The organism is Pseudomonas sp. B414 (genome assembly GCF_055408445.1).
This window is the reverse complement of sequence record NZ_JBUZTQ010000021.1, coordinates 1-57,671: the sequence shown is the minus strand read 5'-3', so window position 1 is coordinate 57,671 and position 57,671 is coordinate 1. Positions and strand designations below refer to the sequence as shown.

47 protein-coding genes and 4 tRNA genes are annotated in these 57,671 nt (G+C 59.6%); 31 read left to right on the top strand and 20 right to left on the bottom strand.

From position 1 onward, the window contains the following. Positions 1 to 162: 162 nt before the first annotated feature. Complete coding sequence (locus ACZRMH_RS17420; protein WP_464014484.1) at positions 163 to 2,637, bottom strand: TonB-dependent siderophore receptor; 2,475 nt, start codon at positions 2,635 to 2,637, stop codon at positions 163 to 165. Between the two features lie 318 nt (positions 2,638 to 2,955). On the opposite strand from ACZRMH_RS17420, the gene ACZRMH_RS17415 reads away from it, so the two are divergent. Next, positions 2,956 to 3,822 (top strand): pirin family protein, encoded by an 867-nt coding sequence (locus ACZRMH_RS17415; protein WP_464014483.1) that lies wholly within the window; start codon positions 2,956 to 2,958, stop codon positions 3,820 to 3,822. Between the two features lie 421 nt (positions 3,823 to 4,243). Here the strand turns inward: ACZRMH_RS17415 and ACZRMH_RS17410 are convergent, their stop codons facing one another. Then, entirely contained in the window at positions 4,244 to 5,425 is a 1,182-nt protein-coding gene (locus tag ACZRMH_RS17410; RefSeq protein WP_464014482.1) for an acetyl-CoA C-acyltransferase family protein, read from the bottom strand. A gap of 39 nt (positions 5,426 to 5,464) precedes the next feature. Further along, a complete protein-coding gene (locus ACZRMH_RS17405; RefSeq protein ID WP_464014481.1) occupies positions 5,465 to 6,385 on the bottom strand; it encodes a LysR family transcriptional regulator in 921 nt (306 codons plus the stop codon). Between the two features lie 133 nt (positions 6,386 to 6,518). Here ACZRMH_RS17405 and leuC point away from each other — a divergent pair, with 133 nt between their 5' ends. The 20 genes from leuC (at position 6,519) to ACZRMH_RS17305 (ending at position 26,503) form a co-directional block, all read left to right on the top strand. Then, the gene (leuC, locus tag ACZRMH_RS17400; protein WP_464014480.1) at positions 6,519 to 7,952 is read left to right on the top strand and encodes a 3-isopropylmalate dehydratase large subunit; all 1,434 of its coding nucleotides are present in this window, start codon (positions 6,519 to 6,521) and stop codon (positions 7,950 to 7,952) included. Next, the gene (leuD, locus tag ACZRMH_RS17395; protein WP_464014479.1) at positions 7,949 to 8,593 is read left to right on the top strand and encodes a 3-isopropylmalate dehydratase small subunit; all 645 of its coding nucleotides are present in this window, start codon (positions 7,949 to 7,951) and stop codon (positions 8,591 to 8,593) included. The genes leuC and leuD overlap by 4 nt, the downstream gene beginning before the upstream one ends. A 138-nt stretch (positions 8,594 to 8,731) precedes the next feature. Next, positions 8,732 to 9,499, top strand: coding sequence for a class I SAM-dependent methyltransferase (locus ACZRMH_RS17390; RefSeq protein WP_464014478.1), 768 nt, complete (start codon positions 8,732 to 8,734; stop codon positions 9,497 to 9,499). 56 nt (positions 9,500 to 9,555) lie between these two features. Beyond that, positions 9,556 to 10,638, top strand: a complete 1,083-nt coding sequence (gene leuB / locus ACZRMH_RS17385) for a 3-isopropylmalate dehydrogenase (protein ID WP_464014477.1) — start codon at positions 9,556 to 9,558, stop codon at positions 10,636 to 10,638. Between the two features lie 68 nt (positions 10,639 to 10,706). After that, positions 10,707 to 11,819, top strand: coding sequence for an aspartate-semialdehyde dehydrogenase (asd, locus tag ACZRMH_RS17380; protein WP_464014476.1), 1,113 nt, complete (start codon positions 10,707 to 10,709; stop codon positions 11,817 to 11,819). Positions 11,820 to 12,090: 271 nt separating this feature from the next. After that, positions 12,091 to 13,101 (top strand): aspartate-semialdehyde dehydrogenase, encoded by a 1,011-nt coding sequence (locus ACZRMH_RS17375; protein ID WP_464014475.1) that lies wholly within the window; start codon positions 12,091 to 12,093, stop codon positions 13,099 to 13,101. A gap of 61 nt (positions 13,102 to 13,162) precedes the next feature. Further along, entirely contained in the window at positions 13,163 to 15,532 is a 2,370-nt protein-coding gene (locus ACZRMH_RS17370; RefSeq protein WP_464014474.1) for a motility hub landmark protein FimV, read from the top strand. A gap of 350 nt (positions 15,533 to 15,882) precedes the next feature. Then, on the top strand, positions 15,883 to 16,707 hold the full coding sequence (gene truA / locus ACZRMH_RS17365) for a tRNA pseudouridine(38-40) synthase TruA (RefSeq protein ID WP_464014510.1): 825 nt from the start codon (positions 15,883 to 15,885) through the stop codon (positions 16,705 to 16,707). A gap of 56 nt (positions 16,708 to 16,763) precedes the next feature. Then, complete coding sequence (locus ACZRMH_RS17360; protein ID WP_464014473.1) at positions 16,764 to 17,387, top strand: phosphoribosylanthranilate isomerase; 624 nt, start codon at positions 16,764 to 16,766, stop codon at positions 17,385 to 17,387. A 268-nt stretch (positions 17,388 to 17,655) separates the two neighbouring features. Continuing rightward, positions 17,656 to 18,576 (top strand): acetyl-CoA carboxylase, carboxyltransferase subunit beta, encoded by a 921-nt coding sequence (gene accD, locus ACZRMH_RS17355; RefSeq protein WP_016780511.1) that lies wholly within the window; start codon positions 17,656 to 17,658, stop codon positions 18,574 to 18,576. Continuing rightward, positions 18,573 to 19,880, top strand: coding sequence for a bifunctional tetrahydrofolate synthase/dihydrofolate synthase (gene folC / locus ACZRMH_RS17350; protein ID WP_464014472.1), 1,308 nt, complete (start codon positions 18,573 to 18,575; stop codon positions 19,878 to 19,880). The genes accD and folC overlap by 4 nt, the downstream gene beginning before the upstream one ends. Continuing rightward, positions 19,864 to 20,490: an SPOR domain-containing protein gene (locus ACZRMH_RS17345; protein WP_464014471.1), complete on the top strand. Its 627-nt coding sequence runs from the start codon at positions 19,864 to 19,866 to the stop codon at positions 20,488 to 20,490. The genes folC and ACZRMH_RS17345 overlap by 17 nt, the downstream gene beginning before the upstream one ends. A 106-nt stretch (positions 20,491 to 20,596) precedes the next feature. Continuing rightward, positions 20,597 to 21,154, top strand: a complete 558-nt coding sequence (locus ACZRMH_RS17340) for a CvpA family protein (RefSeq protein ID WP_095036715.1) — start codon at positions 20,597 to 20,599, stop codon at positions 21,152 to 21,154. Positions 21,155 to 21,195: 41 nt separating this feature from the next. Then, positions 21,196 to 22,701, top strand: coding sequence for an amidophosphoribosyltransferase (gene purF / locus ACZRMH_RS17335; RefSeq protein ID WP_464014470.1), 1,506 nt, complete (start codon positions 21,196 to 21,198; stop codon positions 22,699 to 22,701). Between the two features lie 81 nt (positions 22,702 to 22,782). Beyond that, positions 22,783 to 23,994, top strand: coding sequence for an O-succinylhomoserine sulfhydrylase (locus tag ACZRMH_RS17330; RefSeq protein ID WP_464014469.1), 1,212 nt, complete (start codon positions 22,783 to 22,785; stop codon positions 23,992 to 23,994). Further along, positions 23,991 to 24,770: an SDR family oxidoreductase gene (locus ACZRMH_RS17325; RefSeq protein ID WP_464014468.1), complete on the top strand. Its 780-nt coding sequence runs from the start codon at positions 23,991 to 23,993 to the stop codon at positions 24,768 to 24,770. Before ACZRMH_RS17330 ends, ACZRMH_RS17325 begins: the two co-directional genes overlap by 4 nt. A 107-nt stretch (positions 24,771 to 24,877) precedes the next feature. Continuing rightward, positions 24,878 to 24,953 (top strand) — tRNA-Val (locus tag ACZRMH_RS17320). Between the two features lie 55 nt (positions 24,954 to 25,008). Continuing rightward, positions 25,009 to 25,085 (top strand) — tRNA-Asp (locus tag ACZRMH_RS17315). 101 nt (positions 25,086 to 25,186) lie between these two features. Beyond that, positions 25,187 to 25,263 (top strand) — tRNA-Asp (locus ACZRMH_RS17310). Positions 25,264 to 25,660: 397 nt separating this feature from the next. Next, positions 25,661 to 26,503: a DUF2242 domain-containing protein gene (locus tag ACZRMH_RS17305; protein WP_464014467.1), complete on the top strand. Its 843-nt coding sequence runs from the start codon at positions 25,661 to 25,663 to the stop codon at positions 26,501 to 26,503. 237 nt (positions 26,504 to 26,740) lie between these two features. Here the strand turns inward: ACZRMH_RS17305 and ACZRMH_RS17300 are convergent, their stop codons facing one another. Both ACZRMH_RS17300 and ACZRMH_RS17295 read right to left on the bottom strand, forming a co-directional pair. After that, a complete protein-coding gene (locus ACZRMH_RS17300) occupies positions 26,741 to 27,781 on the bottom strand; it encodes an AraC family transcriptional regulator (RefSeq protein ID WP_464014466.1) in 1,041 nt (346 codons plus the stop codon). 4 nt (positions 27,782 to 27,785) lie between these two features. Then, positions 27,786 to 28,916: a carbon-nitrogen hydrolase family protein gene (locus ACZRMH_RS17295; protein WP_464014465.1), complete on the bottom strand. Its 1,131-nt coding sequence runs from the start codon at positions 28,914 to 28,916 to the stop codon at positions 27,786 to 27,788. A gap of 211 nt (positions 28,917 to 29,127) precedes the next feature. Between ACZRMH_RS17295 and ACZRMH_RS17290 the strand changes: the two genes are divergently transcribed. Further along, positions 29,128 to 31,164 carry a 2,4-dienoyl-CoA reductase FMN-binding domain-containing protein gene (locus ACZRMH_RS17290; protein WP_464014464.1) on the top strand — a complete coding sequence of 679 codons (2,037 nt, stop codon included), beginning with the start codon at positions 29,128 to 29,130 and terminating at the stop codon, positions 31,162 to 31,164. Positions 31,165 to 32,083: 919 nt separating this feature from the next. Here ACZRMH_RS17290 and ACZRMH_RS17285 read toward each other — a convergent pair. The 6 genes from ACZRMH_RS17285 to ACZRMH_RS17260 all read right to left on the bottom strand — a co-directional run bounded on the left by ACZRMH_RS17285 (position 32,084) and on the right by ACZRMH_RS17260 (position 37,351). Beyond that, the gene (locus ACZRMH_RS17285) at positions 32,084 to 32,869 is read right to left on the bottom strand and encodes an amino acid ABC transporter ATP-binding protein (RefSeq protein WP_464014463.1); all 786 of its coding nucleotides are present in this window, start codon (positions 32,867 to 32,869) and stop codon (positions 32,084 to 32,086) included. 16 nt (positions 32,870 to 32,885) lie between these two features. Then, complete coding sequence (locus ACZRMH_RS17280) at positions 32,886 to 34,127, bottom strand: NAD(P)/FAD-dependent oxidoreductase (protein WP_464014462.1); 1,242 nt, start codon at positions 34,125 to 34,127, stop codon at positions 32,886 to 32,888. A gap of 48 nt (positions 34,128 to 34,175) precedes the next feature. Continuing rightward, entirely contained in the window at positions 34,176 to 34,886 is a 711-nt protein-coding gene (locus tag ACZRMH_RS17275) for an ABC transporter permease (protein ID WP_464014461.1), read from the bottom strand. Then, positions 34,883 to 35,602, bottom strand: a complete 720-nt coding sequence (locus ACZRMH_RS17270; protein WP_261741935.1) for an ABC transporter permease — start codon at positions 35,600 to 35,602, stop codon at positions 34,883 to 34,885. Before ACZRMH_RS17270 ends, ACZRMH_RS17275 begins: the two co-directional genes overlap by 4 nt. Positions 35,603 to 35,706: 104 nt before the next feature. Further along, complete coding sequence (locus tag ACZRMH_RS17265; RefSeq protein WP_261741936.1) at positions 35,707 to 36,462, bottom strand: transporter substrate-binding domain-containing protein; 756 nt, start codon at positions 36,460 to 36,462, stop codon at positions 35,707 to 35,709. 13 nt (positions 36,463 to 36,475) lie between these two features. Next, positions 36,476 to 37,351 carry a MurR/RpiR family transcriptional regulator gene (locus tag ACZRMH_RS17260; protein ID WP_464014460.1) on the bottom strand — a complete coding sequence of 292 codons (876 nt, stop codon included), beginning with the start codon at positions 37,349 to 37,351 and terminating at the stop codon, positions 36,476 to 36,478. 133 nt (positions 37,352 to 37,484) lie between these two features. Here ACZRMH_RS17260 and ACZRMH_RS17255 point away from each other — a divergent pair, with 133 nt between their 5' ends. After that, positions 37,485 to 38,495, top strand: coding sequence for an Ldh family oxidoreductase (locus ACZRMH_RS17255; RefSeq protein WP_464014459.1), 1,011 nt, complete (start codon positions 37,485 to 37,487; stop codon positions 38,493 to 38,495). Positions 38,496 to 38,558: 63 nt separating this feature from the next. Here the strand turns inward: ACZRMH_RS17255 and ACZRMH_RS17250 are convergent, their stop codons facing one another. Together ACZRMH_RS17250 and ACZRMH_RS17245 are read right to left on the bottom strand one after the other, a co-directional pair. Then, complete coding sequence (locus tag ACZRMH_RS17250) at positions 38,559 to 39,593, bottom strand: AraC family transcriptional regulator (protein ID WP_464014458.1); 1,035 nt, start codon at positions 39,591 to 39,593, stop codon at positions 38,559 to 38,561. Beyond that, the gene (locus ACZRMH_RS17245; protein ID WP_464014457.1) at positions 39,590 to 40,510 is read right to left on the bottom strand and encodes a GGDEF domain-containing protein; all 921 of its coding nucleotides are present in this window, start codon (positions 40,508 to 40,510) and stop codon (positions 39,590 to 39,592) included. Before ACZRMH_RS17245 ends, ACZRMH_RS17250 begins: the two co-directional genes overlap by 4 nt. Positions 40,511 to 40,908: 398 nt before the next feature. Between ACZRMH_RS17245 and ACZRMH_RS17240 the strand changes: the two genes are divergently transcribed. From ACZRMH_RS17240 to ACZRMH_RS17215, 6 genes are all read left to right on the top strand, one after another. Beyond that, positions 40,909 to 43,443, top strand: a complete 2,535-nt coding sequence (locus ACZRMH_RS17240) for a TonB-dependent receptor (RefSeq protein WP_464014456.1) — start codon at positions 40,909 to 40,911, stop codon at positions 43,441 to 43,443. A 91-nt stretch (positions 43,444 to 43,534) separates the two neighbouring features. Next, positions 43,535 to 45,451 carry a phytase gene (locus tag ACZRMH_RS17235; RefSeq protein ID WP_464014455.1) on the top strand — a complete coding sequence of 639 codons (1,917 nt, stop codon included), beginning with the start codon at positions 43,535 to 43,537 and terminating at the stop codon, positions 45,449 to 45,451. Positions 45,452 to 45,499: 48 nt separating this feature from the next. Further along, positions 45,500 to 46,210, top strand: a complete 711-nt coding sequence (gene tolQ / locus ACZRMH_RS17230) for a protein TolQ (protein ID WP_464014454.1) — start codon at positions 45,500 to 45,502, stop codon at positions 46,208 to 46,210. Positions 46,211 to 46,224: 14 nt separating this feature from the next. Beyond that, positions 46,225 to 46,671: a protein TolR gene (tolR, locus tag ACZRMH_RS17225; protein ID WP_464014453.1), complete on the top strand. Its 447-nt coding sequence runs from the start codon at positions 46,225 to 46,227 to the stop codon at positions 46,669 to 46,671. Beyond that, the gene (locus ACZRMH_RS17220; RefSeq protein ID WP_464014452.1) at positions 46,668 to 47,438 is read left to right on the top strand and encodes an energy transducer TonB; all 771 of its coding nucleotides are present in this window, start codon (positions 46,668 to 46,670) and stop codon (positions 47,436 to 47,438) included. The genes tolR and ACZRMH_RS17220 overlap by 4 nt, the downstream gene beginning before the upstream one ends. A gap of 110 nt (positions 47,439 to 47,548) precedes the next feature. Further along, the gene (locus ACZRMH_RS17215; RefSeq protein WP_464014451.1) at positions 47,549 to 49,039 is read left to right on the top strand and encodes a DASS family sodium-coupled anion symporter; all 1,491 of its coding nucleotides are present in this window, start codon (positions 47,549 to 47,551) and stop codon (positions 49,037 to 49,039) included. A gap of 15 nt (positions 49,040 to 49,054) precedes the next feature. On the opposite strand, the gene ACZRMH_RS17210 is transcribed toward ACZRMH_RS17215, so the two are convergent. The 7 genes from ACZRMH_RS17210 to ACZRMH_RS17180 all read right to left on the bottom strand — a co-directional run bounded on the left by ACZRMH_RS17210 (position 49,055) and on the right by ACZRMH_RS17180 (position 56,336). Continuing rightward, entirely contained in the window at positions 49,055 to 49,426 is a 372-nt protein-coding gene (locus ACZRMH_RS17210) for a Na+/H+ antiporter subunit G (RefSeq protein WP_464014450.1), read from the bottom strand. Next, positions 49,423 to 49,701 (bottom strand): K+/H+ antiporter subunit F, encoded by a 279-nt coding sequence (locus ACZRMH_RS17205; protein ID WP_464014449.1) that lies wholly within the window; start codon positions 49,699 to 49,701, stop codon positions 49,423 to 49,425. Before ACZRMH_RS17205 ends, ACZRMH_RS17210 begins: the two co-directional genes overlap by 4 nt. Beyond that, the gene (locus tag ACZRMH_RS17200; protein WP_464014448.1) at positions 49,698 to 50,186 is read right to left on the bottom strand and encodes a Na+/H+ antiporter subunit E; all 489 of its coding nucleotides are present in this window, start codon (positions 50,184 to 50,186) and stop codon (positions 49,698 to 49,700) included. Before ACZRMH_RS17200 ends, ACZRMH_RS17205 begins: the two co-directional genes overlap by 4 nt. Next, positions 50,183 to 51,868 carry a monovalent cation/H+ antiporter subunit D gene (locus ACZRMH_RS17195; RefSeq protein ID WP_464014447.1) on the bottom strand — a complete coding sequence of 562 codons (1,686 nt, stop codon included), beginning with the start codon at positions 51,866 to 51,868 and terminating at the stop codon, positions 50,183 to 50,185. Before ACZRMH_RS17195 ends, ACZRMH_RS17200 begins: the two co-directional genes overlap by 4 nt. After that, complete coding sequence (locus ACZRMH_RS17190) at positions 51,865 to 52,209, bottom strand: Na+/H+ antiporter subunit C (RefSeq protein ID WP_003446102.1); 345 nt, start codon at positions 52,207 to 52,209, stop codon at positions 51,865 to 51,867. The genes ACZRMH_RS17195 and ACZRMH_RS17190 overlap by 4 nt, the downstream gene beginning before the upstream one ends. Next, entirely contained in the window at positions 52,209 to 55,139 is a 2,931-nt protein-coding gene (locus tag ACZRMH_RS17185) for a monovalent cation/H+ antiporter subunit A (protein WP_464014446.1), read from the bottom strand. The genes ACZRMH_RS17190 and ACZRMH_RS17185 overlap by 1 nt, the downstream gene beginning before the upstream one ends. A gap of 168 nt (positions 55,140 to 55,307) precedes the next feature. Beyond that, positions 55,308 to 56,336 (bottom strand): DMT family transporter, encoded by a 1,029-nt coding sequence (locus ACZRMH_RS17180; RefSeq protein ID WP_464014445.1) that lies wholly within the window; start codon positions 56,334 to 56,336, stop codon positions 55,308 to 55,310. Here ACZRMH_RS17180 and ACZRMH_RS17175 point away from each other — a divergent pair. After that, positions 56,331 to 56,894, top strand: coding sequence for a helix-turn-helix domain-containing protein (locus tag ACZRMH_RS17175; protein WP_464014444.1), 564 nt, complete (start codon positions 56,331 to 56,333; stop codon positions 56,892 to 56,894). The two genes, ACZRMH_RS17180 and ACZRMH_RS17175, sit on opposite strands and share 6 nt — an antisense overlap. Before the next feature lie 193 nt (positions 56,895 to 57,087). Continuing rightward, positions 57,088 to 57,161 (top strand) — tRNA-Cys (locus ACZRMH_RS17170). Positions 57,162 to 57,671 lie beyond the last annotated feature (510 nt).

Genomic DNA, 57,671 nt, shown 5'->3' with positions numbered 1-57,671 from the left:
CGCGATGGTCTTCAGAGCGCCGCATTTACTCAGTAAGTACGCGTCATCGTTAACGACCATCGCGAGCAAGTCGAATCGTCGCACCGCCGCTCCCACAGAGGCAGCAATCGCTTAAGAACATTGGGGTCAATGGCCCGGGGGCTTTTGGTTTCACGGTTGTGCTTAGAAGGTGTACCTGGATGTCAGCATCAGGCTGCGCGGTTCGCCGTAGTAGGTGGTGCTGAAGTTGCCCAGGCCCGACAGGTACTTTTTGTCGAACACGTTGTTGGCATTGAGGTTGAAGGTCAGGTGTTCGTTGTATTCGTAGCGGGTCATCAGGTTGACCAGCGCGTAGCTCTGTTGCTCGATGATGTCGTAGTCGCCTTTGGCATCGTTGTAGATCTTGCCGTAGAACGGGCTCTGCCAGTTCACGCCGCCGCCCACTGTCACCTTGTTCAGCACCCCCGGCAAACGGTAGGTGGTAAACACCCGCGCGACGTTTTCAGGCTTGGTGGTTTCCAGCGGGTAGCCATACACACGTTCGCCATCATCGGAACGGGTTCTGGCATAGGTGTAGCCGGCCATCAGGTTCCAGTCCGGCATCAGCTCACCGGCCAGCTCAAGCTCGATACCGTTGGTGGTTGCTCCGTCAAGCGACTCATAGATACCCAGATTGGTGTTGGCGTTGGTGCCGACCTGAATGGGTACATTTTTCTGTTCAGTACGGAACACCGCGGCGCTGGCATTCAGGCGGCCATCGAAGTACTCGGCCTTTACACCGAGTTCGTAGCTGTTGCCCTCGGTGGGTGCCAGAGTGGCGCCAGAACTGCTCTGCTCGGTAAGCGGTTTGTAGATCGAGGTGTAGCTGCCATAGACCGAGTAGGTGTCGTTGATGTCATATACAACCCCGGCGTAGGGCGTTACCTCGCCGTGCTGTTTGGCTGTGGTTTTGTTGTCCTGGAAACTACTGGTTTGCTCGTAGTACTTGTAGGTGCTGTTGTACTGGAAGTCACTCAGGCGGCTGCCGAGGATGATCGACCAGTCATCTGCCGGCTTGAAGCGTGCAGCAATATAGGCACTGTTCTGGTTCTGGTTGGTTTCATACTTGCCGTTCTTGGGGAAGTCAGGCTGCGGGTATTTGCCGTTCCAGTCAAAAATGCTGCCGGGTACCAGGCCAAACTGGGAGCCATCAAAGGTTGCGCCCGTTTGCCTGGAGGACTGGGAGGTCGCGCCCACCACCAGCTCATGCTCGCGGCCAAACAGGGTAAACGGGCCGGTGGCATTGATATCGAAGGTGTTCTGTACGCGATGGCCTTCCCACTTGCCCCAGTAGAAGAACATGCCATCACCAGTGACCGGGTTCGGCATGCCACCACTGGCGGAACCCAGTTGAGTGTCATGGTCGTTGGTTTGCTGGGTCAGGCTGCCTTTGACTTTCCAGTCATTGGCAAAACGGTGTTCCAGGGAGGCGAAGGTCGTCTGGATCTGAACGTCACGCCGGCTCCAGTCGGTGGCCGGGTTGAACGAGCGGCTGAAATCGGTCTTGGTGTAGTTGGAGAAGTAGTACGGGTTGCCGGTCCACGACGAGCCGCGAGGCTTGATGTTCTGGTAGTTCATGCCGAAGGTAAACAGGGTGTCCGGCGTCAGGTCGGCCTGGATGATGCCGTAGAACACGTCATTCTTTCTTGAGTAGTGATCACGGTACGAATCGGCGTCCTGATACACCGCCACCATGCGCCCACGCACGCTACCGTCTTCGTTCAACGGGCCGGAAATATCGCCTTCGGTGCGGTAGTTGTCCCACGAGCCTGCGCTGGCCGTGACCGAGGCCTTGAATTCACGGGTCGGTTTTTTGCGGATCAGGTTGACGGTAGCCGACGGTTCGCCGGAACCGGACAACAAACCGGTAGCCCCCTTGACGATATCGACCCGGTCATACAGGGCCATGTCGACCTTGGTCGCGCCTTCATCGAACACCCCGTCATACAGGGTGTTGACCCCGTCGTACTGGAAGTTGGTGATGGCATAGCCGCGGGCCGAATACTCCATGCGGTCGCTGTCATAGGCCTGGGTGGAAACCCCCGGCGCGTTGCGCAGTACGTCGCCAATGCTTTGGGCGGCCTGGTCGTCCATCAACTGGCGGGTAATGACCGTTACCGTTTGCGGGGTTTCGCGTATCGATAGTGGCAGTTTGGTCGAGCTGTTGCTGGCACCCGTGGTGTAGGAGTGGGTGTCTTCTGTGGTCAGCGAGTCGCCCATGCCCTGGCCGGAAATATTCGTTGCGCCCAGCTCCAGGCTTTTGCCTTGAGGAGCGCTCAAGATCACCGTGTCGCCATTGAGCTGATACGACATGCCACTGCCTTTGAGCAGTGCCTCCAGAGCCTTGACCGGTTCCTGGGTGCCGCTGACAGAGCGGGACGTGATGCCTTGCACCTGGTCCGGGCTATACAGGATTTGCAGGTTGGCCTGCTTGCCCAGCTCGTTCAATGCACTGGCCAGGGATTGCGCCGGAATATTCAGGACCACGGGGGCAGCCACGGCCATGGATGCGCCCATCAGCAGCGAGGCCACCAGGGCGCTGGACAACAGAGTACGGCGAGCGGTCTGGCGCTGGGTGGCCATCGAAAGAGGGGTCCGGTTCAAGTTGGGTCGTTGCATTGCGTGCCTAGGCTCCGAGGTGGGAAATTTCGTTCTTGTTAATGGGAATAGTTATTAGACGCAGCGCGATTGATAAACCAGAAACAAGTTTTTGAATTAGTTTTCTGAGTTGTTTGCCGCCTTTTGTGGGAGCGGGCTTGCTCGCGATGGCATCGGCGCAGTTTTTCAGGCAAACCGAGTCGTGCGCATCGCGAGCAAGCCCGCTCCCACAGGATTTTTGAGCGTTCCATTAGTGGGACGATCAGTGCTGAAAACGCTATCTAGTCTTATAAATGAATCGAATCTATGCTTGGCTCCATGATTTACAGGAGGTGCAACATGAAAAAGATTCTTGGTGTTTACCCAGCTCCCCGTCCTCATTGGGTAGGTGATGGTTTTCCGGTTCGCACGATGCTTTCCTACGACAGCATGGGCAAACACATCAGTCCGTTCTTGCTGCTGGATTACGCCGGGCCAGCCGAGTTCACCCCAACTACTGAGCGACGTGGCGTAGGCCAGCATCCGCATCGTGGTTTTGAGACGGTGACCATCGTTTACAAAGGCGAAGTCGAGCACCGTGACTCCACCGGTAACGGCGGGGTGATCGGGCCCGGTGATGTGCAGTGGATGACCGCAGCGTCCGGCATCCTGCATGAGGAGTTCCACTCCGAGGCATTTGCCCGCAGTGGTGGCGCGCTGGAAATGGTGCAGCTGTGGGTCAACCTGCCAGCGAAGGACAAAATGTCCGCGCCGGGGTATCAGGCCATTGTTGATCAGGAAATTCCTGATCTGGCCTTGCCGGACGATGCCGGACGTTTGCGCCTGATTGCCGGTGAGTTCGCCGGCAAGCGCGGCCCGGCCCAGACCTTTACGCCGATCGACGTGTGGGATATCCGCTTGAATGCAGGCAAGTCGACCAAGCTGGATCTGAACCCGGGTCGTAACACTGCGCTGGTGGTACTGCATGGCGCGGTTGAGGTGAATGGTGAGCAAGTGGTGCGCGAAGGCGAATTGGCGCTATTCGAACGCGATGGTTCGAGCATCCGCCTTGAAGCCAATAACGATGCCGTGCTGCTGATCCTCAGCGGCGAGCCGATCGACGAACCGATCGTGGGTCATGGCCCGTTTGTGATGAACACCGACGCCGAAATCCATCAGGCGTTTGTGGACTTCCAGTCGGGCAAGTTTGGCCGCATGCCTGCGTAGTAATACCGCACCAAAACGCAATTCCAGGCCATGAAGGGTCATGGCCTGGCCTTTTTGCCTTATTCCAGAGAGGTAAACCCTGCTCCCACACTAATCCCAGCCATATTCGGATTCTGTGGGCAAGCCACACACAGGTGTTGCTTTGCTCACAGAATTCGGACCTTTGCCGGGATCATTATGTGGGAGCGAGCTTGCTCGCGATGGCATCACCGCGGTTTGCCTGACAGACCGCAGCGCTTGCATCGCAGGCAAGCCTGCTCCCACAGGGTTTGCGCTGCTCACAAAATTCGGACCTTGCCAGGATCATTATGTGGGAGCGAGCTTGCTCGCGATGGCATCACCGCGGTTTGCCTGACAGACCGCAGTGCTTGCATCGCAGGCAAGCCTGCTCCCACAAGTTCTTCTCCACCCACTTTCGTGTTTACACCCGCTCGAAAATCACTGCTATACCCTGGCCTCCACCAATACACATGGTCGCCAGGGCGTAGCGGCCCTGTGTCCGCTGCAATTCATGGATGGCCTTGGTGGCAATGATTGCACCGGTGGCGCCCACCGGGTGGCCCAGGGCAATCCCGGAACCATTGGGGTTGACCCTGGCCGGGTCCATGCCCAGTTCCTGCATCACGGCGCAAGCCTGGGCGGCGAAGGCGATATTGGCTTCGATCACGTCCATGTCTTCGATCCTCAATCCCGCCCGTTTCAACGCCAACCGCGTCGCCGGAATCGGCCCCAGGCCCATCAGCTCCGGTTCTACCCCGGCATGGGCGTAGGCCACCAGCCGCGCCATCGGCGCCAGATTGCCCGCCTGCACTGCCGCGCCACTGGCCAGTACCAGCGCCGCTGCACCGTCATTCAATCCCGAGGCATTACCGGCGGTTACGCTGCCATCCTTCTTGAACGCCGGTTTCATCAGCGCCAACTGCTCCAGGGTCGTGGCCCGTGGGTGCTCATCCTGGCTGAACATCACACTGCCTTTACGGCTGCGCACCTCAACAGCGGCGATCTGGCTCTCGAAGTAACCCTTGGAAATAGCCCGTGCAGCGCGCTGCTGGTCTTCAAGTGCGAGGGCATCCTGGGTCTGGCGGCTGATGTGGTTGCGCAGGGCGATATTTTCCGCAGTAACACCCATATGAATACCGTGGAACGGGTCATGCAGGATGCCGAGCATGTAATCGAGCATCTGCGTATCACCCATGCGCGCGCCCCAACGGGCAGCGGGCATCAGGTACGGGCCGCGACTCATGGCTTCGGCTCCGGCACCAATGGCAAACTCGGCATCACCCAACATCAGGGTATGGGCGGCAGAAATAATCGCCTGCAAGCCCGAGCCGCACAGGCGGTTGACGTTATAGGCCGGTGTTTCCTTGGGAATCCCCGCATTGATCGCCGCAACCCGCGCCAGATAGGCGTCCTGGGGCTCGGTGGGTATCACGTTGCCCATCACCACATGGCCGATGCGCTCGGGGTCGACCTGGCTGCTCAGCAGCGCGGCTTTTACCGCGGTGCTGGCCAGGTCGCCCAGAGGCACATCCTTAAGCGCGCCACCGAAGGTGCCGATGGCCGTGCGCCGGGCGCTGAGGATGAAAATTTCAGAAGCTTGCATGGCGAGTCCTTATTGTTTTATCGGGCCAAATGCGCGGGATTATTTCACCAGAATCCGGCTTTGAGCGTCGTCCGTTTGTGCGGGCAGGGTATCTACCTGGCCATCGAGCAGTGTCATAAAAGCATGGGCGGCATTGGACAGGGTGCGTTCGGTATGCACGATATAACCCAACTGGCGGGTCAGCTGGATGCCGGGCAGGGCAATCGATGCCACTTGTTCGTCGAGCATGGTGCGCGGCAATACGCTCCAGGCCAGGCCAATGGACACCATCATCTTGATGGTCTCCAGGTAGTTGGTGCTCATGGCGATATTGGGCGTCAGGCCCTGGGCTTCAAACAGGCGATGGACAATATGGTGGGTAAAGGTATTGCCGCCCGGGAACACCGCCGGGTGGCGGGCAATATCGGCCATGCTCACGGCCTTTTGCCGGGTAAGGCTGTGCTCGGGGGCCACCACAAAGTCCAGCGGGTCATCCCAGACCGGCACCGCGCGAATCAGCGAGTGAGGCTCGGGCGCGAGGGTGATTACCGCCAGTTCGGCACGGCCGTGAAGAATTTCGTCGTAGGCCACTTCTGAATCGAGAAACTGAATATCCAGCGCGACCTTGGGGTAGGTGCGGGTGAACTCGCGCAGCAACGGCGGTAAACGGTGCAGGCCGATATGATGGCTGGTGGCCAGGGTCAGGCGTCCGCTGACCTCACCATTGAGGTTGTTCAGCGCCCGGCGGGTGTCATCCAGCACGTTGAGAATCTGATAGGCGCGCGGCAGCAAGGCCCGGCCCGCCTCGGTCAGGCTGACTTCGCGGCCCAACCGGTCGAACAGCCTGAGCTTGAGTTGCTGCTCGATGCTGGCAATGCGTTTGCTGATGGCAGGCTGGGTCAAAAACAGGCGTTCGGCAGCCCCGGAAAAGCTACCAGTTTCAGCAATGGCGATAAAAGCATTGAGATTCGCGAGATCCATCTATTCGAATTCCTGTTGGTTATCCAAAGCATGAAAATTATGAATTTGAGTTATTCACTGTAACGCCATAGGATCGACCTCACAAGCCAAGTGGTTATTGGCACAGAAACGAAGCTGATGAGGAAACCGTCTGATGGCCGGCAAAACGCTCTACGACAAGCTCTGGGATTCGCATTTGGTCAAGCAGCGCGACGATGGCTCGGCGCTGATCTATATCGACCGTCACATCATTCACGAAGTGACGTCGCCGCAAGCCTTTGAAGGCCTGCGTCTGGCCGGGCGCAAGCCTTGGCGCATCGATGCCAATATCGCCACTCCGGACCACAACGTACCGACCACGCCGGAACGCAAAGGCGGGATCGAGGCGATTGCCGACCAGGTTTCCCGTCTGCAGGTACAAACCCTCGACGACAACTGCGACGAATACGGCATCACCGAATTCAAGATGAACGATGTGCGTCAGGGCATCGTTCACGTGATCGGCCCGGAGCAGGGCGCCACCTTGCCGGGCATGACCGTGGTGTGTGGCGACTCGCATACTTCGACCCACGGTGCATTTGGCGCCCTGGCTCACGGTATAGGCACCTCCGAGGTCGAGCATGTACTTGCCACCCAGTGCCTCGTCGCCAAGAAAATGAAGAACATGCTGGTGTCGGTTGAAGGGCAATTGCCGTTCGGCGTAACCGCCAAGGACATTGTGCTGGCCGTGATCGGCAAGATCGGCACCGCCGGCGGCAATGGCCACGCCATCGAATTCGCTGGCAGCGCGATCCGCGACTTGTCGGTCGAAGGCCGCATGACCATCTGCAACATGTCCATCGAAGCCGGTGCCCGTGTGGGCCTGGTGGCTGCGGATCAGAAAACCGTCGACTACGTAAAGGGTCGCCCGTTCTCTCCCAAAGGCGCCGAATGGGACATGGCAGTAGAAGCCTGGAAAGACCTGGTTTCCGACAGCGATGCGAAGTTCGACAGCGTGGTTGAGCTCGATGCTACGCAGATCAAGCCGCAAGTCAGCTGGGGCACTTCGCCGGAGATGGTATTGGCGGTTGATCAGAACGTGCCGGACCCGGCGCAGGAAGCTGATCTGGTCAAGCGTGGTTCGATTGAACGTGCATTGAAGTACATGGGCTTGACCGCCAACCAGGCGATCACCGATATCCAGCTTGATCGCGTGTTTATCGGCTCGTGCACCAACTCGCGGATCGAAGATTTGCGCGCTGCCGCAGAGATTGCCAAGGGTCGCAAAGTGGCGTCCACCATCAAGCAGGCCATTGTGGTGCCGGGTTCGGGCCTGGTCAAAGCCCAGGCCGAGGCTGAAGGTCTGGACAAGATCTTTATCGAAGCCGGTTTTGAATGGCGCGAGCCGGGTTGCTCGATGTGTCTGGCGATGAACCCGGACCGCCTGGAGTCGGGCGAGCATTGCGCATCGACCTCCAACCGCAACTTCGAAGGTCGTCAGGGTGCCGGTGGCCGTACTCACCTGGTAAGCCCGGCCATGGCTGCCGCCGCCGCTGTAAACGGTCGTTTTATCGACGTTCGTGAATTGACCAAGGGGAGCGCAGCATGAAAGCTTTTACTCAGCACACAGGATTGGTCGCGCCTTTGGATCGTGCCAACGTCGATACTGACCAGATCATTCCCAAGCAGTTTTTGAAGTCGATCAAACGCACCGGTTTCGGCCCTAACCTGTTCGATGAATGGCGTTATCTGGATGTGGGGCAGCCGTATCAGGACAACTCCAAGCGCCCGCTGAACAAGGATTTTGTGCTCAATGCCGAGCGTTACCAGGGTGCCAGTGTGTTGCTGGCCCGTGAGAACTTCGGTTGCGGCTCCAGCCGTGAGCACGCCCCGTGGGCGTTGGAAGAGTACGGCTTTCGCAGCATCATCGCGCCGAGTTATGCCGATATCTTCTTCAATAACAGCTTTAAAAATGGCTTGTTGCCGATCATCTTGAGCGATGCCGATGTGGATGAGCTGTTTGCCCAGGTTGAGGCCGAACCGGGTTACCAGCTCAGCATCGACCTTGAGGCGCAGACCGTGACGCGCCCGGATGGCAAGGTGTTGAGCTTTGAGATCGATGCGTTTCGCAAGCATTGCCTGTTGAATGGCCTGGACGATATCGGTTTGACCTTGCAGGACGATGTGGCCATTGCCGCTTTTGAAAGCAAGCACCGGGCAAGCCAGCCGTGGTTGTTTCGCGACGCTTGATTGAAGTTGCTCGCACGGGCCTTATCGCGGGCAAGCCCGACTCCCACATTAGAAATGCAATCCCCTGTGGGAGCCGGGCTTGCCCGCCATGACGGCAGCCTGGACAACACATATCTTGAGCTTTAAAAGGAAGTTTTCATGACCAGCAGCGCCCAGCACAGTCAGGTTGTACAAAAGCAGTTCGGCGAACAGGCTTCGGCCTATCTGAGCAGCGCCGTGCACGCACAAGGCACCGAGTTCGCCCTGCTAAAGGCCGAGCTGGCGGGCAAGCCGCAGGCGCGGGTACTGGATTTGGGTTGTGGCGCCGGTCATGTGAGTTTTCACGTCGCAGCGCTGGTTAAAGAAGTGGTGGCCTACGACTTGTCCCAGCAAATGCTTGATGTGGTGAGCGCTGCTGCAACCGATCGCGACCTGAACAACATCACCACTGTCTGCGGTGCAGCCGAACGCCTGCCGTTTGCCGATGGCGAATTCGACTATGTGCTCAGCCGTTATTCGGCGCATCACTGGAGCGACCTGGGCCTGGCCTTGCGCGAAGTGCGCCGGGTGCTCAAGCCGGGCGGTGTCGCCGCATTTATCGATGTGATTTCACCCGGCAGCCCGCTGTTCGACACCTACCTGCAAAGTGTCGAAGTACTGCGCGACACCAGTCATGTGCGTGATTATTCGACCGCCGAGTGGCTGCGTCAGGTCAGTGAGGCCGGATTGCATACGCGCAGCACACAGCGTCAGCGTTTGCGTTTAGAGTTCAGCTCCTGGATCGAACGCATGCGCACGCCGCAGGTCATGAGCGCGGCCATTCGTCAGTTGCAGCAGTCGATGGGCGCGGAAGTTCGTGAATATTTTGAAGTTGAAGCCGATGGCTCGTTCAGTACCGATGTGCTGGTGCTGTGGGCCGAGAAGTAACCCGAAAATTTCAGGATGCGCCCCCGGGGGCATCAACAGACAAGAAAGAGGAACCCATGAGCAAGCAGATTTTGATTCTCCCAGGCGACGGTATTGGTCCGGAAATCATGGCCGAAGCGGTCAAGGTGCTGGAATTGGCCAACCACAAGTTCAAGCTGAACTTCGAGCTGACCCATGACCTCATCGGTGGCGCAGCCATCGACCAGCATGGCGTGCCCCTGGCGGATGAAACCCTGGAGCGCGCCCGCGCTGCCGACGCCGTACTGCTGGGCGCCGTGGGTGGCCCGAAGTGGGACAAAATCGAGCGCGATATCCGTCCTGAGCGCGGCCTGCTGAAAATCCGTGCGCAACTGGGCCTGTTCGGCAACCTGCGCCCGGCGATCCTGTATCCGCAACTGGCCGAGGCTTCCAGCCTCAAACCGGAAATCGTCGCGGGCCTGGATATCCTTATCGTTCGTGAACTGACCGGTGGCATCTACTTTGGCGCCCCGCGTGGCACCCGCGAGCTGGAAAACGGCGAGCGTCAGGCTTATGACACCCTGCCTTACAGCGAAAGCGAAATCCGTCGCATCGCCCGTGTCGGTTTCGATATGGCCCGTGTACGTGGCAAAAAGTTGTGCTCGGTGGACAAGGCCAACGTTCTGGCTTCCAGCCAGTTGTGGCGCGAAGTGGTTGAGCAAGTGGCCAAGGACTACCCGGACGTAGAACTGAGCCATATGTACGTCGACAATGCGGCCATGCAACTGGTGCGTGCACCCAAGCAGTTTGACGTGATCGTCACCGAGAACATGTTTGGCGATATCCTGTCCGATCAGGCTTCCATGCTCACCGGTTCTATCGGCATGCTGCCGTCGGCGTCCCTGGACACCAACAACAAGGGCATGTACGAGCCTTGCCATGGTTCGGCGCCGGATATCGCCGGGCAGGGCATTGCCAACCCGCTGGCGACCATTTTGTCGGTGTCGATGATGCTGCGTTACAGCTTCAACCAGACCGCTGCTGCCGATGCCATCGAGCAGGCCGTCAGCCTGGTTCTGGACCAGGGCCTGCGCACCGGTGACATCTGGTCGGCGGGTTGCACAAAGGTCGGTACACAGGAAATGGGCAATGCAGTAGTCGCGGCGCTGCAGAATCTGTAATCTCTCGGGCCCGTTACTTCCTGTTGGTGGAAGTAACGACCCCACTTTTTGTTAAAGGTGTAGTTGCGATGAAACGTGTAGGTCTGGTCGGTTGGCGCGGTATGGTTGGTTCCGTGCTCATGCAGCGGATGCTGGAAGAGCAGGATTTCGATCTTATCGAACCGGTGTTTTTCACTACCTCCAATGTCGGTGGGCAAGGTCCGTCCGTGGGCAAGGATATTGCTCCGCTCAAGGATGCTTACAACATTGAAGAGCTGAAAACCCTCGATGTAATCCTGACCTGCCAGGGCGGCGACTACACCAGCGAGGTTTTCCCCAAGCTGCGTGAAGCGGGCTGGCAAGGTTACTGGATCGATGCGGCGTCGACCCTGCGCATGCAGGATGACGCGGTGATTATTCTGGACCCGGTCAACCGCAAGGTCATCGACCAGCAGCTGGATGCGGGCACCAAAAACTATATCGGCGGCAATTGCACCGTCAGCCTGATGCTGATGGGGCTGGGTGGTCTGTTTGAAGCTGGTCTGGTGGAGTGGATGAGTGCCATGACCTACCAGGCGGCCTCGGGCGCCGGCGCGCAGAACATGCGTGAGCTGATCAAGCAGATGGGTGCGACCCATGCTGCGGTCGCGGATCAACTGGCCGACCCGGCCAGCGCCATCCTCGATATCGACCGTCGTGTGGCCGAAGCCATGCGCAGCGATGCCTACCCGACCGAAAACTTCGGCGTGCCACTGGCTGGCAGCTTGATCCCGTGGATCGACAAAGAGCTGCCAAACGGTCAGAGCCGCGAAGAATGGAAAGCGCAGGCAGAAACCAACAAGATCCTGGGTCGTTTCAAAAACCCGGTTCCGGTAGACGGTATCTGCGTGCGTATCGGTGCGATGCGTTGCCACAGCCAGGCCTTGACCATCAAGCTGAACAAGGATGTGCCGATTGCTGATATCGAAGCCCTGATCAGCCAGCACAACCCTTGGGTCAAACTGGTGCCGAACCAGCGTGAAGCGAGCATCCAGGAACTGAGCCCGACCAGGGTGACAGGCACCCTGAATGTTCCGGTTGGGCGTCTGCGCAAGCTGAACATGGGTTCGCAGTTCCTCGGTGCGTTCACCGTGGGCGACCAGTTGCTGTGGGGTGCGGCCGAGCCGTTGCGTCGCATGCTGCGAATTCTGCTGGAGCGTTAATTCGCCCCTGGCAGGCTCAAGCCCGCTTCTCGCAAGAGATGCGGGCTTTTTGTTGGGCCTGTTTCACCAGCCGCCCTGCTAAAACACTGTGGGAGCGGGCTTGCTCGCGATAGTATCGCCGCGGTGTACCTGACCAACCGCGCCGCACCTATCGCGAGCAAGCCCGCTCCCACAATGAGTTGATTTGGCAGGATCAAATATCCCGGGCGCGTTGCCTGTACGGGTTGTGCCCGGTACAGTGCCGTCCCCACGTTTCGCCTGAGGTAGACACATGAACCAGTCCTTTGATATCGCCGTCGTCGGCGCCACCGGCACTGTCGGCGAAACCATCGTACAGATTCTCGAAGAACGCAATTTCCCCATAGCGGACTTGCACTTGCTGGCCAGCAGCGAGTCAGTCGGGCACTCGGTGCCTTTTCGCGGCAAGAATGTCAGGGTGCGTGACGTCGACGAATTCGATTTCAGCAAGGTGCAGCTGGCGTTCTTTGCCGCTGGCCCCGCCGTCACCTTGAGTTTTGCCGCCAAGGCCAGCGCGGCCGGTTGCATGCTGGTGGACTTGTCCGGCGCACTGCCTTCGGCCCAGGCGCCGCAAGTGGTGCCCGAGGCCAATGCACAAGTGCTGGCAGGTTTGCCAAAACCGCAGCAGGTCAGCAGTCCAAGCCCTTCGGCGACAGCCCTCGCGGTGGCTTTGGCGCCTTTGCGCGGTTTGCTGGATATTCAATATGTCAATGTCACCGCGTGCCTGGCCGTCTCTGCCCAAGGCCGTGAAGCGGTTGCCGAGCTGGCGCGTCAAACCACCGCGCTGTTGAATCTGCACCCGCTGGAAACCAGTTTCTTTGATCGCCAGATGGCGTTCAACCTGCTGGCGCAAGTCGGCAAGCCGGATGCCCAGGGTCATGTGCCGTTGGAAAAACGCCTGGTAACCGAGCTGCGCGAAGTGCTGGGCATGCCTATGCTGAAAATATCGGTCAGCTGCATTCAAGCGCCGGTGTTTTTTGGCGATAGCTTCAGTGTGTCCCTGCAACTGGCCGGGCCGGTGGATCTGGAAGCAGTGAATGCCGCGCTTGAAGCGGGCGATTGTATCGAGCTGGTCGAAGATGGCGACTATCCTACAGCTGTAGGGGATGCAGTGGGTCAGGACGTGGTGTATGTCGGTCGCGTGCGCCACGGTGTCGATGACAGCTCACAACTCAATCTGTGGCTGACCTCGGATAATGTGCGCAAAGGTGCGGCATTGAACGCCGTGCAGTTGGCTGAGTTGTTGATAAAAGCACAGCTGTAAAAGATACTTGGCAGCTATACAGGTCTCGTGGGACGAGGCTTGTACCAATAAGGAAGGGGCTATGGTTCAGGTTCGCAAATTGGTGTTGGCAATCGCTGCCGCTTCGGCACTGTCATCCGGTATGGCGCAAGCGCTTGAGCTTGGGGAGCTGACACTCAAGTCGACCCGCAACCAACCGTTGCTGGCAGAAATCGAGCTGCTCGATGTCAAGGACCTGACTGCCGCGCAAGTGGTGCCGAGCCTGGCCCCCGAGCAGGACTTCAGCAATGCCGGGGTGCCGCGTCCGGCCTATCTGGATGATCTGCGCTTCACGCCGGTGATCAATGCCGACGGCAAGAGCGTGTTGCGTGTCACGTCCAGCCAGCCGCTGTCCGAGCCTTTCGTAAAATTCCTGGTGCAGGTGATGTGGCCCAACGGCCGCTTGATGCGCGACTACAGCGTATTGTTCGACCCGGCCAAGTTCTCGCCGCAGACCGCTGCCGCAGCGTCGGCTTCGGCACCTGCCTCTGCAGAATCTGCGCAATACACCACAACTGCCCGCGACACCCTGTGGGAAATTGCTGCCAAAGCGCGCAATGGCGGCTCGGTGCAGCAGACCATGCTGGCAATCCAGGCGCTTAACCCGGATGCCTTTATCAACGGCAATATCAACCGTCTTAAAACCGGCCAGGTCCTGCGTTTGCCGAGTGCCGAGCAAAGCGTGCAATTGCCTCTGGCCAAGGCTATCAACGAAGTTGCGTCGCAAAATGCCGACTGGCGCAATGGGCGTCGTACCGTGCCATTGCCTCAGCAACTGGACGCAACCGGTCGCAAGCCCGTACAGACACCTGCGGCCACAGCCGTACAGCCGGACGCCCTGAGCCTGGTTTCAGGTGAGGCGGGCAAGGGCGCTGCGGGTGATGCCAAGGCATTAAGCGACAAGCTGGCGCTGACCCAGGAGAGTCTGGACTCCAGCCGTCGTGAAAATGCCGAGCTACAAAGCCGGATGCAGGATTTGCAAAGCCAGTTGGACAAGCTGCAACGTCTGATTCAGTTGAAAAACGATCAGTTGGCCAGGCTGGAGGCCGAGAAGGGGGCTCCTGTTGACCCTGCAGCTGCGATACCGGCACAGCTTGCGGCGCAGGCAGAGGATGCGCCGGAAGCGGATATTGCACCGGCCATCGAGGGTGCGCCTGCTACGGCCGTCGCACCAGCCCCGGTTGACAGCGTGGCGACGCCAGGTAACGAGCGAAAAATCCAGGACTTGCTGGGTAGCCCGCTACTACTGGGCCTGATGGGTGGCGGAGTGGTCTTGTTGCTGCTTCTGCTATTGCTCCTGGTGCGTCGTCGCAATGCCATGCAGGAGGCGCAAAAACATGCGCGAATGGCCCGGGATCTTGAGCATGAAGCCGAGTTTTCGGCTGATCTGGATATGCCGCCGAGCAGCTTTGACGGCCTTGAAACAGCTTCGCGCAGCGTCAATCTCGAGCAAGCACCGGCACCGGCTCCAAAAGCGGCCCCTGTAGTTGAAACCGCAGCGCCTGTTGTCGCAGCCGTCTCGTTGGCCAAACCTGCTGCTGATGTGCTGGAGCAGGCTGAACGATTGATCGGCCAGCGTCAACTGGACGAAGCTGCAGCGCTGCTTAAGGCTGCGATCGTCCAGGAGCCGCAGCGCAGCGATTTGCGCCTTAAATTGATGCAGGTATACGGCGAGCAGGGCGAGCGTGAAGCCTTTATCGCTCAAGAGCGTCAACTGGTTGCCAATGGCAAGAATCACGCCCAGGTTGAACAGCTAAAACAGCGTTACCCGGGCATGCTGGTGGGTGCAGCCGCGGGCATTGCCACTGCGGCCGTGGCGACCCAGCTACAGGCGCAGTTTGTCCAGGAGATGATGCGCGATGATCGTGAGGTCGAGGCGCAGCCTGAGGTTATCCCTCCCGTTGAAGAGTTTGATCACGATTTTGACCTGAGCCTGGATGAGCTTGAGGCGGCTTCACCTGCTGTAGTGCCGACTGAGCCGAGCCCCGATCAGCCGGCGGCCGACAGCTTTGAAGCGGTACTTGAGCAACAGGCCCAGGCGGCTGACGAAACGGCCGCGGACTTTGATCTGGAGCTGCCTGCGGACTTTGATTTGTCCCTGGCAGAAGAGGCTCCTGCGGCTGCTGCGGCGCCGGACAGCTTTTCCCTTGAGCTGGACAAGGTCAACGCAGAGCTGCATCGCCTGTCGCAAAGCCTTGAACAGTCGTCGACGGTTGAGCCATTTGCCGATGATGAACCGGAGTTCGATTTCCTCTCGGGCGCCGATGAAACCGCGACCAAGCTTGATCTGGCCCAGGCCTATATTGATATGGGTGACGACGAAGGTGCGCGGGATATCCTCACCGAGGTCATGGAAGAGGGTAATGCACAGCAACAGGCCGAAGCGCTGGAAATGCTCTCGCGGTTGACCTGACCTTTCTGGGGGGTCTTGCTCGCGATGGCATCACTGCGGTTTGCCTGACAGGCCGCATCGCCTGCATCGCAGGCAAGCCAGTTCCCACAGGTTTTCTGCGCCGAATACAAAATCCGGGCTTTGCAGGGACTATTGTGGGAGCGAGCTTGCTCGCGATGGCATCACTGCGGTTTGCTTGACAGGCCGCATCGCCTGCATCTACACAGTTACTTTTACCTGGATGCCTGGGTTTTGTTGCGCGCTAATCATTTGTTTCATGGCGTCTTGCCTCGTGAGCCTTATAATGCCCGCCTTTGCGTTTATGAGCAGGCTGTAAGTCCTTGGCAAATATAGATAACCCAGCCGCTGAAATGGCTGCCGAAGGTTTTTACCGGATCGCCCTTGGCGTTGAGTACAAAGGCTCGCGCTACAGCGGCTGGCAGCGTCAGGCCAATGGCGTGCTGACAGTCCAGGAAACCCTGGAAAACGCCCTCTCCAAAGTCGCAGACTCGCCGGTTTCACTAATGTGCGCCGGGCGTACCGACGCCGGTGTGCATGCCTGCGGGCAAGTGGTGCACTTTGACACCCAGGCCGAGCGCTCGCTGAAAGCCTGGGTGATGGGCGCCAATATCAATCTGCCCCATGACATCAGTGTCAGCTGGGCCAAAGTCATGCCCGCAGATTTTCATGCGCGCTTCAAGGCCATTGCCCGGCGCTACCGCTATGTGATCTACAACGATCAGATTCGGCCTGCGCATTTGAATCAGGAAATCACCTGGAACCACCGTCCGCTGGATGTCGAACGCATGGCCGAGGCCGCCCGATACCTGCTGGGTGTACATGATTTCAGCGCCTTCCGTGCCGGTCAATGCCAGGCCAAATCGCCGATCAAGGAAATGCACCATCTGCGCGTGACCCGTCACGGCAATATGATCGTGCTGGATATTCGTGCCAGTGCCTTTCTGCATCATATGGTGCGCAATATTGCTGGCGTGCTGATGACCATCGGTACCGGCGAGCGCCCGGTGGAGTGGATCAAGGAAGTGCTGGAAAGCCGCGAGCGCCGCTCCGGTGGTGTGACGGCACATCCTTACGGCCTTTATCTGGTGCAAGTGGAGTACCGCGATGAGTTCCAATTGCCGGAACGTTACATTGGTCCACATTTCTTGACCGGTTTTAGCGGCCTGGACGGCTGACGCCCGGATAAGCATTTGTTACCATCCGGGACTTTCGCGTTCGGGGTGTTATCGAGATGTCCGTTGTTCGCAGCAAGATCTGCGGTATTACCCGCATAGAAGATGCACTGGCTGCTGTCGAGGCCGGTGCTGACGCCATAGGCTTTGTGTTCTACGCCAAAAGCCCGCGGGCAGTCACGGCGTCGCAAGCGCGAGCGATAATTGCAGCGCTGCCACCTTTTGTGACCACGGTGGGGCTGTTCGTCAATGCCAGCGCCTGTGAACTGAACGAAACCCTGGATGCCGTACCGCTGGATCTGCTGCAGTTTCATGGCGATGAAACCCCGGAGCAGTGCGAGGGTTATCACCGCCCTTATATCAAGGCCCTGCGGGTAAAGGCCGGTGATGACATCGCCGGTGCCTGCAAGGCATATGCAGGGGCCAGCGGTATTTTGCTCGATGCCTATGTTGAAGGCGTGCCCGGTGGAACTGGTCAGGCATTTGACTGGTCTTTGATACCTCAGGGTTTGCACAAACCGATTATTTTGGCCGGTGGTTTGACTGTCGACAACGTCGCAGACGCCATTGCCCGGGTTCAGCCTTATGCCGTGGATGTCAGCGGCGGGGTGGAAAAAAGCAAGGGCATCAAGGATCACGACAAGATTCGTGGCTTTATGCGAGCAGTACGTACAACAAACTGATGCCCGATGTGACGGCTGGCATTTAGCCGCCGTCCATCATTACCGTCCTGAAAAGCAGGCGGGCCCGGTGGTATGACGGGCAGAAATTAAAGTGGCAACCGCTCTGCGGCGTGTTGTCGGGACGGCTGAGGGTTGCAGGGTTTTGCTGGTTTGCCGTGTGCTGACCGCGCCCTGGCAATCATCGCCACACACCTAATGAATTTAGCTCAAGGGCATACACGGGGCCTGAACTCAACTGTTCTGGCCACCGGTACTGGAGAAAGAAAGCATGAGCAACTGGTTGGTAGACAAGCTGATTCCTTCGATCATGCGTTCCGAGGTCAAAAAGAGCTCGGTACCTGAAGGCCTGTGGCACAAATGCCCGTCTTGCGACGCTGTGCTTTATCGTCCGGAGCTGGAAAAGACCCTGGACGTTTGCCCGAAATGCAATCACCACATGCGCATCGGCGCACGTGCGCGCATCGATATCTTCCTCGACGCCGACGGCCGTGCCGAGCTGGGTGCAGACCTGGAGCCGGTTGACCGCCTGAAGTTCCGCGACAGCAAGAAGTACAAGGACCGTCTGGTTGGCGCACAAAAGCAGACCGGCGAAAAAGACGCGCTGATCTCCATGAGCGGTACCTTGCTGGGCATGCCAGTGGTGGTATCGGCCTTCGAGTTCTCCTTTATGGGTGGCTCGATGGGTGCCATCGTCGGTGAGCGTTTCGTTCGTGCCGCCAACTACGCCCTGGAAAACCGCTGCCCGATGATCTGCTTCGCGGCCTCTGGTGGTGCGCGGATGCAGGAAGCCCTGATCTCCCTGATGCAAATGGCCAAGACCTCTGCGGTACTGGCGCGTCTGCGTGAAGAAGGCATCCCGTTTATCTCGGTGCTGACCGATCCGGTGTACGGTGGCGTTTCCGCCAGCCTGGCAATGCTCGGTGACGTGATCGTGGCTGAGCCCAAAGCGCTGATCGGCTTTGCCGGCCCGCGGGTAATCGAGCAGACCGTGCGCGAAAAACTGCCGGAAGGCTTCCAGCGCAGCGAGTTCCTGCTGGAGCACGGCGCAATCGACCTGATCGTTGCGCGCCAGGAGTTGCGCCCACGCCTGGGTAACCTGCTGGCACAAATGATGGGCTTGCCGACACCGGTGTTTGTGGCCGCGCCTGTTGAAACCATCGTTGTTCCGCCGGCACCTGCAAACCTATGACCCAGCGCACCCTTGGCGAGTGGCTCGCCTATCTTGAACAGCTGCATCCGGCGGCCATCGACATGGGCCTGGATCGCGCACGCGAGGTAACGAACCGCATGGGCTTGCAAAAGCCTGCGCCTCGGGTGGTGACGGTTACGGGTACCAATGGCAAGGGCTCGACCTGTGCGTTTGTGGCTTCGTTGCTGCAGGCGCAGGGGCTCAAGGTGGGGGTTTACAGCTCGCCCCACCTGCTGCGCTATAACGAGCGCGTACAAATTGACGGTGTTGAAGTCTCTGACGAGCTGCTTTGCGAGGCCTTTGCGGCCCTGGATGCAGGGCGCGGCGAGACTTCCCTGACTTATTTTGAAATGGGTACGCTGGCCGCCTTCTGGCTGTTCGAGCGTGCCCAGCTGGATGCCGTGGTGCTGGAAGTCGGTCTGGGCGGACGACTGGACGCGGTCAATCTGGTCGATGCCGATATGGCGCTGGTGACCAGCATCGGTGTGGATCATATCGAATACCTGGGCAATACCCGTGAGTCCGTGGCCTATGAAAAGGCCGGGATTTTCCGTGCGGGCAAGCCGGCCCTGTGTGGCGACCTGAATCCCCCGCACACACTGCTCGACAAGGCCAAGGAGCTGGGTTGCCCGCTGTTTTTGCGCGGTCGCGACTTTGATCTGGCCAGTACCGATCAGGTTTGGCATTGGCGGGGTCTGGATGCTCAAGGGCAGGTAGTCGAGCTGCGCGATATCCCGCTGCTGGATTTGCCTATGGAAAACGCAGCACTGGCCCTGCAGGCCTATGCGTTGACCGATCTGCCCTGGCAGCCAGAGCAGATCGTCGGTGCGCTGACAGCTACGTGTGTTACCGGGCGCCTGGACCGTCGCCAGTTCAGCTGGAAGGGCAAGCCCCTGAATCTGCTGCTGGATGTGGGGCACAACCCCCATGCCGCCGAGTACCTGGTGCGCCGTCTGGCCCAGCGGCCGGTGGCAGGTAAGCGCCTGGCGGTGTTCGGTTTGCTGGCCGACAAGGACCTGGATGGCGTAGTGTCACAGCTGGCCGGGTCGGTCGGGCACTGGGCCGTTGCCCCGCTGGATACGCCGCGCACGCGCCCGGCTGCTGAAGTCGAGGCCGCCCTGCAGGGGCTGGGTGCTTCTGTTTCGGCGCATGCCAGTGTGATGGCAGCGCTTGAGGCCCAGTGTGAGCGGGCTACGGCTGAAGACGAAATTCTGTTGTTCGGATCATTTTATTGTGTTGCTGAGGCGCTCGAGTGGTTGGGGCGGCGTGCCACGCAGGAGGCTGCAAATGGCTTTGCTGGATAAGGCGTACAAACAACGGATGGTCGGCGCCCTGGTGCTGGTGGCGCTGGCGGTTATTTTCCTGCCGATGTTGTTCTCCCGTCAGGACGAACAGCGTCAGATTCAGGTCGATGCGCCGAGCGCACCTGAAATGCCGGTGATGCCGCAGGTTCAGGTTGAGCCGGTTGCCGTGCCTGAGCCGCAGGTTATCGCTGAAGAGCCGGCCCCGGTTGAACAGCCGGTTGTTCAGCAGCAGGCGCCAGCGCCGGTCGCACCGGTAGTGGCAAAGCCTGCAGTGGCCACGCCTAAACCACCGGTCGTCACCCCGGCGCAAACCGTTGCCCAGGCCCCTGCCAAGCTGGATACCACGCAAAAGCGGGTTGATCCCAACGGTTTGCCGATCAGCTGGTCGGTGCAGCTGGTCAGCTTGTCCAATCGGGCGAGTGCCGATAACTTGCAAAAAACCCTTCGCAATCAAGGCTATAACGCTTACGTGCGGTCTTCAGGCGGAATGAACCGGGTTTTTGTCGGTCCCTTGCTGGAGCGTGCAGAGGCCGACCGCCTGCGTGATTTGCTCGGTAAACAGCAGAATCTCAAGGGTTTTGTGGTGCGCTTCCAGCCTGAACGTAATTAAGGCGGCAAAAAGGTTCAATCTGATTGCTCTGGCGTGGATAAATCGGCTTACCTGAGCGGCGGCGCTCTGCTAAAATGCGCCGCCTTATCTGTCCGTAGGCTGAACTGTGCCATTTACCTGGGTTGACTGGGCGATCGTTGCAATTATCGCCATCTCCGCTTTGATCAGCTTGAAGCGCGGCTTCGTAAAAGAAGCATTGTCGCTGTGCACCTGGATCATTGCCGGCGTCGTCGCCTGGATGTTCGGCGGTTCACTGTCTCAATATCTCTCCGGATACATCGAAACACCTTCCGCCCGGGTCATAGTCGGGTGCACCATCATGTTTGTCGCCACCCTTCTGGTAGGCGCAATGATCAATTTTCTTATCGGCGAACTGATTCGCGTCACCGGCCTGTCCGGGACCGATCGTTTTCTCGGCATGGCCTTCGGCGCTGCGCGTGGCGCATTGCTGGTGGTCATTGCGGTCGGGCTGTTGAGCCTGGGGCCGGTACAGCAAGACTCATGGTGGCAAGAGTCGCGGCTCGTGCCACAATTTCTATTGGTTGCCGACTGGTCCAAAAACCTCATTCTGGGGTGGAGCAGTCAGTGGCTGGCCAGCGGAATCAGCGTACCCGCTGACATTCCGTTCAAGGAGCACCTCTTGCCGGCTACCCAGCCCAAGTGAGTGGTGTTCAGTTCAGATCCATTAAGTAGGGGTTGCGTCGCATGTGTGGCATCGTCGGTATCGTCGGTAAGTCGAACGTCAATCAGGCGCTGTATGACGCGCTAACCGTCCTCCAGCACCGCGGCCAGGATGCTGCCGGTATTGTGACCAGCCATAATGGCCGGTTATTTCTGCGCAAGGACAACGGTCTGGTTCGTGACGTGTTTCATCAGCGTCACATGCAGCGTCTGGTCGGCAACGTGGGCATTGGTCACGTGCGCTATCCAACCGCTGGCAGCTCGACTTCAGCTGAAGCCCAGCCGTTTTATGTCAACTCGCCGTATGGCATCACCCTGGCGCATAACGGCAACCTGACCAACGTTGAGCAACTGGCCAAGGAGATTTACGAATCTGACTTGCGTCACGTCAACACCAACTCCGATTCGGAAGTGCTGCTCAACGTTTTCGCCCACGAACTGGCTCAGCGCGGCAAATTGCAGCCGACTGAAGAAGACGTGTTTGCTGCCGTTGCCGACGTGCACAACCGTTGCCGTGGCGGTTACGCCGTGGTGGCGATGATCACCGGTTACGGCATCGTCGGTTTCCGCGACCCGAACGGCATTCGCCCGATTGTCTTCGGCCAGCGTCATACCGACGAAGGCGTCGAGTACATGATCGCTTCCGAGAGCGTTTCCCTCGATGTGCTGGGCTTTACCCTGATTCGCGACCTCGCCCCGGGCGAAGCGGTGTACATCACTGAAGACGGCAAGCTGCACACCCGTCAGTGCGCGGTAAACCCGCAACTGACCCCGTGTATCTTCGAGCACGTGTACCTGGCGCGCCCGGATTCGATCATCGACGGTGTTTCGGTGTACAAGGCCCGTCTGCGCATGGGCGAGAAACTCGCCGAGAAAATCCTGCGCGAGCGTCCTGAGCACGACATCGACGTGGTTATCCCGATTCCGGACACCAGCCGCTGTGCTGCGCTGGAACTGGCCAACCACCTGGGCGTCAAGTTCCGCGAAGGCTTCGTGAAAAACCGTTACATCGGCCGTACCTTCATCATGCCGGGCCAGGCTGCACGTAAAAAATCCGTGCGCCAGAAGCTCAATGCCATTGAACTGGAATTCCGTGGCAAGAACGTGATGCTGGTGGACGACTCGATCGTGCGCGGCACCACCTGCAAGCAGATCATTCAGATGGCCCGCGAAGCCGGTGCCAAGAATGTCTACTTCTGCTCGGCGGCTCCGGCCGTTCGCTATCCGAATGTGTATGGCATCGACATGCCGAGCGCTCATGAGCTGATCGCACACAACCGCAGCACCCAGGAAGTGGCCGAGCTGATCGGCGCCGACTGGCTGATCTATCAGGACCTGCCTGATCTGATCGACGCAGTGGGTGGCGGCAAGATCAAGATTGACGCGTTCGATTGTGCGGTGTTTGATGGCAAGTACGTCACCGGTGATATCGACGACAACTATCTGGAGCGTATCGAGCGTGCGCGCAACGATGCGTCCAAGGTGGTTGCCCAGGGTGTGGGTGCCACCATCGGCATCTACAACAACTAAGATCTCACCAAACCGGCCCTGATGGGCCGGTTTGCATTTCTTCAGTAACAAGAAACCAATACAAAGCAAGGAGTGGGCAGCATGAGTCAGGATTGGGATGCAGGTCGGCTGGACAGCGACCTCGACGGCGTAGCGTTCGACACCCTGGCGGTGCGTGCTGGCCAGCACCGTACGCCAGAAGGCGAGCACGGCGATGCGATGTTCCTGACCTCCAGCTACGTGTTTCGCACGGCGGCTGACGCGGCAGCGCGGTTCTCGGGTGAGGTGGCAGGCAACGTTTACTCGCGTTACACCAACCCTACCGTTCGTGCTTTCGAAGAGCGCATTGCCGCCCTGGAAGGGGCAGAGCAGGCCGTGGCAACTGCCACCGGCATGGCAGCCATTCTGTCGGTGGTGATGAGCCTGTGCAGCGCTGGCGATCATATTCTGGTGTCGCGCAGCGTATTCGGTTCGACCATCAGCCTGTTTGAAAAGTACTTCAAGCGCTTTGGTGTGCAGGTCGATTACGTGCCATTGGCCGAACTTTCCGGCTGGGACGCGGCGATCAAGCCCAACACCAAACTGCTGTTTGTCGAGTCGCCATCCAATCCGCTGGCCGAGCTGGTAGACATTGCCGCACTGGCCGAAATCGCCCATGCCAAGGGCGCGCTGCTGGTGGTCGACAACTGTTTCTGTACGCCAGCCCTGCAGCAGCCATTGAAGCTGGGTGCGGATATCGTGGTGCATTCGGCCACCAAGTTCATCGACGGCCAGGGCCGTTGCATGGGCGGCGTGGTAGCCGGTCGTGGCGAGCTGATGAAAGAAATCGTCGGCTTCCTGCGCACCGCCGGGCCGACCCTGAGCCCGTTCAATGCCTGGATCTTCCTCAAGGGCCTGGAAACCCTCAACCTGCGCATGCGCGCTCACTGTGCCAGCGCCCAGGCCCTGGCCGAGTGGCTGGAGCAGCAGGACGGGGTTGAGAAAGTCCACTATGCCGGTCTCAAGAGCCATCCGCAGTACGAACTGGCGCAGCGTCAGCAGCGCGGCTTTGGTGCGGTGGTCAGCTTTGAGGTAAAGGGCGGCAAAGAGGGCGCCTGGCGCTTTATCGATGCAACCCGACTGATCTCGATTACCGCCAACCTGGGTGACAGCAAAACCACCATTACCCATCCGGCGACCACTTCCCACGGCCGCCTGGCGCCGCAAGAGCGTGAAGCGGCGGGTATTCGTGACAGCCTGATCCGCATTGCCGTGGGCCTGGAAGATGTGGCTGACCTGCAAGCCGACCTTGCACGAGGCCTGGCGGCGCTGTGACCGACTGGATACTCGAAACACCGATCAGCGGCAATGGCCGCGTAGCGCTGGTAACCGGCGCTGCGCGGGGCATTGGCCTGGGTATTGCGGCCTGGCTGGTCAGTGAAGGCTGGCAAGTGGTGTTGACCGACATTGACCGGGCCCGGGGCGCGAAAGTGGCCAAAGTGCTGGGTGACAATGCCTGGTTTGTGACCATGGATGTGTCGGTTGAGGCCGATGTCATCCAGTGTGTGGCGCAAGTCCTTGGCCAGTTCGGGCGCCTCGACGGGCTGGTGTGCAATGCCGCGATTGCCGACCCGCACAACATGACCCTGGAAAGCCTCGATCTGGAGCACTGGAATCGGGTCATGGCGGTCAACCTTACCGGGCCCATGTTGCTGGCCAAGCATTGTGCGCCGTACCTGCGTGCGCATTGCGGTTCGATCGTCAATCTGGCTTCCACCCGTGCCCGCCAGTCGGAGCCTGATACCGAGGCTTACGTGGCGAGCAAGGGTGGTTTGCTGGCGTTGACCCATGCCTTGGCCATCAGCCTTGGCCCGCAGATTCGGGTCAATGCGGTCAGTCCGGGCTGGATTGATGCCCGTGACCCCTCTGTGAGGCGTGCAGAGCCGCTGACAGATGCCGATCATGCCCAGCATCCGGCCGGCCGGGTAGGGGGCGTGGAAGACGTTGCAGCGATGGTTGCATGGTTGTTGTCACGTAATTCCGGTTTTGTCACAGGGCAGGAGTTTGTGGTTGACGGCGGTATGAGCAAGAAGATGATCTACGGCGAGTAAGCTTCGCTGCAGGTTGGTCACAATTTTTGCTTATTTTGAAAAAAACCAATCTTGTCCTTGACTTAGCTTCGTTAGATGCGTAAATTTCGCGGCCTCAACGAAGCAAAGGGTGATTAGCTCAGCTGGGAGAGCATCTGCCTTACAAGCAGAGGGTCGGCGGTTCGATCCCGTCATCACCCACCACTTCTTGAGATTCTCGCAAGAGAAAGGTCGTTCCGAAAGGAGCTGCCACCGACGCGCAGCGGTAGTTCAGTCGGTTAGAATACCGGCCTGTCACGCCGGGGGTCGCGGGTTCGAGTCCCGTCCGCTGCGCCATATTTGTACAAATCAGGTGCGCCTGGTTTGCGATTGAACAGCACCGAAGCTGATCAGTCACAGGTTTTAAAGTTTCAAACGGATGCAAGTCCGAGCGATACGCAGCGGTAGTTCAGTCGATTAGAATACCGGCCTGTCACGCCGGGGGTCGCGGGTTCGAGTCCCGTCCGCTGCGCCATATTTGCTTCAGGGCCCTTGAACTCCCTGAAGCTGCAAAGAAAGCGACCTTCGGGTCGCTTTTTTTGTGCCCGGGATTTGCCCTGCGGTGCTGCAAACTCGCTCCCTCAATAGCTCTGCAAACAGTCAGGCTTTATGGGCGACACAAAACCTGTGGGAGCAGGCTTGCCTGCGATGGCAGCAACGCGGTTTGCCAGACAGACCGCGCCGCCTGAATCGCGGGCAAGCCCGCTCCCACAATAATCCCCGCAAGCATCAAATTTGCGTGCGACACAATTCTTGTGTGGCTTGCCTGCGATGGCAGCAACGCGGTTTGCCAGACAGGCGAGCAAGCCCGCTCCCACAAGATCACGACTTGATGCACAATACGCCCCGTACCGTTCTCTTCAGGATCCTCAATGCTTATGTCATTCCCCGTGCGTGCCTTTGTAGTCGCCTTTGTGCTGGCTGGCCTCGCAGGTTGCTCGTCGAAGAAAACAGCCATCTATGAGCATGAAAACTTCGATGACTCCGGTACGTTCTCGCGCAACTACCCGGTGACCGACAAGGCTTCGTGCGAAGCCGCACGCCGCGCTTTGCTCAGCCAGGGCTATATCATCACCAGCAACGACCCGAAGATGATCAGCGGCCACAAGAGCTTCCAGCAAACCGGTGAAAGCCATCTGGAAATCAGCTTTAACATTGTCTGCGCCGACGATGGCGGCTCTGCGCATCACGCCACCATGTTTGCCAATGCGCTGCAGGACCGTTATGCACTGAAAAAAGTCAACAACTCGGCCAGTCTGGGGGTGGGTGTGCTGGGTTCGGTGTCGATGCCCATTGGCTCCACCGATGACTCCATGGTCAAGGTCGCCAGCGAGACGGTGTCTTCGCCGCAGTTCTATGACCGCTTCTTTGGCCTGGTCGAAGTGTTCCTGCCCAAGCCCAGGGAAGCAGAGAAGGCCGTGCATGTGCCGGAGCAACCCAAGCCTGACCTGGGCGTGCCTGAGCCTGCGCCGGTGAAGGCCGAGGTGGTTGTGCCTGCCCCTGAGCCGGTTATAGTGCCAACGCCTGTCGTGGCGCCTGTCAGCGAGCCGGTCGTGCCAGCGCCAGCTACTGAGCCCGTTGTCCCGGTTGAGGTCCCTGTGGCCCCTGTAACGGTGCCAGCAGTGGTTACGCCGGTGGTGCCTGTAGTCACTCCGGCAACCGAGCCTGCTATCACCCCTGTGCCTGCCGCCGTAGAGCCTTCCCCCGTTCAATAAATGTGCAGTAATTCGCAAAAGCTCTGCTACGTTTATCAATGAGTCTTGACAGTGTCCGTGAAGGTGTCATTTTTCCTTCATGTGGGCACTTTATGCTCAGGCAAGACTAAACAAACAGACTGAAAAAGGATGCTGCTATGGACGATTATCAGGAAGAACTGCTTGAGTATCAGGCCTATGAGCTGGACCCGCTGGACCCTGCCGACGACGCGACCGAGCTTTGAGCCCGGCATCGCTTCAGGCAGATTGGCGCTGACGCCGCCGGTACTCGCCCGGCGTCTGCGCATTCCAGCGCTTGAACGCTCGCTGAAACGCCTCGGCTGAGGCAAACCCCAATAAATATGCGATTTCGCCGAAGGCCAGTTCCGTGTCACGGATATAGGTCATGGCGAGGTCGCGCCGTGTGTCGTTGAGAATGGCGCGAAACTGCGTGCCTTCCTCGGTGAGCTTGCGGCGCAAGGTCCAGGTCGGCAGCTTCAGGCGTGCCGCCACTTCTTCCAGGTCAGGTTCACGACCACCATTGAGCAAAGGCCCGAGCAATTGCGTAATGCGTTCACGCAAGCTACGGGTGCGGGTCAGTTGCTCCAGTTCCCGCTCGCACAATTGCAGCAAATAGGCCCAGGTGCTGGGGCAGTGCTGCGGGTTGCGCAGGTCGAGGGTGGCGTGATTGAGGCGCAACTGGTTGGTCTCGGCACGAAAATGCAGCGCCGCACAACCCAGTTTGCTGTAGCGCAGAGCGTAATCCGGTTCGCTGAATTCGATATCGATCTGTTCACAGCTCAGGGGTTGAGCCGCGACCGCTGACAGGTGCTGCAACCAGCCGGCAATGATCGAGTCCACCACAAAACGGTTGTAGGCGTTATACGGGCTGATCGAATAAAACCGCAGCCAGGCACCCCGGGCATCTTCATGCAAACTCGATTGCCCGCGGTAGTTGGAGCCGTACAGTGGTTCAAAGCGAATCAGGGTGCGTGCCGCTTCGCGCACCGTGGGCGCCTGGGCTGCGGTGACACCGGCCAGCCCCACCTGGCTCAAACGGCTGAGCTGACCCATGCGCAGGCCCAGCGCCGGGTCGCCGGTCAGCATAATAGCGGCGTGGCCCAGGCGCATATAGCGCGGGATCGACAGACGTGCCAGCGGCTGGGCCAGGCGGGCCGCGTCCAGGCCGAACTGATCGAGCAGGGGCGCAGGGTCTTGCTCACAGCTGCGCACGGCGTCGGTCAGGGCCTGGACAAATCCGACCGAAAGATCGCCCAGACGCATCGGCAGCGGTTTCATGCCACTACAACCAGATATTCAGCAGGCGGGCGCCAGTAACGGGCTGATCCGGGCTGGTCTGGCCGTTACGGCTGACAAAGCCCTGGCCGGTGCTGTGCTTGTCCCAGAACTTGCCGCGCAGGAATACGGTGACACCCGCCTGGGCGGTGCTGCTGGGCAGGCTGCTGGTCAGGGTCAGGCGGTGCCAGGCGTCGCCTTCTGTGACTTCGCCGGGCTTGAGGCTGATTTCGCTGGGGGTCGATACGCTTTTGTAGCCGCCCCAAGGCTTGTCCCAGGTCGTCTTGCCGACAATAAACGCCGGTACGGCAATCAGTTGCGCGCCTTTTTCGTTGAGGGTGCGGTAATTCTCGGGGTACCAGCTATCGCTGCCGATCAGAATGCCCAGGCGCCCGGCCGGGGTGTCCACCACAGTCAACTCATGGTCGGGGCTGGGCTGGATATAGCTTTGTTCTTCGTAGGTAGGCAGCAACTGGCGTTGGGGAGTGCCCAGCGCTGCGCCCGTGCGGTCAAACACCACGCTGCTGTTGTACAGCGGGCCGCTGCCGGGCAGCAGTTTGCCGTTGTCGATACGCGGTTCGGGCAGGGCAATGCTGCCGGCCACCAGGGTCACGCCGAATTCCTTGGCCAGGCCGCCGAACAGGGTCTGGTAATCGGCTGCCATGTTACTGGCTTTCATGCGCAAGCGGGCATCGTTGGTCCGGCTTTCACCGTCGGCGCGCAGCCAGGCGCGGGTAAACGCCAGGGGGTTGCTGATGGCCAGCCAGTGCATCGCGTCATTAAGGTTGGCCGCTTGGTACAGCTCGTTTTTTTCACCGCGAAACATCAGCCAGGTGCCGATATGTTCGGGCAGCACCACGACGGTTTTATCGTTGACCAGGCCGGCATCGCGGGCAGTGTTGAGGTATGCCGCCAGCTTGCGGTGAATCAGCGCCAGGCTTTGAAAGTCGCGGGGGGACAGGTCGGGCTCGATGCCCAGCAGGTTGCCACGGTCGTTGTTGACGCCATCGTTAATGGCCAGCTCGATGCGCAGGTCAGACAGATAGTGGCCAACATCCCGTTGCGTGGTCCACCAGGCATAGCCACTGGCAGCGGCGAGAAGGGCAATCAGTAAGGTGCAGCCAATAAGTTTGCGCATAGAAATAGAACAGACAGCTTTCAGCGGAATTCAGCCTCTAGGGTAGGCCGCGCCTGCTGGCTTGCCAAGGGCTGCTGCGCATTCGGGTTAATAATTTGTAACTTTGGGTCATTGAGTGGGCTCGGTTGAGTCTTTACTGTGCCTCTTATTAAACGACGGGAGCCACAGAGCGTCCCGCGTTCCGTGATTTAGCCCGTTGTGGAGCTTACCGATGACTGCCACTCACTACCCGCACTTACTCGCCCCGCTGGACCTGGGCTTTACCACGTTGCGCAACCGCAGCCTGATGGGCTCGATGCACACCGGCCTGGAAGAAAAGCCCGGTGGTTTCGAGCGTATGGCCGCCTACTTTGCCGAGCGCGCCAGGGGCGGGGTTGGCCTGATCGTCACCGGCGGCATTGCGCCCAACGACGAGGGTGGTGTGTACAGCGGCGCAGCCAAGCTGAGCACGGTTGAAGAGGCCGAAAAGCATGTGGTCGTCACTCAGGCGGTGCACGATGCCGGCGGCAAGATCTGCCTGCAGATCCTCCACGCCGGGCGTTATGCCTACAGCCCTCGCCAGGTGGCGCCGAGTGCGATCCAGGCACCGATCAACCCGTTCAAGCCCAAGGAACTGGACGAAGAGGGCATCGAAAAACAGATCAGTGATTTCGTGACCTGCGCCAGACTGGCGCAAAGTGCCGGTTATGACGGCGTCGAGATCATGGGGTCGGAAGGCTATCTGATTAACCAGTTCCTGGCTGCGCACACCAACCAGCGCACCGACCGCTGGGGTGGCAGCTACGCAAACCGCATGCGCCTGCCGGTGGAAATCGTGCGCCGCGTGCGCGAAGCCGTAGGCCCGAACTTCATTATTATCTATCGTCTGTCGATGCTCGACCTGGTGGCAGGCGGCAGCGTCTGGGAAGAGGTCGTGCAACTGGCCAAGGCGGTCGAATCGGCCGGTGCAACCCTTATCAACACCGGGATCGGCTGGCACGAAGCGCGTATTCCGACCATCGCCACCAAGGTGCCGCGCGGCGCGTTCAGCAAGGTCACGGCCAAGTTGCGAGGTTCGGTGAGTGTGCCGCTGATCACCACCAACCGGATCAACACCCCGGAAATTGCCGAGCAGATCCTGGCTGATGGTGATGCCGATATGGTGTCGATGGCTCGTCCGTTTCTGGCCGATCCGGAGTTCGTCAACAAGGCAGCGGCGGGGCGCAGTGATGAGATCAACACCTGCATCGGCTGCAACCAGGCCTGCCTGGACCATACCTTTGGCGGCAAACTGACCAGTTGCCTGGTCAACCCTCGTGCCTGTCATGAGACCGAACTTAACTACCTGCCGACCATTGCCGTGAAAAAAATTGCCGTGGTCGGTGCCGGGCCTGCCGGGCTGTCGGCTGCCACTGTAGCGGCGGAGCGCGGGCATGAGGTGATGCTGTTTGACTCGGCCAGCGAGATCGGCGGCCAGTTCAATGTGGCCAAGCGTGTGCCGGGCAAGGAAGAGTTTTTTGAAACCCTGCGTTACTTCAAGCGCAAGCTGCAAACCACAGGTGTTGAGGTATGTTTGAACACCCGTGTGGATGTGCAGCAACTGGTTGAAGGGCAGTTTGACGAAATTATTCTGGCTACCGGGATTGCGCCGCGTACCCCGGCGATTGCGGGCATCGATAATCCCAAGGTGTTGAGCTATCTGGACGTGATCCTGCAGCGCAAGCCGGTGGGTAACAAGGTGGCGGTGATTGGCGCGGGCGGGATTGGTTTTGATGTGTCCGAGTTTCTGGTGCACCAGGGTGTATCTACCAGCCAGGATCGCGAAGCATTCTGGAAGGAGTGGGGCATCGATACCGAGCTTGAAGCTCGCGGCGGCGTTGCCGGGATCAAGCCCGAGGTGCATGCACCTGCGCGTGAGGTGTACCTATTGCAGCGCAAGGCCAGCAAGGTGGGTGACGGGCTGGGTAAAACCACTGGCTGGATTCATCGCGCGGGGCTGAAAAACAAGCAGGTGCAGATGCTTAACAGCGTTGAATACCTGAGCATTGATGATGCCGGTTTGCATGTTCGGATTGGTGAGGGTGAGCCGCAGCTGTTGGCGGTGGACAATATTGTGATTTGTGCCGGGCAGGACCCGTTGCGTGAATTGCATGATGGGCTGGTTGAAGCCGGGCAGAGCGTGCATTTGATCGGTGGTGCGGATGTGGCAGCTGAGCTGGATGCCAAGCGTGCGATCAATCAGGGGTCGAGATTGGCGGCGCAACTCTAAGCGCACGGCCTGCTCCCACAGGTTTTGTGGCACCCACAAATTCAAGCTTGGCAGGGAACATTGTGGGAGCGAGCCTGCTCGCGATGCAGGCGGTGAGGTTTGTCTGAAGCACCGCGGTGATGCCATCGCAGGCAAGCCTGCTCCCACAGGTTTTGTGGCACCCACAAAATTCAAACTTGGCAGGGAATATTGTGGGAGCGAGCCTGCTCGCGATGCAGGCGGTGAGGTTTACCTGAACACCGCGGTGATGCCATCGCAGGCAAGCCTGCTCCCACAGGTTTTGTGGCACCCACAAAATTCAGACCTTGCCGGGATCATTATGTGGGAGCGAGCCTGCTCGCGATGCAGGCGGTGAGGTTTACCTGAACACCGCGCTGATGCCATCGCAGGCAAGCCTGCTCCCACAGGTTTTGTGGCACCTACAAAATTCAAGCTTGGCAGGGAACATTGTGGGTGCGAGCCTGCTCGCGATGCAGGCGGTGAGGTTTACCTGAACACCGCGGTGATGCCATCGCAGGCAAGCCTGCTCCCACAGGTTTTGTGGCGCCCACAAAATTCAAACTTGGCAGGGAACATTGTGGGAGCGAGCCTGCTCGCGATGCAGGCGGTGAGGTTTGTCTGAAGCACCGCAGTGATGCCATCGCAGGCAAGCCTGCTCCCACAGTTTTGTGGCACCTACAAAATTCAAGCTTGGCAGGGAACATTGTGGGAGCGAGCCTGCTCGCGATGCAGGCAGTGAGGTTTGCCTGAAGCACCGCAGTGATGCCATCGCAGGCAAGCCTGCTCCCACAGTTTTGTGGCACCTACAAAATTCAAGCTTGGCAGGGAACATTGTGGGAGCGAGACTGCTCGCGATGCAGGCGGTGAGGTTTGCCTGAAGCACCGCAGTGATGCCATCGCAGGCAAGCCAGCCCTGTTGTCAGTGCACGATCTGCGCTAAAAACGCCTTGGCCCGCGGGCTTTTCGGGGCGTTGAAGAAGTCTTCCGGCGGCGAATCCTCGATCACCATACCGCCATCCAGGAACAACACGCGCTCGGCCACCTGACGCGCAAAGCCCATTTCGTGAGTCACGCACATCATGGTCATGCCACTCCCGGCCAGATTGACCATCACGTCCAGCACTTCGCTGACCATTTCCGGGTCCAGCGCTGAAGTCGGCTCGTCAAACAGCATGATCTTCGGCTCCATGCACAGCGCCCGGGCGATCGCCACGCGCTGTTGCTGTCCGCCCGAAAGCTGGCTCGGGTACTTGTCCGCCTGGCTGGCAATGCCCACCTTGGTCAAAAAATGCTGCGCCAGTTCAATGGCTTTTTTGCGCGACATACCACGCACCGACATCGGCGCCAGGATGCAGTTGTCGATCACGCTCATATGCGGGAATAGATTGAAATGCTGGAACACCATGCCGATTTCACTGCGCACTTTCGCCGCTTCACGGGTCGGCAGTGACAGGTCGGTGTCGTTGATCAGGATACGACCCTGCTCGGCAATTTCCAGGCGGTTGATGCAGCGGATCAGCGTCGATTTGCCGGAGCCGGACGGGCCACACAGCACGATACGTTCGCCTTCGCGCACTTTCAGGTCGATGCCCTTGAGCACGTGAAAGGCGCTGTAGTATTTGTTCAGCCCAGTGATATCCACCACCACCTTGCGGGTGTCGGTGACTGGCGACACAGGGTGTACGTAAGCAGGTTGTGCGTGCATGGTGTGTCTCCAGTTATCAGTGAAAACGCTCGGCGCTATACGGCGCAGGGTCGGTGAACGGTTTTTCGCCGGTCATCATTTCGGCCAGCAGGCGGCCGCTGACCGGGCCCAGGGTCAGGCCGTGGTGGGCATGCCCGAAGTTGAACCACAGGCCCTTGTGGCGGCTGCCAGGGCCGATCACCGGGCACATGTCCGGCAGGCACGGGCGACGCCCCAGCCAGGGCTCGGCATCGACCCGCTCGCCCAGCGGATACAGACGCTGGGCGCGCTCTTCGCAGCGGCGCAGCTGGATTTCGTTGATCGGGTCATCGCTGTCGGCAAATTCGATCCCGGTGGTCAGACGGATACCGCCCACCATGGGAGCCAACACATAACCACCCACCGAATCGAGGATCGGGTGTTGCATGGTCTGGCCGTCCTTGGCCGCGTAATGCATGTGGTAGCCGCGCTTGATGGCCAGCGGGATGCGATAACCCAGCGGCTCGAAAATCTGCCGTGCTTGCGGCCCCAGGGCAACCACCACTTCAGTGCCGACAATCAGGCCCTTCTGGCTTTCCACCTGCCATTGCCCGGCGGTTGCCCGCAGGCTGGCGGCATCGCCGGTGACAAAGGTGCCGCCGCGCTTGATAAACAGCTCGGCATAGCCGCGGGTCAGGCCCCCTGGATCGCTGACGGTCTTGGGGTCGAGCCAGTGGATGCCGCCGATCACATCGCTGTGCAAACCCGGTTCCAGGGCGTGAACTTGCTGCTCACCGAGCACCCGGTAGTTGAGCTTGTATTCGCTCAGGCCTGCCGCATCGCGCTGGGCCTTGTCGAAGTCGGCCTGGGTGCGATAGACCTCGATCCAGCCGCTGTCGTCGATCAGCGCAGTAACCCCTGCAGGCTCGGCCAGCAGGTCGTGTTCGCTGACGCATTTTTCAATCAGCGGCAGCATGGCCCGGGTGGCCTTGGCCAGTTGTTGCGGGCCGGACTGCTGCCAGTACTTCAATAGCCACGCCCCGGCTTTAGGCAGGTGCTTGAGGCTGTAGCGCACATCTGATTGCTGGTTGAGGCCATAGCGCAGCAGGCGCGCGATTTCCCGCGGGAACGAGTAGGGGATAACGCTGGCACGCTCGATCAGCCCGGCATTGCCATGGCTGGTGCCGCTGCCCGGCTGGGCGCGGTCGAGCAGCACAACGTTGCGCCCGCGAGCCTGGAGTTGCAACGCGGTACTGACGCCGACGATGCCGGCTCCCAGAACGATAGTGTCGCAGTGCATAAACAAATCCTTAAATCGGGGGCCGTGTTTGCAGCCCGAATAATGGGCTTATTGCAGATGGCGGCCGAGGCGGCCTTCGATCAGCTTCAGGCTGCGCCGCACCACTTCCACGATCAGCAGGTAGAGCACGGCGGCCCACAGGTAGATCTGGAAGTCGAAGCTGCGCGAGAACGCCATCTTGGTCACGCCCATCAGGTCGTAAATGGTCACCAGCGAGGCAATGGCACTGGCCTTGATCATCAGGATCAGTTCATTGCCCAGCGGGCCGATGGCCACCAGCAGCGATTGCGGCAGGATGATTTTGCGAAAGGCCGTCCAGCGCGACAGGTTCAGGGCCTTGCAGGCTTCACGCTGGCCCTGGGCCACAGACAGGATGCTGCCGCGCAGGATCTCGGCCTGGTACGCTGCCGTGTTGAGGGTAAAGGCCAGCAAGGTGCAGAACCAGGCGTCGCGGAAAAACCACCACAAGCCCACGTCCTGCCAGAAGCCCTTGAACGAACCCAGGCCGTAATACAGCAAAAACAGTTGCGCCAGCAGCGGCGAGCCACGGAAAAAGTACACATAGGCGCCGGTAAAGCTGCGCAAAAAGCGGTTGCTCGATAACCGGCCCAGGGCAATCAGCAAGCCCAGCACAGCACCGAGAGTGAAGGAGATCGCCACCAGCTTGCCGGTCACCAGCAACCCGTCGATAAAGCGCGGGCCGTAGCGTTCCAGCAGGTCGGGGTTGAGAAACATGTTTTGCAGTTCCGCCAGGCTCATGGCTGCGCGCTCCGTTGATGGCGGCTGAAGTAGCGTTCAAGGAAGCTGAACAGCCGCCCGGAAATCGCCGAGAAAAACAGATAGCCCAGGCACGCGACGCTGTAGAACAGCATCGGGTCTTTGGTCACGCTGACCGCCAGGTTGGTCTGGCGCATCAGGTCCACCAGGGAGATGGTCGACACCAGCGAAGTATCCTTGAGCAGCGACAGCCAGTTGTTCGACAGGCCGGGCAGGGCGATGCGTGCCAGTTGTGGCAGCACCACCTTGCGGAATGTGGTGAATTTGCTCAGGCCCAGCGCCGAGGCGGCTTCGAACTGGCCCTTGGGAATGGTTTTGAACGCGCCCAGCCAGATCTCACTGGAGAAGGCGGCAAATACCAGGCTGAAGGCAACCATCGCGGCCACGAAGGTATTGATCGTGACCTGCGCATCGTAACCCATCATGGCGAGGATTTTTTGCGCGGCGATCTGGCAGCCGTAGTAAATGATCAGCAGCGTCAGCAGTTCCGGCAAACCACGGAATACCGTGGAGAAGGTGGTTGCCCACGCCCGCACCCAGCGGTTTTTCGAGCGCGCCGCCACGGCCACGGCCAGGCCCAGGGGCAAGCCGATGGGCAGGCAGCTCAAGGCCAGGGCAATGGTCACCATGGCACCGGCGAGCAATGCCGAGCCCCAGCCGCCACTGGCGAAAGAAAGAAGTGAGAGTTGATCGAGCATGCTCGAATCCCCGGGCAAAATTGGGCCGAAATTCAGCCGCTGCGCACCTTTTGGGCGCAGGGCAGGGTTATAGGCAGGGAAGCCCTCAAACGAGGGCAGGCGACTCAGTAAATGTCGAAGTCGAAGTACTTGCTGGAGATCTTTTTATAGGTGCCGTCAGCGACGATTTCATCCAGTGCCTTATTAAAGCGCTCGCGCAGTACCGTGTCGCTCTGGCGCACGGCAATCGCCGCATCGGCATTGGTGCCGTCGACGTCACCGATGATCTTGCAGCAGTCGTCACTGGCCTTGTTGATCCATTCCAGCAGCGGGAATTTGTCGGCAATCACGGCATCGACGCGACCGTTTTTCAGCTCGGCATTGGCCTCGTCCAGGGTCGGGTAGAGGTTAAGCTTGGCCCCGGCTTTCTCGTAGTGATCTTCGGCGTAAATGCCCTGGGTTGCAGCACCCTGGGCACCGATGGTGCGGCCCTTGAAGTTGATCTGGGCATCGGTGATATCAGAGTCTTTGGGTACGGCGATCGACAGCGGGGTGCGGTAGTAGTGATTGGTGAACGCGATTTTCTTTTTGCGTTCATCGGTCACGATCATCGACGCCACGATGGCATCGTACTTTTTCGCCATCAGCCCGGGGATGATGCCGTCCCAGTCCTGGGCAACAATCTTGCATTGCGCGTTCATGCGTTCGCACAGGGCATTGGTGATATCGACGTCAAAGCCCGATACCGTGCCGTCCGAATTGGTGGTGTTGAAGGGAGGGTAGGCGCCTTCGGTGGCGATAGTCAGCGTATCGGCGTGAGCGTTGGCTGCAACGGCGGCCACCAGTGCACATGCACTTGCAAAGCGAATGACGTATTTCATCTAGCACCTCGTTTTATTGTTTTGATCCGGGTGAGGATGTGTAACCCACGAACTCATTGTGTAAGGCCGCGGTCGCCTCAAGACGCTTCTCAACGTCAGGTCCCAGTTGTTTGCACACTTCATTGATCAACAAATGCACCAGCGACAGCATCGCCGAGGTGGATTCCCAGAACAGGTTGAACTCGGTGGGCACGCGAAACACTTCATTGGCGCCCTGCTCGGCCCAGTCGCAGAAGGTGTCGGTGATCAGCGTGACCTCAATGCCGGCCTCACGCGCCTTGCGGCACAGCAACTGGGCGTGACGCGAATAACGGCGGGCCTCAAATACCACCAGCGCGCAGTCTTCGGCCGGGCACAGCAGCACATCGGCGTAATGCCCGGCGGCGCCGTCCACCCGTTGCACGCCATCGCGCAGGTATTGCAGCAAGTGCACCATGGAGTCGGCGATGCCGCGCTCGGTCTGGAACCCTGCGACAAACACCTTGCGCCGCGTGGCCAAGCGCTGGCTGACAGCGCGCCATTGCGGGGTAAGGCTGTATTCGTACACCTTGACCAGCGCGCCGACTTCCAGCTCAAAGCTGCGCGGCAATGCCTGCGGGCTCTGGCTCGACTGCTGGCGGAATTCTTGCAGGCGATCACCGACCAGCCACGGGCCATCGCCCAGGTCGTCCTTGAGATCGTTTTTCAGGTCTTTGAAATGGCTGTAACCCAGCGAGCGACAAAAGCGCCCGACACTGGATTCGCTGACCCCCAGTTTGCTGGCGATATCAGCGGCGGTCTGAAAGGGCAGCTCGTAAAGATTGGCCAGCATGTAGCTGGCAATCGCCCGGCCCGAAGGGGCGGCGGTTGACAGACTGCTTTCTAGGCGTTGTTTAATCGGCTGGCTCACGACTGCTTTCCTGTTTTTATTTCAGCGCGTTGCAGAAAGTGAATGTTTTCTGTCATTAAGTCAACAATTGACAGAGAACTGTCATAACCGGATAGTTTGCCTCAGACAAAAATAATCAGATTGGAGCGCCAGAATGTCTTCCACGCAGTCGCTTTCCCTCGCCGAATTGACCGCCTTGCTGCAACGGATTTTCGAGCGTCATGGCACCTCGCCAGAGGTTGCTCGGGTATTGGCCGATAACTGCGCCCGAGCCCAGCGTGATGGTTCCTACAGTCATGGTGTGTTCCGGATTGCGGGTTATCTGTCGTCATTGGCCAGCAACTGGGTTAACGGTCAGGCCGTGCCGGTGGTTGAAGACGTGGCTTCGGGCTTTATCCGCGTGGATGCGGCCGGTGGCTTTGCCCAGCCGGCGCTGGCGGCGGCGCGAGAACTGCTGGTGGAAAAAGCCCGCAGCGCCGGGATCGCGGTACTGGCGATTCGCAATTCCCATCACTTTGCTGCGCTATGGCCCGATGTCGAGCCATTTGCCGAGGAAGGCCTGGTGGCCCTGAGCGTGGTCAACAGCATGACCTGCGTGGTGCCCCATGGTGCGCAAAAGCCTCTGTTTGGCACCAACCCGATTGCCTTTGCCGCGCCGCGTGCAGATGGCCACCCGATTGTCTTCGACCTGGCCACCAGCGCCATTGCCCATGGTGATGTGCAAATTGCGGCGCGCAAGGGCCACTCGCTGCCGGCGGGCATGGGAGTGGACAAGCAGGGTGAGCCGACTGAAGACCCGAAAGCCATACTCGACGGGGGTGCCTTGCTGCCCTTTGGCGGGCACAAGGGCTCGGCACTGTCGATGATGGTCGAACTGCTGGCGGCGGCCCTGACTGGCGGTAATTTCTCGTTTGAGTTTGACTGGTCGCAACACCCGGGTGCGCAAACCCCGTGGACCGGGCAATTGCTGATCGTGATCGACCCGAGCAAATCCGGCGGCAACAGCTTTGCCCAGCGTAGCGCTGAACTGGTGCGGCAGATGCATGCGGTTGGGCTTGAGCGCATGCCGGGTGATCGGCGCTTTATCGAACGGGCCAAATCGGTGAATGAAGGCATCCCGTTGGCAGTTGAAGAGCTGGCCAGATTGCGTGAACTGGCGGGCTAACCTGAACACCGCAAAAGCTCTGGGAGCAGGCTTGCCTGCATCGCGAGCAAGCTCGCTCCCACCTCACAACGCCAAAAACTGCCGGATTAAATTGGGTGTACACCCTGTCCAGCGTTTCAGCGCCCGGCGAAAATTCGCCGGGTCGTTGAAGTTCAGGTGCTCGGCAACCGCCTCGTGGCTCAAACCCTTGATCTGGTACAGGTACAGCGCCATATGCTTGCGCGCCTGGTCCTGCTGGGCCTGAAAATGCGTGCCGTGCTTGTTCAGCTTGCGCTTGAGGGTGGCCTGGCTCATTGAAAAATGCTGCGCCGCCTGTTCAAGGCCGGGTGCCTGTTGCGCATTGTTGCGCAGGTACACATACAGCCGGTCAAGCAGGCTGGTGCGGAACCCCAACTCGTGCAACTGCTCCTGGGCCTGCTGATAAGCCACCTGCCGGGCTATCGCCGAGGCGCTGGGCCAGGGCCGGGTCAGGTATTCCCGGGGCAGGCGCATCATGTCCAGTTGGCAACCGAACTGGCTGTTCTCGCCCAGATGCACCCAGTACTGCTCCACATACCGCGGCTCGGCATGGCTGAAGCAGCACTCCCACGGCAGGCGTTCGCCGCTGAGCCACTGACTCATGGCCTTAAGTGCCGTCATGCTGGCCTCCAGCACAAAACGCAATTGCTCCCGGGCACCGCAACTGTCGAGCCAGTACACATAGGCGTATTTGTCGTCCAGCAACAAGCGTGGGGTCAGCAAGGGGCTTAGCAAGGCGCGGTGATGGATCAGGGTTTCCAGGGCCTGCCCCAGATTTTGCGCTTGCTGCAGGGCATGGCTTGCCGGGCCGTAATGCCCCGGCCACAGGCGTTGGCCAAACAGAAAACTGCTGTCATCGGCTTCGAGCAGACGCTGCGCATTACCGATCAGGGCAAAGCATTGCTGCGGACTGAGGCGGGTTTGCCCGGCGACAATATCGTCGTAAAACAAGCCGGTGCCGCGCAGCAGGCGATGGCTGTCGATATCCCGGGACAACGCCAGGTCAATCAGGGTTGCGGGCTGATAATGCCCGGCAATAAAACGGCTGTCGGCTTCGTACCAGCGGGTATTGAGCGTCATGCGCGTTTGCTCCGTGGCGGCTTGGCCCGTGCCAGTGCCAGGTTCAGGCGCTTGAGCAGCTCATCAGGCGCTTCATGGACGACCATGATCACGGCGGTACTGGCCAGCAAATGCACCCGCTCGCCATGTTGCCGGGTTTTGTGGGCCAGGCTTTGCACGGCCTGTTGCAGCTCCAGTGCCAGCAATCTGGCCTGGCTCTCGCCGGTATTGGGCAGCAGCACCACAAAGCGGTCACCGGCCAACCGGCAGAGCAGGTCATGACGGCGCAGGTTGAGCAGCAGCAACTGGCTAAGGGCTTGCAGCACGGCATCACCTTCGCCATGGCCGTAGTGCTGGTTAATCGCGGCAAAATCGTCTATATCCAGCGCCAGCAGGGACAGCGGCTGTTGCTGTTGCACACTGTGCGCCAGGCAGTCGCTGACCTGGCGCTTGAGGTATTCGGCACCGCCCAGTGGCGTGAGCTTGTCGAACAGACGGTGCTCGCGGAATACCCGCTCGCGTTTCTCCATTTGCTGGTTGATGGCCTGTTGTTCGCGGTGCCAGTGGAACAGGCCGATGGTCAACAGGATCATGCCGACAGGCATGGGGCCTGACTCCAGCCAGTGGTTCCAGTGCAGGTGTTTGGGCAGGCGAATAAATTCGTCGAGCACATCCATCCACCAGGAGAAAAACATAAAGCACAGGCCGCTGGCCAGGTAGTTGGTCACCCGCCCGGTGGGCCGGCTTTTAAGCACCAGCCCCAGCCAGAACAGCATAAACAGGGCGGTGCCGCCTTCACCGAAAATATCCAGCCAGTGCCATTCGCTGAAGGCTTTGGGGGTGCCGAAGGCCAGGTTCAGCAGCACGCCGATATTGGCCGCCAGCACCAGCAATAACAGTTTCCAGCGATGGTGTTTAAGTACGTTTAACCAGGTCATGAAATATCTGCCGAAAGCGATTGCCGGTCAGCACAACAGAGCTGTGTGACAGCTGTATGACGCGGGGTGTGGGTCGAATCAGCTCAGGTGTGTGGTGCAAAAAAACTTAAACATCGGCCTCTCCAAACTGTGGGAGCGGGCTTGCTCGCGATACAGGCGCTGCGGTGGTTCTGTTGCACCGTGTTGATGCCATCACGAGCAAGCCCGCTGCCACATTTAGAAGGAGGCAGGAACAGGTCAAATCAGCTCATTTCCCCGAAAAACCCCGTTAAAAACCCTCTGTTTCGGGCATTTGGCCGAACACTGTCACAGCGCTGTCATCCGCCGACCCTAGCTTTCGCTTCCAAGTTGTCGGGCCATTTGCCCGGCCTGTAGTGCGTATTTGGGGGAGGACAAACATGTACAAGTGTCGCAGCAGGGCGCAGTGGGTCGGCTTTACATTCAGTGCACTGGCTATCGCCATTGCCAGCGAGCGCCTGAGCGCTGCCGAGGCATCGGCCAGCGGCGCCACCGAACACGTTGAAGTGGTTGGGCAGGCCGTCAGCCTGGACAAGGCGCTCAAGCAGCAGCGCAGCTCGGACAATATCGAAAGCGTGGTGCATGCCGATGGCGTGGCGCAACTGCCGGATGCCAACGTCGCCGAAGCGGTGCAGCGCCTGCCCGGTATCAGCATCGAACGCGATCAGGGCGAAGGTCGCTTTGTCAGCGTGCGCGGCCTGGGCCCGGACCTCAACAGCGTGACCATCAACGGCACCCTGGTACCGTCCCCGGAAAGCGCCCGCCGCGCCGTGGCCCTGGACGTGTTGCCGTCGGAGCTGGTGCAGTCGCTGTCAGTGATCAAGACCCTGACCCCGGACATGGACGCCAACTCCCTGGGTGGCACGGTGGACGTACAAAGCCTCTCGGCCTTCGACCATAAAGGGCTGTTCTACACAGGCAGCACCGAGGCCGGTTACAACAAGAACAGCCACCAGACCAGCCCCAAGGTGTCGGGTGCCATCAGTGACCGCTTCAGCCTTGGCGACGGCATTGACAACTTCGGGGTGGCGGCGGCCCTGAGCTGGAACAAACGCGACTTTCGCTCCGACAACGTCGAAACCGGTGGCGACTGGGACTTTAGCGAGGGCGCAAAGCTCAACAGTTTCGAGCAGCGAGTCTATGACATCAGCCGCGAGCGTACCGGCGCTGGCTTGAATTTCGACTACAAGCCCGACGATGACACCAGCCTGTACCTGCGCACCCTCTACAGCCGCTTCAAGGACAGCGAAACCCGCAACTCCACCGCCTTTGAGTTTACCGATGCCCAGGCCGAGGGCGAGGTGGGCAAAACCAAGACCAAGCGCAAGCTCAAACAGCGTGAAGAAACCCAGGAAATCCAGTCCTACGTATTCGGCGGCGAACGCATGATGGGCCTGTGGACCCTCAGCGGGCAGGCCGGTTACAGCGAGTCCAGTGAAGACAACCCGGGGGGCATTTCCGGGGCCACGTTCAAGGGCGATTCCAGCATTGGTGACGGTGGTTTTTATGACACCGAAAAACCCCGGCCGATTATCGGCGCAGGCTTTTATGACCCGGCCAATTTCAGCCTCGACAAGGTCGACTGGCAGAAGCAATACACCAAGGACACCGAGAAAAATATCCGCCTGGACCTGGCCCGTGACTACGACGTGCAGGGCTATGCCTCGCAGGTCAAATTCGGTGGCAAGGTCAGCCGTCGCAACAAGGACAACGACCTCGAAGCCTGGTCCTACAAGGACTTTTCGGACCTGGGCTTTAGCGACGAGCAGCTCAGCCTCAGCCAGTTCAACAAGGGCAATCTGCATTACAACCTTGGCCAGTACGGCCCGGGCATTAGCGGCGGGGCGATCAAGGACCTGATTGGCGGCCTGAACCCCAACGACTTCTACGACGAGCAAACATCCCGGGCCAATGACTTCAGCATGCGCGAAGACATCAACTCGGCGTACCTGATGAACACCGTCGATATCGACGACTGGCGCTTTATCGCCGGCATGCGCTACGAGGGCACCGAGTTCGAGGCCAAGGGCACCGGCGTGCGCGATGGCGTGTTTGAGGACCAGGACACCAAGCGCAATTACCATCACTGGTTGCCGGGGCTGCACGCCCGCTATCAGCTGGCGAAAAACACCCAGCTACGTGCGGCCTGGACTAACTCTGTGGTGCGCCCGACCTTTGGTCAACTGGCCCCGGGTTTTGTGATCGAGGATGACAAGGCGGAGTTCGGCAACCCCAACCTCAAGCCGCTGGAATCGAGCAACTTCGATTTGGGCATTGAGCACTTTATGGGGCAGGCGGGCACGGTGTCGGCGTTCCTCTTCTACAAAGACATCAAGAACTTCGTTTACAACAGCGACCTGGCTGGCAGCGGCGAATGGGTCGACTTCACCGAAGCGCACACCTACGCCAACGGCGACAGCGCGAAGCTCTACGGCCTGGAACTGGCCTATTCGCAGAAGTTCGACTGGCTGCCAGCCCCCTGGAACGGCCTGATCATGGGCGCCAACAGCACCTTCAGCCGCTCCAGCGCCAGCATCAAGGGCTTCGATGCGGCCACCGGCAGCAATATGAAACGCGATATCGACTTGCCCAACCAGTCCAAGACTGTCGGCAACCTGATGCTCGGTTGGGAAGACGACAAGCTGAGCCTGCGCCTGTCGGCCAATTACAAATCCGACTATCTGTATGAACTGGCCGGGATCAACGACAAAGCCCACGACACCTATGTCGATGCACAGACCTTTGTCGACTTCAGCGCCCGCTACTCACTGACCAAAAACCTGCAGATCAAGTTCGACGCCCAGAACCTGACGGATCAGCCGTACTTCGTCTACAGCGGCAACCGCCGCTACAACAACCAGTACGAAGAATACGGCCCGACCTACTCCCTGGGCCTGACCTTCACCCATTTCTAAGGTTTCGACGCCCCCTTTATTTCTGTGGGAGCGGGCTTGCTCGCGATACAGGCAACGCGGTCTCACATCCCTATACGGACAGGCATCACCCATGACTTCTACGTTCAAACGCAACCCCCGACTGCTGTCCCTGTTGATCTGCCTGAGCGCAGGCAGTGCCCAGGCGGCCGCCGACCTGGCCGCGCCGACCTTGCAACAGTGGTCCACCAGCAAGGCCCAGGCTCTGGGTTACTTGCCAGGCGCCAGCGCCGACGAACGCCTGGCGGTGAGCAAGCGCGAAGGTCTGCTGCTGCTCGACAAACAGGGCAACACCCTCAGCCGTGTACCGGGCGTGTTTGCTGGCCTGGACAGCCGTGTGCTGGGCGATCAGGTGCTGGTGGCCAGCAATGACAAGGACAAGCAGCAGGTTGCGCTGTTCAACCTCGACCCCAAGAGCCATCAATGGCAGGCCCCATCTTATCTGCCCGCCCGGGACTACGCGGTGAATGGTGTATGCCTGTACCAGGACGACGCCAGCAATATCTACCTGTTTACCGTGGGCGAAGAGGGCAAGGGTGAGCAATGGCTGGTCGCGGCAGACCGCCAGCGCCTGCAAAAGCCGCTGTTGGTACGCAGCCTGCCATTGCCGCCCCAGGCCAAGTTCTGCCAGGTCGACGACGGCGCGCAGCAGCTGTTCGTCAACGAAGAAAATGTCGGTTGGTGGGCCTACCCGGCGCATGCCGAGGCCGATGCCGAGCGCACGCCCGTGGCCATGGTCGAGCCCTTCGGCAATGTAAAAAAAGCGGCTGGAGCTATGGCGCTGGTGCCGGGCGGGATGCTCGGGCTTGATCCAGAAGCCGCCCAATTACATCTCTATCAGCAGCAGGGCAAGGGCTGGGTGCCGGTGGCCAGCCTGGCGCTAGGCGATTTGATCGAGCCTGAGCACCTGGCGCTGCGCCAGACCGCGCAAGATCTTGAACTGCTGGTACAGGACGGCGCCAGCAGCAAGCTGTACCAGGGCGCATTGGCCTGGAAAGCCACTGCGTCAAAATTGCCAGCGGTACTGCCGAGCGTAAAACCTGTGGTGCAAACCGAGGTGGTGATGAGCCAGGGCGATGCGGCGGATGACCCGGCTATCTGGGTAAACCCGCAAACCCCGGCCCTGAGCCGCGTGCTGGGTACCAACAAGCAGCAGGGCCTTGAGGTGTACGACCTGCAGGGCAAGCGCGTGCAGCATCTGCCGGTCGGGCGCCTGAACAACGTCGATATCCGCCCGGGCTTTACCCTGGGTTCACGCACCGTAGACCTGGCGGTGGCGACCAATCGTGATCACAACAGTCTGAGCGTGTTCAGCATCGATCGCGCCAGCGGTGAGGTGCACGAGGCGGGCGAGATTGCCACCCCGGTCAAGGACATCTACGGCCTGTGCCTGTTCAAGGCGCCAACCGGTGAGATCTACAGCTTTGCCAACGACAAGGACGGCACCTTTGTGCAGCACCGCCTGTTCGCCAGGGGCAACAAGGTTGAAGGCGAACTGGTGCGCCAGTTCAAGGTGCAAAGCCAGCCTGAAGGGTGCGTGGCAGACGATCGCAACCAACGCCTGTTTCTCGGTGAAGAGGATGTCGCGGTGTGGGCGGTGGATGCCCGTCCCGATCAGCCTGCCACCCTCACCAGCGTGATCAAGGTGGGTGAACAGGTGCATGACGATATCGAAGGCATGGGCCTGTATCAGACTGAAAAAAACAACTACCTGGTGATCTCCAGCCAGGGCAACGACAGCTATGTGGTGATCGACGCCGAGCCGCCTTACGCCCTGCGCGGCGCATTTCGGGTGGGGGTGAATGCCGCTGCTGGAATCGATGGCGCATCGGAAACCGATGGCCTTGAAGTGACCTCGGCCAACCTCGGCGGCCCTTGGAGCCAAGGCCTGCTGGTGGTGCAGGACGGTCGCAAGCGCATGCCGGAGCAAGCGCAAAACTTTAAATACATCCCCTGGAGCGAAGTGGCCAAGGCCCTGCACTTGCCATAACCCGGTCATTTAACTGGCTTATACCTATCCCCTTACTGGAGCAACTCTATGCACGCAACCATGGAACATATGACGATCTGGGGCCTGATCAGCGACGCCAGCCTGCTGGTCAAAGGGGTGATGCTGACCCTGCTATTGGCCTCGCTGCTGAGCTGGTTTCTGATCGTGCGGCGCAGCGCCATTTTGCGCCGCAGCGAGCGCGATATGGACAGCTTTGCCCAGCGCCTGCGGGCCCAGGGCGAGCTGAATGCGCTGTACCGTGAAAGCCGCGACGTCAGCCATGAAGATGCTGGCGCCGAGCAGGTGTTTGCCTCTGCCTACGCCGAATATGCCCAGCTCAAGCAGCAGCCAGGAGTGGATGCCGACGGCGTGATGCAGGGGGTTGAGCGGGCGCTGTATGTGGCCATCAGCGAGCAGGAAATTCGACTGGAAAAAGGCCTGCAGTTTTTGGCTACCGTGGGTTCGGTCAGCCCCTATATCGGTCTGTTTGGCACCGTATGGGGGATCATGAACTCCTTTATCGGCCTGTCCCAGGTGCAGCAGGCAACGTTGTCCACCGTCGCCCCGGGGATTGCCGAAGCGCTTATTGCTACCGCCATCGGCCTGTTTGCGGCGATCCCGGCGGTGATTGCCTATAACCGCTTCTCGGCCCGTGGCCAGACCCTGCTGACCCGTTATTACAGCCTCGGCAATGAGGTGCAGATACGCCTGTACCGCAGCCTGCATGCCGGTTCGCGGAACATGTCTGCCGTTGCTTGAAAGGGAGTTTCAACATGCTTGCTCGACCACAGCGCAAACACGGGCCCAAGGCCGAAATGAACGTAGTGCCTTACATCGACGTGATGCTGGTGCTGCTGGTGATCTTTATGGTGACTGCACCGATGTTGACCCAAGGGGTGAAAATCGAGTTGCCCAAGGTCGCCAGTGAAGCCCTGGTCAATGACAGCCAACAAAAAATCCTGACCTTGTCGGTCAAGGCCGAGGGTGGTTATTACTGGAACCTGGGCAGTGAGCTGGACACCAAAAACCAGACAGATAGCGCCATCAGCCTTGAAGAATTGCAAGCCAAGATCGGCCAGGTGGTGGCACAGGACGGCGACACCCAAGTGTATATCCGTGCTGACAACGAGGCGGGTTACGGCAGCGTGGTCAAGGCCATGGCGGCCCTGCAGCAAGGTGGCGTGAGCAACCTGGGGCTGGTGACCGAGGCCCCGCAATGAGTGCCGCGTTGATGCATGGGCAGTTGGTACAGGCGCAGCCGTTGCCCTGGACGCGGATGTGGCACAACAGCCAGGCGTTGGTGGTCAGCTTGGCCTTGCACAGCGCCTTAGTGGCCTTTTTGGTACTGGGCTGGAGCATGGAGCAATCGTTGCCGGAACCGACCCCGTCGACCCTGAAAACCCGGCTGGTGATGGTGCCTGCAGAACCTGTGGCTGCACCAGCGGCAGCCGAGCCGTTGCCAGTGGTGGTGCCAGCGCCGGTGGTCGAGGCGAAACCCGAGGTGGTAAAGCCCAAGGTCGACCCGCATATACAGGCGCGCAAGCTGGAGCAGGCGGCGCTTGCGCGCAAACGTGTGGAGGAGCAGAAACAGGCGCAAGTGGAGCAACAAAAAGTTGCTCAAGTAGAGATGCAACGTCAGCAGGCAGCGGCTGAGCAGGCCCGGGTTGCAGCCGCGGATAATGCCCGGCGAGCGCAACAGGCAGCAGCGGCAGCGGATGTGCGCCAGTACCTGCCCATCAGCAAGCAAGCCCCCGATTACCCGCAGCGTGCGCTGGACAAGGGCATTGAAGGGGATTGCACGGTGGAGTATTCAGTGACGCCACAGGGCAAGGTCGACAATCCCAAGGTCGTGGGTAACTGTCACCCGGCGTTTATCCGGCCTTCACTGGTGGCGGCGGCGACGTTCCGCTATCAGCCACGGCTGGTGGATGGTCAGGCCGTGACGGTGCCGGGGGTGCGCAATACCTTTCACTACAAGATCCAGTAGCCAAGAGCCCGTGAGGGGCTGTTGATCTCGCTTCTGAGCTGATCAATATCAAAGCCCGACGGCCGCTCATGACCTATGCTGCACGGGTTTTCAAGCACAAGGAATTGGCCATGAATGCCCCTGCAACCACCCCCACGCCAGCAACGGCAAAAGCGAAACTCCCCATAGGCCTGGTGATTGCGGTGCTGGTCATGATCGGCATCCTGCTGCTGCCATTACCCGCCGACTTGCCCGTGGCCGGTCATCGCATGCTGGCGATCCTGGCTTTTGCCGTGGTGGTGTGGATCACCGAAGCCGTATCGTACGAAGCCAGCGCCATCATGATCACCTCCTTGATGGCGTTCCTGATCGGCATGGCGCCGACCCTGGCCGACCCGTCAAAGCTCTACGGCACCTCTGCCGGCATCACCATGGCCCTGACCGGCTTCTCCAATGCCGCCCTGGCCCTGGTGGCGGGTGCGCTGTTTATCGCTGCCGCCATGACCCACACCGGCCTGGACCGGCGCATCGCCCTGGTCACGCTGTCACGTATCGGCACCAGCACCCGGCGCATTCTGCTAGGGGCGATTGCAGTAACCATCCTGCTCAGCCTGGTGGTGCCCAGCGCCACCGCCCGCAGTGCCTGCGTGGTGCCGATCATGATGGGGGTGATCCTGGCCTTTGGCGTGGATAAACGCTCGAATATCGCCGCCGGTATCATGATTGTCGTGGCCCAGGGCACCAGTATCTGGAACGTCGGCATTCAAACCGCGGCAGCGCAAAACCTGCTCACCGTGGGCTTTATGGACAAGATGCTCGGTGCCCGGGTGAACTGGCTCGACTGGCTGATCGCCGGTGCGCCGTGGGCCATTATCATGTCGGCGGTGCTGTTGTTTGTGGTGCTGAAAATGCTGCCACCGGAGAGCGACAGCATTCCCGGCGGCAAGGAAGCCGTGGAAAAATCACTGGCCGAACTGGGCCCCATGACAGGCCCGCAAAAACGCCTGATGGGGGTATCGATCGCCTTGCTGCTGGCATGGGCCACTGAAGGCAAACTGCACAGCTTTGACACCACCTCGACGACCTATGCCGGGCTGGTGTTCTTGCTGTTGCCGCGTTTTGGCGTGATGACCTGGAAAGATGTGCAGGCGCGTATCCCGTGGGGCACGGTGATTGTGTTCGGGGTCGGCATCAGCTTGGGCACGGCATTGCTCACCACCCAGGCCGGGCAATGGCTGGGCGGGCAGGTGGTGGCCAATACCGGGCTGGATCAGGTCGGGCCACTGGGGATATTTGCGATTCTGGGGGCGTTTTTAATCTTGATTCATTTGGGCTTTGCCAGTGCCACCGCGCTGACCTCGGCCTTGCTGCCGATCCTGATTGCGGTGCTGCAAACCTTGCCGGGTGAATTCAACCGCCTGGGCATGACCATGTTGCTGGGGTTTGTGGTCAGCTACGGGTTTATCCTGCCGATCAACGCCCCGCAGAACATGGTGTGCCTGGGCACGCAGACCTTCACCGCCAAACAGTTTGCCAAGGTCGGTTTGATCGTTACGGCGGTGGGTTATTTGCTGATGCTGCTGTTTGCGGCGACGTACTGGAGCTGGTTGGGCTGGATGTAGCTCGCTCCCACAGGTTCAGTTAGCATTCTCGCTACGCCCGCCACTGCTGACTTCCGCAGGCACATCCTCACCCGCCATGCGCTTGCGGAACAGCGAAGTTCGCGCCAGCAGCAAGGTGGTCACCGGCACGGTGATCGACAGCAAAATCGGCATCAGCCAGGCGTGCAGTACCGGGCTCGACTTAAGCGCAGAAAAATACAAGATCGACGCCAGCGCCACGCCCCACGCACCAAGGGTCGACGCCAGTGCCGGTGGGTGCATGCGCTGAAAAAACTCCTTCAGGCGCAACAAACCAATGGCCCCGCACAAGGCAAACAGGCTGCTGAGCACCAGCAGCACCGCCACCGGTATCTCGATCCAGAGCGACAACTCGCCGACAGCATTCATTCGATCACCTCGCCACGCAGCAGGAATTTAGCCAGCGCAAAAGAGCCGACAAAGCCAAACAGGGCAATCAGCAGCGCGCCTTCAAAGTAAGTGTCACTGGCATAGCGGATACCCAGCACCAGCATCATCAACATGGCCAGGATATACAGGTAATCCAGCGCCAGAACCCGGTCCTGGGCCGAAGGGCCCTTGAACAGGCGGATCACGGTCAGCACCATCGCCAGGCTGAAAATAAACAGGCTGAGCAGGATGGCATTGTTGAGCAGGGCACTCATTCAAAGATCTCCATCAATGGGCGTTCATAGGCCGTCTTGAAGTGCTCGATAAACTGCGCATCGTCATCCAGATCAAATACATGCAGCAACAGCACGCTACGATCCAGTGCCAGTTCCGACCAGATGGTGCCGGGCACCACGGTGGTAATCATCGACAGGGCCGCCAGGCCGTTGGCATCACGCAGATCCAGGGGGATCTTGATAAAGCGCGAACGCGGCGGGTACTTGCCTGCGCGCAATACACCCCAGGCCACGGCGATATTGGACAACACCACATCGCGGCCCACCAGAAAGAACAGCTTGAGTATCACCCCCGGGCGACGGATGCGCACTGGCAGCGGGCGCAATGGCGCAAACATCAGCGGCGCCAGAATGGCCAGCGCGGCACCCAGCAGCAGGTTGCCGGCACTCAGCGAAAGATTGAGCAGCAGCCACAGCGCCCACAGCGCCAGGGACAACCAGGGAGCAGGGAACAGGCGCTTCATGGCTGCACCTCCTGCATCGCGGCCTTGGCTTGCGGGCTTGGCACCGGTCGAGTACCGATCACGGCCATGACATAACGCTCGGGGTTGTTCAGGGTGTCGGCAGCCGCCTGGGTGTAACGCAATACCGGTTCAGCCTTGAACGTCAGCAGTACACACAGCCCCAGCAGCAACACGATGGGCAGGCATTCGATCCGGCGCAGGATCGGCGATGGGCGCTCCAGGGGCGTCCAGAAACGTTGGATACCCATGCGCGCAAAGGCGATCAGTGACGCCAGCCCCGAGAGAATCAACAGCGCCAACAGGCACCAGGCCGCCATCGAAATCGGCGCATCGGTTGCATTGCCCAGGCCCAGCGGGTTGAGCAGGGCATTAAGCAGGCTTAGCTTGCCGATAAACCCGGACAGCGGCGGCATGCCAATAATCAGCAGGGCACAGGCAATAAAACTCAAGCCCAGAAAGGCCATGGTCCAGGGGATGATCTGGCCGACGACGATTTTTTGCTCGTCATCCAGGTTGCTGCCCCGGGGGGGTGGCGCTGGTTCGGTCAGGCTGGGTTGCGGTTCGGCATCGTCCTCAAGCACCAGGTCGGCAGAGGAGCGCGAGCGCTCGATCAGCTCTGCCAGCAGGAACAGCGCACTCAGGGCCAGGGTCGAACTGACCAGATAAAACAGCGCAGCAGCAGTCAGATTGGGCTGGGCGAAACCCACCGCCGACAGCAGGATACCGGCGGACACCAGAATGCTCAGGCTGGCCATGCGCTCCAGTCGCTGGGCGGCGAGGATGGCAATGGCGGCGCAGACGATAGTGGCCATGCCACCGTAGATCAGCCAGTCCCCGGCAAAGTACGCCGAAGCCCCGGCTTGCCCGGAGAACAACAGGGTCCACAGGCGCAGCACAGTGTAGATGCCGACCTTGGTCATGATCGCAAACAGGGCCGCCACTGGAGCGCTGGCCGACGAGTACGCCGGTACCAGCCAGAAGTTCAGCGGCCACATGCCTGCCTTGGCCAGAAAGGCCACTGCCAGAATCGCTGTACCTGCATGCAGCAAGCCGCGATCGGCCTCGGGCACCAAGGGAATCTTCAGCGCCAGGTCGGCCATATTCAATGTGCCAGTAACGCCATAGATCAAGGCCGCACCGATCAGGAACAGCGACGACGCCAGCAGGTTGATCGAAATGTAATGCAGCCCTGCCGACACCCGGGGTTTGCCCGAACCGTGCAGCATCAAACCGTAGGAGGCGGCCAGCAGTACTTCGAAAAACACGAACAGGTTGAACAGGTCAGCGGTCAGGAAGGCCCCGTACAGGCCCATCAGCTGGATCTGGAACAATGCATGGAAGCTGGCCCCGGCGCGGTCCCAGCGAGCCATGGCGAACAGCAGGGCGCAGATGGCAATGACCCCGGTCAACACCAGCATCAGGGCGCTCAGGTGATCGACCACCAACGCAATACCAAAGGGCACTTGCCAGTTGCTCGGCAAGTACACGCCAATCGATGCAGGGATGGCCTGCTCACGGGTCCATAGCAGCAACGTCACCGAAATGCCCAGGCCGATCAGGGTGGAGATCAGATTGATTCGGGCTTTCAGCGGGCGGTGTTTCTCCCCCAGCATCAGCATGCAGGCTGCGGTCAGCAGAGGCAGCAGGATGGGGGCGACAATCAGGTGCGGCATCAAATTCATTCTTTAGGCTCCCGGCCATCAACGTGGTCGGTACCGGTCAGGCCCCGAGAGGCCAGCAAGACCACCAGAAACAGCGCGGTCATGGCGAAACTGATGACGATAGCGGTCAGTACCAGTGCCTGGGGCAGCGGGTCTGTGTAGTTGAGCAGGTCCTGGGGCACGCCGTCCTTGATCACCGGCTCCTTGCCGATAAACAGGCTGCCCATGCTGAAAATAAACAGGTTGACCCCGTAAGACAGCAGGCACAGGCCCATGACCACCTGAAAGGTTCGCGGACGCAATACCAGCCAGGTGCCCGATGCGGCCAATACTCCGATAGCAATGGCGATGACTTCTTCCATCAGGCGGCTCCTTCTTGGTTTACCAGGGCGGGCTGCGGGGCCAGCTGATTACTCGGGCGATGGGCCCGTACGGACTGGTGAGCCAGCGCCGTAAGGATCAGCAAGGTTGCACCAACAACCACCGCATACACGCCAATATCGAAGAACAGGGCGCTGGCCACATGAATATCCCCCAGCAGCGGCAGGCTGAAGTGGGCGGTGTGGGTGGTCAGGAACGGATAACCCAGCGCGATGGCGCCCAGGCCGGTAAGGGTCGCGAACAGCAGGCCGGTGCCCATCCAGCGTAGCGGGCGCAGGCTCATCTGGGCTTCGACCCACTGCGTGCCCGCCACCATGTATTGCAGGATAAACGCCACCGACATCACCAGGCCCGCGACAAAACCGCCGCCGGGCTGGTTGTGCCCGCGCATAAACAGGTACATGGACACCATAAAGGCAATCGGCAGCAGCAGGCGCACCAGCACCGCCGGCACCATCATAAAGCCCAGGGCGGTATCACTGGCGCTGCGCGGGTTGACCAGATCGGTCATCACATCCTTGGCCAGCAAGCGTTGCTGGGCAGGGAGCTGCATGCTCTCCTTGGACGGGCGGAAGCGGCGCAGCAGGGCAAACACAGTCAGGGCCACGGCGGCCAGAACGGTGATTTCACCCAGGGTGTCAAAACCACGGAAATCCACCAGCATCACATTCACCACATTGCTGCCACCGCCTTCGGGCAAGGCCCGGCTGAGGTAGAACGAGGAAATGTCGTTCGGCGTCTGGCGGGTCAGCATCGCGTAGGACAGCAGCGCCATGCCGCCGCCCACCGCAGTGGACAGCAGCAAGTCACGCAGACGGCGAACCTGTGCCTTGCGCAAGGTGCCCGGCAATGGCGAGACATCTTCAATACGCCGTGGCAACCAGCGCAGGCCCAGCAGGATCAGCACCGTGGTCACCACCTCGACCACCAGTTGGGTCAGGGCCAGATCCGGCGCCGAGAACCAGACGAAGGTCACGCAGGTCATCAACCCGCACACACTGACCATGGTCAGGGCGGCGAGACGGTGATACTTGGCTTGCCAGGCCGCGCCCAGGGCGCAGGCAATCGCAATCAGCCACAGGGTAATAAAGACAATCGACCCCGGTATTTTCGGCCGGTCACCCCAGCCCAGGCCGCTGTACAGCATCGGGATCAGCCCGGCGATAACGGCTGCCAGAATCAGCAGGAACAACTGGGTTTGCAGGCGCTGGGTGCTGATCCGCCGCTCGATGCGCCGTGCGCCGCGCATGATCACCACCAGGCTGCGCTCGAAGAAGCGCTTGCCATTGAAGTAGCGGATCAGCGGCGGCAGCGGGAAACGATCGATCTTGAGTTGTTTGCGCAACAAAATATAAAGCAGGATGCCGCCGGACATGGCGATCAGGCTCATGATCATCGGCGCATTCAGACCGTGCCAGATGGCCAGGCTGTACTCGGGCAGCTCGCCGCCCACTACAGGTTGTGCGGCCGCGGCAAGCAGCGGGCCGACAGTCTGTGCCGGGAAAATCCCCACGGTCAGGCAAGTCAGCACCAGCAACTCAACCGGAGCCCGCATCCAGCGCGGCGGCTCGTGAGGGGTATGCGGCAGGTCGGTGGCAGGCGGGCCGAAAAACACATCCACGGTAAAGCGCAGGGCATAAGCCACGCTGAAGGTACCGGCAATGGTCGCGACAACCGGCAGGGCGATTTCCACCCAGGCCGTGGAATTGATAAACACGGTTTCGGCAAAGAACATCTCTTTGGACAGGAAACCGTTAAGCAGCGGCACCCCGGCCATCGAGGCACTGGCCACCATGGCCAGGGTCGCGGTGTAAGGCATCAGCTTGTACAGGCCACTGAGCCTGCGGATATCCCGGGTGCCGGTCTCGTGGTCGATAATCCCCGCCGCCATAAAGAGCGAAGCCTTGAAAGTGGCGTGGTTGAGGATATGGAACACCGCCGCAACCGCTGCCAGCGGGCTGTTCAGGCCCAGCAGCAGGGTAATCAGGCCCAGATGGCTGATGGTCGAGTAGGCCAGCAGGCCCTTGAGGTCATTCTGAAACATCGCGCAGTAAGCGCCCAGCACCAGGGTGCAGGCCCCGGCGCCGCTGACAATCCAGAACCATTCCTCACTGCCCGACAGCGAAGGCCACAGCCGGGCCAGCAGAAACACCCCGGCCTTGACCATGGTTGCTGAGTGCAGATAAGCCGATACCGGGGTGGGTGCCGCCATGGCATGGGGCAGCCAGAAGTGAAACGGGAATTGCGCACTTTTGCTCAGGGCGCCGATCAGGATAAGCGGGAGCAGGATCGGATACAGACTGTGGGCGCGGATCTTGTCGCCCGCTGCCAGCACGGCATCCAGATCATAGCTGCCGACCACATGGCCAAGCAGCATGACCCCCGCCAGCAAGCACAAGCCCCCGGCGCCGGTGACCATCAGCGCCATATAAGCGCCGCGTCGGGCATCCGAGCGGTGGTGCCAATAACCAATCAGCAAGAAAGAGAAGAGGCTGGTCAGCTCCCAGAAAAACACGATCTGAATCAAATTGCCCGACAACACCAGGCCGAGCATGGCCCCCATAAACGCCAGGAAAAACGCAAAAAAGCGCGGCACCGGGTCTTCGGGTGACATGTAATAACGGGCGTACAGCGACACCAGCGTGCCGATGCCCAGCACCAGAATCGAGAACAGCCAGGCGAACCCGTCCAGGCGCAGGACAAAATTCAAGCCGAGACTGGGCAGCCACATAAACTCTTCACGAATCACGCCGCCGTGGGCGATTTGCGGATAGAGCAGGGCTACTTGAATGGTGCCGACCAAAGCAATCAGGCCGGCCAGCAGGGATTCACTGTTACGAGCGTTGTGCGGCAAAACAGCCGCCAGACAGCTGCCGATAAAGGGCAGAAGCAGTAGAACTATCAGGGACATAGGCTTCTAATCTGCAGGAGTTTGTAAGCGATCATACGTGGCGAGGTGCAGATCACCAACAGTCAACCTGTGGCTGAATCCTACAAAGAGTGGCGAAAACCGGTAAAAGTTTCCTTCAGTCATCTCGCTGTACAAACGCTTCGAATCAAGAATTTTCGTGTAACTGGGTTAATCGCAGGCCTCATCGCCTGGCTTTTGCTCAAGCTCTTCGAGCTTTTTACCCTTGGTTTTTAACTCACTGACAATCACCGCTGCAACAATCAATGCTGCGCCCAGCAGCGCAATCCCGGGCAAGCGTTCACCCGCCAGGCGCCCGGCGATACCTGCCCAGACCGGCTCTCCGGCATAAATCAGGGTGGCGCGGGTCGGTGACACACTTTTCTGTGCCCAATTCATTGCCACTTGAATCACCGCACTGGCAGCGCCAAGACCAACCGCACTGACTAACAATAGCCACGAAAAGTCAGGAATGGCCTCCTGCGTAGGAATAATCATCAGAAAAGCCAGAATAGACGCTGTACTGAGTTGCACCACCGTCACCCGGCGTACATCCACCTTGCCTGCATAAGCACTGATCAAAATGATCTCCGCCGCTATGGCAATGGCACTGATCAGGGTGGCGATCTCACCGGGGCTGAAATCCAGCGATGCACCGCTGGGGCCGGACAACAACATCAACCCGGTAAAGGCCAGCATGATCCCCAGGCTGGGCATCAGCCCGGGCCTGCGCCCCAGCACCAGCCATTGCAGCAAAGGAACGAAAGGTACGTAGAGCGCGGTAATAAAAGCTGACTGGCTGCTTGGAATAGTCTGTAAGCCAATGGTCTGCAAACCGTAACCGAGCATGATCGACACGCCGATAAACATCCCGGCCTTCAGCTCAAACAACGTGATGCCGCCCAGGCTGCGAATTGAAAAGGCTGCGACGATGGCCGCGGCAGCAGCAAAGCGCAGCCCCACAAAAAACATCGGCCCGCTGGCTGTCAGCGCGTGCTGCACCAATAGAAAGGTGATGCCCCACACCATGGTGATCAGGATCAGCACGCACTCCGCTTTACTGAAGCGGGAAGTCAAAGACAGCAGTCTGGAAAATTTCAATGGCGTCGCAACCTTGCGTGCTACATGAAGGGAGACGCACAATGCGTCAAAGCTGGGCAGTATACTGCGCAGACCCACAAGGTGAGCAATATAGTGCACAAAGAAACTTCACAGCGCGCATCGGTTTTGCAGCACGTCAGCCACAACGTGCGCCGCCTCAGGCTGTTGGCGCACCTGAGCCAGAGCGCACTGGCAGAACTGTCCGGGGTTAGTCGAAGAATGCTGGTAGCCATCGAGGCGGGCGAAAAGAACGTCAGCCTGAGCACCCTGGATCGTGTTGCCGAGGCATTGAACGTAGCGTTCAGCGACCTGATCCAGGCGCCGGGATCACCGGACCCAAGCCGCATCAATGAAGTGGCCTGGACAGGCACCCATGCGGGGAGCAAAGCCGTGCTGCTGTCCAAGGCCACGGCCACCCGCGAAGTGGAGCTATGGGAATGGACCCTGGAGCCGGGTGAGCAATACCACTCCCAGGCCGATGCCGAAGGCTGGAGCGAACAGCTCTACGTAATAGAAGGCTGTCTGACCCTGGCGATCGACGAGCAGGAACTGCGTTTTAGTGCGGGCGAATTCTACATGTACGCCAGCAACCGGCCCCATGCCTACCGCAACGAAGGCGACGGCTTACTGCGATTTGTGCGCAATGTCGTGATCTGAAAACAGGCCCTCTGAAAATAACTAAAAATTATTAGAATTCAGGGGGTTGCCAGCTTCCAGGTTCTAGTACATAATGCGCGCCATCAGCCCGGGGGCAACAACCTGAAGTGCTGAAGAATCAAATGCTTGTAGCGATACAAGCCAGCAACAAACTCTTGTTTTTGAAGTTTTCAACGAAATTTCAAGCACAATTGGCCGAATAGCAAAATGGTTATGCAGCGGATTGCAAATCCGCCCACGCCGGTTCGATTCCGGCTTCGGCCTCCACATTCGAAAGCCCCGTAGATTAGCGTCTACGGGGTTTTTTTATGTCTGGGATTTGATGATCGCTTCCGCAACTTTTGCGATCACTTCCGCAACCTAGTTCTTCTCTGTGCCGAAAGTGAGTGCCGCGTTCTGGGGGGGCTGCAGTCATAAGTGGCCAGTCATAAATGCAGAAGCCAAGAGCTATTCAGCCTGCTTGGTTGTCACCGTAGGCGTGTATGGAATTGTTCCGATCCGGCTAGGCGGATGATATGCGCGCCCTCCAGCGAAGAGATCCGCACCTTACGGGTTGCCGTGAGGTGGCATTGTGCTATTTCTTGCTTCGCGTTAAATTATGGTGTTTTCATGTGTAAGGATACTCAATGATGAAACTTCTACGTTTCGAAGCGAAAGATGTACATGGCCACTTAAACTTCGGCGGTTGCAGGAGCTGAGTGCAACACGGTTATTGAATTGAAGCCGGAGCATCATGCCGCATAGCCAAGGCTTCCTGCATCACCTCTCCCATGACTT

Coding starts and splice junctions, on each gene's coding strand:
- ACZRMH_RS17210 (WP_464014450.1), bottom strand. CDS start 49,426: ATGAATGCTGTCGGCGAGTTGTCGCTCTGGATCGAGATACCGGTGGCG.
- ACZRMH_RS17255 (WP_464014459.1), top strand. CDS start 37,485: ATGTCTTCCACGCAGTCGCTTTCCCTCGCCGAATTGACCGCCTTGCTG.
- ACZRMH_RS17420 (WP_464014484.1), bottom strand. CDS start 2,637: ATGCAACGACCCAACTTGAACCGGACCCCTCTTTCGATGGCCACCCAG.
- ACZRMH_RS17275 (WP_464014461.1), bottom strand. CDS start 34,886: ATGAGCCTGGCGGAACTGCAAAACATGTTTCTCAACCCCGACCTGCTG.
- ACZRMH_RS17330 (WP_464014469.1), top strand. CDS start 22,783: ATGAGTCAGGATTGGGATGCAGGTCGGCTGGACAGCGACCTCGACGGC.
- ACZRMH_RS17235 (WP_464014455.1), top strand. CDS start 43,535: ATGACTTCTACGTTCAAACGCAACCCCCGACTGCTGTCCCTGTTGATC.
- ACZRMH_RS17370 (WP_464014474.1), top strand. CDS start 13,163: ATGGTTCAGGTTCGCAAATTGGTGTTGGCAATCGCTGCCGCTTCGGCA.
- truA (WP_464014510.1), top strand. CDS start 15,883: ATGGCTGCCGAAGGTTTTTACCGGATCGCCCTTGGCGTTGAGTACAAA.
- leuC (WP_464014480.1), top strand. CDS start 6,519: ATGGCCGGCAAAACGCTCTACGACAAGCTCTGGGATTCGCATTTGGTC.
- ACZRMH_RS17190 (WP_003446102.1), bottom strand. CDS start 52,209: ATGGAAGAAGTCATCGCCATTGCTATCGGAGTATTGGCCGCATCGGGC.
- accD (WP_016780511.1), top strand. CDS start 17,656: ATGAGCAACTGGTTGGTAGACAAGCTGATTCCTTCGATCATGCGTTCC.
- leuB (WP_464014477.1), top strand. CDS start 9,556: ATGAGCAAGCAGATTTTGATTCTCCCAGGCGACGGTATTGGTCCGGAA.
- ACZRMH_RS17205 (WP_464014449.1), bottom strand. CDS start 49,701: ATGAGTGCCCTGCTCAACAATGCCATCCTGCTCAGCCTGTTTATTTTC.
- ACZRMH_RS17390 (WP_464014478.1), top strand. CDS start 8,732: ATGACCAGCAGCGCCCAGCACAGTCAGGTTGTACAAAAGCAGTTCGGC.
- ACZRMH_RS17265 (WP_261741936.1), bottom strand. CDS start 36,462: ATGAAATACGTCATTCGCTTTGCAAGTGCATGTGCACTGGTGGCCGCC.
- tolR (WP_464014453.1), top strand. CDS start 46,225: ATGCTTGCTCGACCACAGCGCAAACACGGGCCCAAGGCCGAAATGAAC.
- ACZRMH_RS17290 (WP_464014464.1), top strand. CDS start 29,128: ATGACTGCCACTCACTACCCGCACTTACTCGCCCCGCTGGACCTGGGC.
- ACZRMH_RS17415 (WP_464014483.1), top strand. CDS start 2,956: ATGAAAAAGATTCTTGGTGTTTACCCAGCTCCCCGTCCTCATTGGGTA.
- folC (WP_464014472.1), top strand. CDS start 18,573: ATGACCCAGCGCACCCTTGGCGAGTGGCTCGCCTATCTTGAACAGCTG.
- leuD (WP_464014479.1), top strand. CDS start 7,949: ATGAAAGCTTTTACTCAGCACACAGGATTGGTCGCGCCTTTGGATCGT.
- ACZRMH_RS17375 (WP_464014475.1), top strand. CDS start 12,091: ATGAACCAGTCCTTTGATATCGCCGTCGTCGGCGCCACCGGCACTGTC.
- ACZRMH_RS17280 (WP_464014462.1), bottom strand. CDS start 34,127: ATGCACTGCGACACTATCGTTCTGGGAGCCGGCATCGTCGGCGTCAGT.
- ACZRMH_RS17195 (WP_464014447.1), bottom strand. CDS start 51,868: ATGAATTTGATGCCGCACCTGATTGTCGCCCCCATCCTGCTGCCTCTG.
- ACZRMH_RS17360 (WP_464014473.1), top strand. CDS start 16,764: ATGTCCGTTGTTCGCAGCAAGATCTGCGGTATTACCCGCATAGAAGAT.
- ACZRMH_RS17200 (WP_464014448.1), bottom strand. CDS start 50,186: ATGAAGCGCCTGTTCCCTGCTCCCTGGTTGTCCCTGGCGCTGTGGGCG.
- asd (WP_464014476.1), top strand. CDS start 10,707: ATGAAACGTGTAGGTCTGGTCGGTTGGCGCGGTATGGTTGGTTCCGTG.
- ACZRMH_RS17295 (WP_464014465.1), bottom strand. CDS start 28,916: ATGCGCAAACTTATTGGCTGCACCTTACTGATTGCCCTTCTCGCCGCT.
- ACZRMH_RS17410 (WP_464014482.1), bottom strand. CDS start 5,425: ATGCAAGCTTCTGAAATTTTCATCCTCAGCGCCCGGCGCACGGCCATC.
- ACZRMH_RS17185 (WP_464014446.1), bottom strand. CDS start 55,139: ATGTCCCTGATAGTTCTACTGCTTCTGCCCTTTATCGGCAGCTGTCTG.
- ACZRMH_RS17345 (WP_464014471.1), top strand. CDS start 19,864: ATGGCTTTGCTGGATAAGGCGTACAAACAACGGATGGTCGGCGCCCTG.
- ACZRMH_RS17220 (WP_464014452.1), top strand. CDS start 46,668: ATGAGTGCCGCGTTGATGCATGGGCAGTTGGTACAGGCGCAGCCGTTG.
- ACZRMH_RS17405 (WP_464014481.1), bottom strand. CDS start 6,385: ATGGATCTCGCGAATCTCAATGCTTTTATCGCCATTGCTGAAACTGGT.
- ACZRMH_RS17245 (WP_464014457.1), bottom strand. CDS start 40,510: ATGACCTGGTTAAACGTACTTAAACACCATCGCTGGAAACTGTTATTG.
- purF (WP_464014470.1), top strand. CDS start 21,196: ATGTGTGGCATCGTCGGTATCGTCGGTAAGTCGAACGTCAATCAGGCG.
- ACZRMH_RS17300 (WP_464014466.1), bottom strand. CDS start 27,781: ATGAAACCGCTGCCGATGCGTCTGGGCGATCTTTCGGTCGGATTTGTC.
- tolQ (WP_464014454.1), top strand. CDS start 45,500: ATGCACGCAACCATGGAACATATGACGATCTGGGGCCTGATCAGCGAC.
- ACZRMH_RS17285 (WP_464014463.1), bottom strand. CDS start 32,869: ATGCACGCACAACCTGCTTACGTACACCCTGTGTCGCCAGTCACCGAC.
- ACZRMH_RS17240 (WP_464014456.1), top strand. CDS start 40,909: ATGTACAAGTGTCGCAGCAGGGCGCAGTGGGTCGGCTTTACATTCAGT.
- ACZRMH_RS17250 (WP_464014458.1), bottom strand. CDS start 39,593: ATGACGCTCAATACCCGCTGGTACGAAGCCGACAGCCGTTTTATTGCC.
- ACZRMH_RS17215 (WP_464014451.1), top strand. CDS start 47,549: ATGAATGCCCCTGCAACCACCCCCACGCCAGCAACGGCAAAAGCGAAA.
- ACZRMH_RS17270 (WP_261741935.1), bottom strand. CDS start 35,602: ATGCTCGATCAACTCTCACTTCTTTCTTTCGCCAGTGGCGGCTGGGGC.
- ACZRMH_RS17305 (WP_464014467.1), top strand. CDS start 25,661: ATGCTTATGTCATTCCCCGTGCGTGCCTTTGTAGTCGCCTTTGTGCTG.